Raw genomic sequence first — 57,671 nt, forward strand, 5'->3', positions numbered from 1 at the left:
ATAGCCTGGCCATCGTCGGCGCCTCCGGTTCCGGCAAATCCACCCTCCTGGGCCTGCTCGCTGGCCTCGATCTGCCGAGCAGCGGTGAAGTCACCCTCGCCGGGCAAGGCCTGAGCAATCTCGATGAAGACCAACGCGCACGCCTCCGCGCCGAGCATGTGGGGTTTGTTTTTCAATCATTCCAGCTGCTCGACAGTCTCAACGCTTTGGAAAACGTCATGCTGCCGCTGGAACTCGATGGCCGCAAAGACGCCCGTGAGCGCGCCACCGAACTGCTGCAACGGGTCGGTCTGGGCCAACGCCTGACCCACTCGCCGCGCCAGCTTTCCGGTGGCGAGCAGCAGCGCGTAGCGATTGCCCGGGCCTTCGCCGCCGAGCCCGACGTGCTGTTCGCCGATGAGCCCACCGGCAACCTCGACAGCCACACCGGCGAGCGCATCAGCGATTTGCTGTTCGAACTCAACCAGGAAAGCGGCACGACCCTGGTGCTGGTGACCCACGATGAACGCCTGGCACATCGCTGCCGGCGCCTGATCCGCCTTGAAGCCGGCCTGCTGGTCGCCCCTCTGGAGCCTTGATGGCACGCTTGCCGCTGTTGCGCCTGTTCAGTATCGCCCTGCGCCAATTATGGCGCGATGCCCGTGCCGGTGAGTTGCGCGTTTTGTTCTTCGCCTTGCTGGTGGCCGTGGCGGCGAGTACCGCAATCGGTTACTTCGGTGCCCGCCTGAACGGCGCCATGATGCTGCGCGCCACCGAATTTCTCGGCGCCGATCTGGTGCTCGAAGGCAGCTCACCGGCGCGACTGGAACAGATCAGAAGCGGCACGGAGTTGGGCCTTGAACACGCTCAAGTGGTGGAGTTTTCCAGCGTCATCGCCACCGACAACGGCATTCAGCTGTCCAGTATCAAAGCCGCCGATGACGTCTACCCATTGCGTGGCGAACTGAAAAGCGCCCCCGCGCCCTTCGCGCCGGAAGAACCCGGTGGCGGACCGAAACCCGGCGAAGCCTGGGTCGAAGCGCGACTGCTGACCGCATTGGACTTGAAGATCGGCGACAGCATCGACGTCGGCATGAAAACCCTGACGCTGGCCAGAGTGCTGACCTACGAACCGGATCGCGCCGGCAATTTCTACAGCCTGACGCCACGGGTGCTGATCAACTTCAGCGACCTTGAGGCAACCGGCGTGGTGCAACCCGGCAGCCGGGTCAGCTACCGCGAACTCTGGCGCGGCAACGCCTCGGCGCTGGAAACCTATCGGCAGCTGATCAAGCCAGGCCTGGCGGCCAACCAGCGTATCCAGGATGCTCGCGATGGCAATCGGCAGATCGGCGGCGCCCTGGGCAAGGCTGAACGCTACTTGAACATGGCCAGTCTGGTGGCTGTGTTGCTGTCCGGCGTGGCGGTGGCGTTGTCGGCGACACGCTTCGCCACCCGCCGCTTCGATGCCAGCGCATTGCTGCGCTGCCTGGGCCTGTCCCGTCGGGAAACCATGGTGCTGTTCAGTCTGCAACTGACCGTACTCGGACTGCTCGCCAGCCTCAGCGGCGCCCTGCTCGGCTGGCTGGCGCAGCTCGGGCTGTTTGCATTGCTGCATGATTTATTGCCGACCGATGTTCCACCGGGTGGCCTGCTGCCGGCCATCGCGGGGATCGGCACCGGGCTGGTGGCGCTGGCCGGTTTCGCCCTGCCACCACTGGCCGCTTTGGGTCGAGTGCCACCGTTGCGCGTGTTGCGTCGCGACATGCTGCCGATTCCGTCCAGCACCTGGATAGTTTATGGCGCGGCATTGGGCGCCCTCGGCCTGATCATGTGGCGCTTGAGCCTGGACCTGTTGCTGACTTTCGCCCTGCTCGGCGGCGGTGTGATCGCGGCACTGGTGCTGGGCGGCTTGCTGTTGCTGCTACTGAAAAGCCTGCGCCGGATGCTGGCGCGCGCCGAATTGCCATGGCGCCTCGGGTTGGGCCAACTGCTGCGCCATCCACTGGCGGCGGCCGGTCAAGCCCTGGCCTTCGGTTTGATTCTGCTGTCCATGGCACTGATCGCTTTGCTGCGTGGCGAGTTGCTCGACACCTGGCAAAACCAGTTGCCAAAAAATGCCCCGAACTACTTCGCCCTGAACATTCTGCCGGCGGACAAGCAGGCCTTTACCGATCGACTGATGGAGTTGTCGGCACAATCGGCGCCGCTGTATCCGGTGGTGCCGGGACGGCTGATCAGCGTCAATGGCGAGCCGGTGCAGGACATCGTCAGCAAGGATTCTGCCGGTGATCGAGCCATTCAACGCGACCTGAGCCTGACTTGGGCGGCCGACCTGCCGGAGGGCAACAAACTCACCGCCGGCAACTGGTGGGATCAGCAACCATCGGATGAAATACCGGGAGTATCGGTGGAAGGTAAAGTCGCCGAAAGCCTCAAGCTCAAGCTCGGCGATCACATGGTATTCACCGTTGGCGGGGTCAATCGGGAAGCGAAAGTCACCAGCCTGCGGGAAGTCAACTGGGACAACTTCCAGCCGAACTTTTTCATGATCTTCCAGCCCGGCACCCTGAAGGACTTGCCGGCGACCTACCTGACCAGTTTCTACCTGGCGCCCGGTCACGATCAGCAGATTGTCGATCTGTCCCGAAGCTTTCCGGCAGTGACCATTCTGCAAGTCGAAGCGTTGCTGGCGCAGCTGCGCAGCATTCTCGGCCAGGTCACCCTGGCGGTGGAATACGTGCTGTTGTTTGTGCTGGCGGCGGGCATGGCGGTGCTGTTCTCCGGTTTGCAGGCAACGCTGGATGAACGCATTCGCCAAGGTGCATTGCTGCGAGCGCTGGGTGCCGAACGACAGTTACTGGTCAGGGCTCGGCGGATCGAGTTCGGCCTGCTCGGCGCGGTCAGCGGATTGTTGGCGGCACTGGGTTCGGAACTGGTGAGCCTGGTGCTCTACCGTTATGCCTTCGACCTGCCTTGGCATCCGCATCCATGGCTGTTGGTGTTGCCGCTGATCGGCGCCGTGTTGATCGGAGGCGCCGGTGTATTCGGTACACGCCGCGCTCTTAATGCCAGCCCCCTGACAGTCTTGCGCGAGGGTTGATAAACTCAAGCGCTCTGATCACGTATTCAACCACAAGAAGTCGCCATGAGCCGTTATCGCCCTCCCCGCACCGCTGGCACCGCGCTGATCACCCCCGAAGGTGAAGCGCGGATGCGGGCCGAGTTTCATGAACTCTGGCATGTGCGCCGACCGCAAGTGACGCAATCGGTCAGCGAGGCGGCGGCACAGGGTGATCGCTCGGAAAACGCCGAGTACACCTATGGCAAAAAGATGCTGCGCGAGATCGACAGTCGCGTGCGTTTTCTCACCAAACGACTGGAAGCACTGAAGGTCGTCAGCGAGAAGCCCAGCGATCCGAACAAAGTCTATTTTGGCGCCTGGGTCACCATTGAAGATGAAGAAGGCAAAGAGTCGCGCTATCGCATCGTCGGGCCAGATGAACTGGACTTGAAACAAGGGCTGATCAGCATCGACTCGCCGCTGGCACGCGCCCTGATCGGCAAAGCGCTGGACGCCGAAGTTCGAGTGCAAACACCGACCGGCGAACAGTGCGTTTATATTATAGACATCAATTACCCGTAACACCCTACCTACAACATCGAAACAATAAGCTGCAAACATCCCCGCCTTCCAACTTGACTTAAAAACAACAAAGAACAACTATCAAGCCGCCAGACAGCCCGACAACTGACAATCTTGTTGGCGGATGCCTGTCTCACTTACTCAGTTAACTTTATTCAAAGGAATGAATAACATGCTTGATCGCTGGATGAGCAATACGCTACATATCGAAAACTTGCGTATCGACGAACTTATTCTGCCGGGGTCGCATGACTCAGGTTATGACAAAAAAGCGCCGAACGCATTTTTACCTCAAGAGATCACACAAGATGTCAGCCCTCAGGAGCAAGTGGCCGCCGGCGTACGGGTGCTGGACCTAAGGGTAGAGTTCTATAGCAGCAAGCCTGTCGGCCGGGCACACCGCTTCCAGATTTTCCACATGACGTCGTCCGGACGCACGGTCAGCGTCGATATTCTAGACATGGTGAATGACTTCTATGATACGCCTTCAACCAAATCGGCCCGGGCGCGGGAAATTTTCATTCTGGACTTTCACGAGTTCAAGAACTTTACCCCACAGGCTCATCAGGAGTTGCGTGAACTTATCAATAGTAAAATCGGTTACAGATCCATCTCTAAAGATCTGCGCCACTTGACGCTTGACCAACTATGGAATCAACACCCAGGAAAAACGGTCGTCGTTGCTTATAATCATTTCATTCAAAACTCCGACTTCTGGCCCGGAGTGGAACAAAAATGGTCTGGCGACAATGTCATGACCACCCAACAATTGAAATCCTTTATGGACGAGGTCGCCACGCAATACAAACCTTCTTATGTGCTGCGTTCAATACAATGCGCCAAATACGTTTTACCATTCTTTGTACCCGACGATTTCAGCAACAAAATAGATACTTGGTTTGAATCGACCGACGAAAATAGTTATATCCAGAAGTTCTTCATTATCAATACCGATTGGACAACCCGCAGTCGAATTATCCTGAACTGCTTGCACGCCAATCAATTTCGCGGCAGGCAAAAAAAACGCCCACAATGACACGCAGGCCTCTTTCAGCGGCGAGTAATCAACCCTTGGCGAGCCACGCGAGTCAGTTGCCTGATCACTTCAGGCGCATCCTCGGCGTTGGGTGCCAGAATCACCGCCAGATCGAAACTGTCGTTGGCAAACCGTGCCAGTGACTCGCCGTCGTCGACAAACTGAATCAGGAAGGCAGCAGGCCCACCGGTACGACGTGGCCAGCCATCGAGGTAACGCAAAAGCGTCGGCTGATGTTTACCGCCAAGCAGGATTTTTGGATTGCGCTGGGTGAGGTGTGCCGTGATCGGCGCGGGGCGTATAACGGGGCTTAATGCATTCATTGTGTCGTGTCTCTGCCTCAAAAGTCTGCATGGCAGGTGAGAGGCAACACCGAACCAGCGCTTTAGCGGTATTTCGAAGCCTGTTTCAAGCTTCTATCGGCAACTGAATGAGTCACCTGGCGCCCCGCAAGTAGCTGTTTAAATCGGCGCATGGGCAGCATCCTAGAGAAGCTGACCAGACAGTGTCAAGAATCACGCACAACAAAAAAGGCCTGCACAGTGCGTCGCACAATGCAGGCCTTTTCGTCGAGCCAGGGCGGTCAGTCGGTGATGGCGCGGTCTACCGACAGCTTGCCTGCCCCTTCGATCAGTACCGCGAGGCTGCCACCGAGCAAAGCCAGGGCGAACTCATAACCGTTGTTAGCCATGAACAGACCGTTGCTGATGTGCACCGTGAAAATGGCCACCAGCGAGAGGAAGGTCAGCCCCAGCGCTGCCGGGCGCACCAGCAGACCGATGATCAACGCCAGGCCGCCGAAGAACTCGGTACCACCCGCCAGGATCGCCATCAGGTGACCGGGTGCCAGCCCAATGCTTTCCATGTACTGCGCGGTGCCGGCAATGCCGTAGCCGCCGAATGCACCGAAGAGTTTCTGAGAGCCATGGGCCGCGAAGATGATGCCGACGAAAATGCGCAGAATCGTCAGACCGTAGCCCGCGCGAGTGAACAGTACCTTGTTGATCAGAGTGCTCATGCTGTGTCATCCATTGTGAGTGTGTGTTGGTTGGCCGCTATATTAATCAGTAAAACTCATGTTAAAAGCGCAAAAAACGCACCATAACAATCAGCTTAGTCGATCATTTCCGTGAGACCACTTTTTGCCCCTGGGGCTCCAACGACTCCCGCTCCCGATCGAACGCCAAGTAATACTTGTTCACGCTATTAACATAGCTGACAGCCCCCATTCCCACCTGCTCCATGGCAATGCGCTCGACCTGGAAGAACCACTGATTAGGATTCAAGCCGCGCCGCCGGGCCTCAGCGCGCATGCCTTGAACCCGCTCCGGCCCCATGTTGTAGGCCGCCAGCACGAACGCCATGCGCTCGCGCTCATTGAGTTTGGGGCTGGCAAAAAACTTGCGGCGAATCATCGCCAGGTACTTGGCGCCGGCCTGCACATTGGCGTCGAGGTTTTGAATATTACTCACGCCAACCCGTTGGGCGGCGGACGGGGTGATTTGCATCAGGCCGGTGGGGCCGCTACCGCTTCTGGCGTTGGGTTGCAGCGCCGACTCCTTGAAGGCCAGCGCTGCCAGGTTCAGCCAGTCCATGCCTTGGGCTTCAGCGTGTTTCTGCAACACCGGGCGAAGTTTTTCCAGGCGCTGCCGATCGGCCTTGGCCAAGGGATAGTGCACTTGATACAGGCGTCGATAGATCCGCAGGAACGCCGCATCCTGGTCCGACGGTTTCTTGTAAGTCGTCAGGAAGCGATCGATGCTCGAACGCAGCATTGAAGCGTCGCGGCGCACAAACCAGTATTCCTCGCCTGGCTCGCTGATAAGGACCTGTCGATCGAAGCGTAATTTGGGCAGGATCTTGCCCCAACGTTCGGCAATCGGTTGCTCGACAATCGTCAGATGAAAGATCCCGCCCTGGACCATTTCCAGCACGTCCTCGACCGCCAGGCTGGGATCGACCCACTCGATCTTCACCGGAGGCAGTTTGTGCAGCGCGAGCTTCTGATTGATCTGACTGACCGCATCCCCGGCGGCACTGCCGGTGGGCAGCGCGAGGGTTTTGCCCGAGAGTTGTTCGAGACGGGTGTAACGTCGCTCGCCTTTAATCCCCACCAGCAGCAACGGCACGTTACTGGCAATCGGCTGACTGGTACTGACGGCGAGGCCCGATTGCGGATCGAGTAATTCCCCCGGCGCGACCAAGTCACCCTCCCCGCGCTGCAACGCGCCGAGCAGTTGATCCTTGGCTTTGGGAATGATCTTGAGGGTGATTTCCTGGCCATCGCGGGCATGGCCATTGAGGTATTGTTCGAAAGCGCGCAGGCGGTGGTATTCAACGCCGATGGCCTGGCCCTGGACTTCACCGGAGCTGTTGCGGCTCTGGTTGACCAACACCCGCAACACGCGGCTGCTGCGAATCTCCGCCAGGTCGCGGACCTTGGCCGCCGGCACGGCTTGCAACGGCCCGGCCAGACGTGCAACCGCCGGCATGGGCAGTAGCAACGAGCAACACAGCAGTAACAAAACCGAGGGACGAATCATCCACTCTCCGGAAAGAATACAGGTCGACTTCATGGATGATTTCATGACGTCGAGCGACAGGAACAGAGCGCCTGAAGCGCTGGCAAAGTGCGTGAGAGTGGCACAGTGATGGCAATTCTACCAACCCGACCTGTCTCGCGGCCTCAACAGACAGCTTTAACTGGTTGTAGTTCTTGGCTTTTCTTATAAATCTACAGCTCTGATATGCTTTCCGGCCTTTGGTCCGAGGTAGCACCATGCAACTCATCGATATCGGCGTCAACCTGACCAACCCCAGTTTCGCCGACAAACACCAGGCTGTACTCGACCGTGCCTATGCTGCCGGGGTCTGCCAATTGGTGCTCACCGGGACCAGCGTCGAGGGCAGTGAACAGGCGCTGGAGCTGTGCCAGCAACTGGACGAAAGCGCTCAACGGCTGTTCGCTACGGCAGGTATTCACCCACATTCGGCCAGCGACTGGAACGCCGACAGTGATCAGCGTCTGCGCAGTTTGCTCAAGGAGCCGAACGTGGTGGCCGTGGGTGAATGCGGCCTCGATTTCAATCGTGACTTCTCGCCCCGCCCGCAACAGGAAAAAGTCTTGGAAGAACATCTGGCGATGGCGGTCGAACTGCAATTGCCGGTGTTCCTGCATGAGCGCGATGCCAGCCAACGATTGCTGGAGATCCTGCGTGATTACCGCGACCAGTTGCCAGCCGCCGTGGTGCACTGCTTCACCGGTGAAAAGAAGGCGCTGTTCAGCTACCTCGATCTGGATCTGCACATCGGCATCACTGGCTGGATTTGTGACGAGCGCCGGGGCACGCACCTGCATCCACTGGTCAAAGAGATTAAACGCGGGCGCTTGATGCTGGAGAGCGATGCGCCGTATCTGCTGCCCCGCAGTTTGCGCCCCAAGCCGAAGAATGGCCGCAACGAGCCGGCGTATCTGACTGAAGTGTTGCGTGAGGTGGCGTTGCATCGCGGGGAAACGGTGGAAGATTTGGCTGCACACAGCACAGCCTGTGCGCGGGCGTTCTTCGGGTTGCCCTCAATCCCTCAATAACCACACATCCCCTGTGGGAGCGGGCTTGCTCGCGAAAGCGGCCTGCCAGTCACATTGATGTTGGATGTGCCGCCGTCTTCGCGAGCAAGCCCGCTCCCACATTGGGACTGCGGAGGATGTTGACCCATATCAAGAGTCGCCCCCCTGAGTAGCGGCACACTAATGGCACCTTGCCAAAACTGTTTCCGCTATCAGAGAAGACCTCCATGGGTGCCTGGCTTAGCAACATCTCGCTGAAATACAAATTCTGGGCGGTCAACGCCGTTGCCTTCGTCACCACCCTGTTGCTGGTGCTGTACGCCGTGCAGCTTGAACAACAGGCCCGCAGCCACGCCGCCCAGGCTTCGGCTCAGGCCCAGGCGCGATTGCTCAATGCCTGGCCTGCCGGGCAACCGCTGCCCAAGGCCGATAACCTGTTGACCTTCAATCGCGGACAGGCGCCGTTACTGAATGGGCAACCGCTGCTGGAGCTGACCGATACCAATGGTTGGGTCGAGATCAACGCTATGCCGCTGTTCGGTGAAAACCCGTTGATGGGCGCCGAGGTACTCACTCGCCCCGATGGCCAACAAATCGCGGTGATTGCCCATGGCCCGAGCCTGAGCCAAGTGTTCGGCGAACGCTTCACCCACTATGCGGTAGCGGTATTCATTCTGATGCTGGCAATGCTCGGCGCGTCGCAACTGTTGATCCGCTTCCTGCTCAGCCAGCTCAATACATTGAAAGACGTGATGCTCCATGTCGAGAAAAGCGGCGACCTGTCGGCCCGTGTGCCGCTGGCTTGCAAGGATGAAGTCGGACAGATGGCCAATGCCTTCAACGCCATGCAGGCCGGTTACCAGCGGGTGGTCAACACTGTCGCCAGCACTGCGCGGCAACTGGATGTCGGCGCCGCGCGGCTGGCCTCGAGCATGAACGAGGTGCGTCACGGCATGCTCGGTCAGCAAAGCGAAACCGATCAGGCCGCCACAGCGATCAACGAAATGACCGCCACGGTCCATCACATCGCCCAACACGCCGGCGCCACCCGCGACCTCTCGCAAACCGCCGATACCCTGGCCGGCAGCGGCCAGGAAGTGGTCACTCGGGTGCAGAAATCGATTGGCGGGTTGTCCACCGGCGTGCAGCAAACGGCCGAGATGATTCAGCGTCTGGCCGAGGACAGTCAGAAGATCAACGGCGTGGTCAGCGTGATCCACAGCATCGCCGAACAGACCAACCTGCTGGCCCTTAACGCCGCCATCGAAGCGGCCCGGGCCGGGGAAATGGGCCGCGGGTTTGCGGTGGTCGCCGATGAGGTGCGTAACCTGGCCAAGCGAGTCCAGGCGTCCACCGACGAGATCACCACCATGGTTTCAGCGCTGCAGGCCGGCACTCGGGACGCCGTGGATTTCATGCAGGAAAGCTCGTACAAGGCGGACGACTGCATGCAGCAGGCTCAGGAAGCCAGTGTGGCCCTGGCCGAAATCACCGGAGCGGTGGCGCAGATGCGTGAAAGCAATACGCAGATCGCAGTGGCGGCCGAGCAGCAGAGCCATGTAGCGGAGGAAATGAATCGGGCGGTGGTGAGCATTCGCGACGTCACCGAGGATACCGTGCAGCAGACCGTGAATTCGGCGATCACCAGCAATGAGCTGGCGATGCTGGCGGGGGAATTGAGCAAGGCCATTGGGCAGCTCAAGCTTTGAGGGCCTCTTCGCGGGCAAGCCTCGCTCCTACAAGGGCGCCGCTGTACCTGTAGGAGCGAGGCTTGCCCGCGAAGGCGTCAGACCGAGCAACATCAATCCTGACCATCACACCTATTGCGCCGATAGCCAGCCTCGATTCGCCGACGGCTTTCGCCCGGCCTATTCTTTGTTCAAGAGCCTCATCGAACCAAGGATAAGCATCATGGGCAAACGTCACCCCAACCTTCCCGCCTGGCAATGGCGAGCGTACCCGCATAATCACCAGCACCCGACCAATCTGGTGTTGCACCTGATTGCCGTGCCGCTGTTCATCGTGGCGTTTTTGCTGATGGTCTCGGGGGTGTTCAGCCTGGATCTGGCCAGTATCGCGATCGGCGTTATCGGCCTGATCGCCGCCCTGGGTCTGCAGCGCCAAGGTCATCGCCTGGAGGCGCAAGCCTCCGAGCCCTTCAGTGATCGCAAAGATGCGGTATCACGCTTGTTGGTCGAGCAGTTCCTGACCTTCCCACGGTTTTTCTTCAGTGGCGGCTGGTGGCGCGCCTGGCGTGAACGCCACCGCCGTCGTCACTGATCAGGCGAAAATCGTGACGGTCTGCCGGCTCATGGCGATCAACTGACCGTCTTCGCTCCACAGTTTTGCGGCGGCGTGCCCGTAGCCGTCAGCGGCATACTCGACTTCCACCAGGTACTTGCACCAGTCCAGTGTGCTCAACGCGAGCAACGGCTGGACGAATTCGATGGTCCAGGTCAGCGTGCTGCCTGCCGCCGGCTTCTTCAGATGCGACAACAAGGACGGCGGCCAGGCGTCGACCAGCGCCAGAATATGCGCCTCGCTGACCACCTCGTCCTTCCCTTCTCCACGCAAGCGCACCCACCCTCCCATGTCGCGGGAAGTGTTGCCGGTGAACGGCAGGCCACCGACACTCCAGCGCATTGCCAAATGACGCATGAATTCCGGGGTCACCCCTTTGATATAGGGCATTTCCTGGCAGTCGTCCCAGTGCTTCATCTCGGGCGCGGCGTTAGCCGTCACCGCCACTTCGGAAGGTCGCGAGGCGCCGAAGCTGCCCTGGACCAACGTCACCACTTGCCCCTTCTGTATCGCCCGGCCCAACACCTGGCTGACAGCTTTGCCTTCGCGCAACACATCGACTTCAAAACTGACTGGCACATCGGCTTCGACCGGGCCGACAAAGGTGATTGCCAGCGAACGCACCGGACGATCCGCCGGGACTTTTGCGCGCATGGCTTCGTATTGCAAGGCGGCTATCAGCCCGCCAAAACTCGCCCGGCCCTGGCCCCATTCCGCCGGAATAGACAGCTCCTGCGGCTGACTGCGCACAGCGTCGAGCAGATCGGAAAAGTGCATGGGAACCTCAGAGGCAAGAAAATGGATGGAACGATCTTAACCAGCACGCAAAGCCGATACAGCGCTTATTCCGGCCAAAATCACTGACAGATGAGCCGTGCCAACATTGAACACACAAACTAATGTGGGAGCGGGCTTGCTCGCGAAAGCGGTCTGACATTCAACATTTACGTTGATTGTTATGCCCTCTTCGCGAGCAAGCCCGCTCCCACATTTGATCTTTAGTGTGTTCAGGATTTGAAGCAGGCGGCGCTGAGTTTGTCGAGGACGCGGTCGGCGCGTGCTTCGGCCTCGGCCAAGGTGGTTTTCCAGACCGCGACACAAGGCTGCAAATCGGGCTCTTCTTTGGCGCGGTCCAGCCACTGCCAACTGTCGTGCCAATCGCCCAAGGCTGCCTGCGCCGATTTCAGTCTGGGCAGGGCCGCTTCCGGCAAGCGATCCAGTTCGGGGTAGGCTTCGATGCCATAGCGCACGCGCTTGATCAGCAGGCGCAGGCGATGGCGGTCATGGGCGGGATCATGCAAAGCCTGGTCGAGTTTCTTCCACTGTTTGCCCAGGCGTTTTTCAATGCGCTTGCGCAAGCCCTTGAGCAAACCCTGGCGCTGGGAAGCGCGCAGGAAACGCGGAAAGGCATCGAGGATCATCAGCATCTGCGCCACTTCCGGGCTCGCCGCGACGATGGGATAAGCCTCGTCCATCCGCGCCATGCGCCGGTGCGCGGCCTCGGGTTGATCGTGCTGCAGCAGGTACGCCGCCAGCACTTCGCGATCGCGCAACGGCGTGGTCAGGTCACCGACCCGGGATGCCGCCGCTTCCAGTTGCTCGACCCCGGGCAAACCGCGCAAGGGCCGCAGCAAGCTGCGCAAACGCCGCACGGTGGTGCGTAGATCGTGCAGCGCTTCAGAGTCGGTTCGGGCACTCAAGCGTGCCTGACAGGCGAGCAGGCGAATGTCCAGGCTCAGAACGTGAGCCACCAACCGATCAACCAAGGCAGACATCGCTTGCTCCCTGAATCGAAATCCCCCATTGGCTATAGCATGCTTCAACGGCCGGCGCGAGACTCACGAATGTAGAAGCGCGCCTTCTCGGCTTTCTTGGTGCAACCCTCATAGGCTTCGAATTGCTGCTGGGTCTTGGCACCGGTCAGCAACGACAGCGCCTTGGAGTAGCTGACAGTCCCGGCAAAGCCCTCGACCTTGGCCAGATCCAGTTCATGCCAGGCGGCGTCGAGCTGGCTTCCGCAGCTGTCACGGTAAGCGGTTTTACCGGCACAACCGGCGAGTGCCAAGGCAATCAACGGCACACAGATCCAGGCTTTCATCACTCACACCTCAAAGATAATAAACAGTCGAGCAGCTAAGACGGCCTGGCGCGTGAAAAGTGCCTTGGACCCGCAGTGGAAACTATAGCGCTCGCGAGGATACCCATTCGCCTTTATTGAGTGTCAAAAAACGACGCTATTGCCCCGTCGAACGACCATAGCGATTGAAGCGTGCCCCTCGATGGGTGCATTGTTGAACCTTGTCAGAGAGGTCGATTCATGAAAAAGCGTGTCGCACTGGTGTTGGGCTCGGGTGGCGCCCGGGGCTACGCCCATATCGGCGTCATTGAAGAGATCGAACGGCGCGGCTACGACATTGCCTGCATCGCCGGTTGCTCCATGGGCGCAGTGGTCGGCGGGATCTATGCCGCCGGTAAACTCAAGGATTATCGCGACTGGATCGAGAGCCTGGATTACCTCGACGTGTTGCGTCTGGTGGACGTCAGCTTTCGCCTGGGCGCGATTCGCGGGGAAAAGGTCTTCGGGCAGATCCGCAAGATCGTCGGCGAGATCAACATCGAAGACCTGCGCATTCCCTACACGGCGGTGGCCACGGACCTGACCAACCAGCAGGAAATCTGGTTCCAGGAAGGTTGCCTGCACCAGGCCATGCGCGCCTCGGCGGCGATCCCCAGCCTGTTCACGCCGGTGATGCAGGGCAATCGAATGCTGGTGGACGGCGGCATCCTCAACCCGTTGCCGATCGTGCCGGTGGTGTCGAGCCATTGCGACCTGATCATCGCGGTCAACCTCAACGCCACCAACCAGCGCCACTATCAACTGCCAGTGATCCAGCGACCGGCGGCGTTCAGGACCCGCTTCGACAGCCTGATCAACTCGTTGGGTTCGAAAATGCCCTTCCGCCGCAAACAGGCGGAACAATTGCTGCTGCTGGAAAAGGAAGCGCTGATGGCCGAAGCCGCCGATATCAATCCGTGGATCGAATCCGCCGAGCCCGAAGGCCAGCAACCGGCGGCGGCCCCGGAAAGCAACGGCGCACCGAAATCCGCCACCGGCTCGTTCATCATCGACAACGTCGGGCCGGCGTCCTTGCTGGACCTGATCAACCAGAGTTTCGAGGTGATGCAGACCTCATTGGCGCAGTACAAGATTGCCGGGTATCCGCCGGATATCCTGATCAACGTGCCCAAGCGGGTGTGCCGGTTTTTCGAGTTCTACAAGGCGCCGGAATTGATCGCGCTGGGGCGCGAGATTGCGCGGGATACGCTGGATCGGTATGAGAATGAGCGGGAATCTTGAGGTTCCTGGGTGAATGTGAGGGCCTCTTCGCGGGCAAGCCTCGCTCCTACAGGGTTTTGAGTCGGTCATACATTTTGTGACCAACATCAATCCGTAGGAGCGAGGCTTGCCCGCGAAGGCGCAGGATCAGCCACCACAAAAACTAAAGACTGCCCTCACCCAACAACCGATACCCAACCCCCGCCTCAGTAACGATAAACCGCGGCTGAGTCGGATCATCCGCCAGTTTCTGCCGCAAGTGCCCGACCACGATCCGCAGATAGTGGCTGTCTTCGGTGTGTGTCGGGCCCCAGATGTCCTTGAGCAATTGCTGCTGGGTGATGACCCGCCCCGGATGCCGCGCCAGTTGCGCCAGTACGGCGTATTCCTTGCGCGTCAGCGCCACTTCGGCGCCGTCCAATAGCACCCGGCGATAAGCCAGGTCCACGGTGAGCGGGCCGAAACTGAGCGCCGCTTCCTGAGCCTCACCCGTCGGCGCCTGACGCAGCAAGGCGCGCACCCGGGCCAGAAACTCCTGGATGCCGAACGGCTTGGTCACGTAGTCGTTGGCGCCGCCATCCAGGGCTTGGACTTTCTGCCCTTCGCTGGCGCGCACCGAGAGCACCAGTACCGGCACCGTCGACCACTCGCGAAACTCGCGCAGCACCTGCTGGCCATCCATGTCCGGCAGGCCGAGGTCGAGCACCAGCAGGTCGGGTTTGTTCAATGCAGCCTGGGCCAGGCCTTCCGTGCCGGTGCCGGCCTCCAGCACTTTGTAGCCTTGGGAGGCGAGGCTGATGCGCAGGAATTTGCGGATCTGCGGTTCATCATCGATGACCAAAATGGTCGCGGTCTGGCTCATGAATTCATATCAACACAAAGAAGTGGCAAGAGAGTAGCGCAGGCGAGATCAGGCTTCACTGTCCAATCCCGGTTGAGTCTGCAACGGCAGGTGCAGCGTGATGCAGGTGCCGCGCCCTTCGATGCCGTCGGCGACGCTGATCCGCCCGCCATGGGCACCGACCATGCCCTGACAGATCGCCAGCCCCAACCCGGTGCCCTGCCCGCCGCGATCACCACGAGCGGCGGTGTAAAACATGTCGAAAATCTTCGCACGGTCCTCCTCGGGAATCCCCGGCCCTTCATCGCTCACCGAAAAAAACAGCTCGCTGTCAGTGGCTCCGGCACGCAATTCAAGACGCCCACGAGGGGGCGAGAAACGCGCAGCATTTTCCAGCACGTTGACCAGCGCTTGCTCGATCAGCGCGGCATGCACATAGAGCAGCGGCAACTCGGCCGGCACTTCGGTAATGACCTGCAACGATGCCAGCACCGCGCGCAGACGATTGAGCGAACTGCCGACGATGTCTGCCGGCGACACCCAGTCTCGCGCCAGCTTCAGGGCGCCGTGACCGAGGCGCGTCATATCTAGCAGGTTTTGAATATAGCGATCCAGCCGTTCGGCTTCATCGCGGGTGCCTTCGAGCAGTTCGCGGCGGTCCTCCAAGGGAATCACCTCGCCAAGCGCCAGCAGGCTGTCGATGCTGCCGCGCATGGAGGTCAACGGCGTGCGTAAATCGTGGGACACCGAGGCCAACAGTGCGCTGCGCAGTTGCTCGGTTTCGCCATGCAAGCGCGCCGCCTCGAGGTCATCGGCCAGTTGTGCGCGGGCCAACGCCTGGGCCAGCGGTTGGCTTAACGCGGTCAACAAGCGCCGCCGCTGGCCGCTCAGGGTCTGACCTTCTTTGGCACACACGCCGAGCAGCGCCAACGGTCCATCATCCACCGACAGTGGCCACCACCACCAGCGCCCGAACGGCAACGTACCGGTGCCTGCGCCGGCCGGTTGGTCGTGTTGCCAGGCCCAATCGGCAGCAGCGCGCTCGGCTTCGGAGAACTCCAGCGGCCCGCCGGTTTCGACTTTCCAGCCACTCTGGCCATCGCGATTGAGCAGGCACAGTTTCAGGTCGGTCCAGCCATTGAGGTGCTGCGCCGCAGCGCTGACCACGGCCTGACGGTCGGTGGCAGCGGTGAGTTTGCGCGACAGGTCGAGCAGTTCGCTGGTTTCTTCCTGGGTGTCGCGCAAGGCCTGCAATTGTCGCCGTTGTCGCGCCGCCAGGTTGCCGGTGAGGGCCGCCATCAGCAGGAAGAACAGCAAGGTCAGCACGTCCTCTTCACGCTGGATGCTGAAAGAGAACGTCGGTGGAATGAACAAAAAATCATAGGTCAGAAACGACAGCGCCGCGCAGGCCAGCGCCGGGCCGAGGCTGCTGCGCACCGCCACCAGCAACACTGCGGCGAGGAACACCAGCGAAATATTGGGCAGCGGCAAGGCACTCGACACCGCCCAGGCCAGAGCACTGGCAAGCACCGTTGCCAGCAGCGCCAACGCGTAGTCGAACCAGACCAGCGATTGCGCCGAGCGTTGGCGCGGCTGATGCTGTTCGTGATCGCTGTCAAGCACGTTGATTTCCAGCCCGCGAGCATCGCGCAGCAAACGTGAGGCCAGACCGCCACCGAACAACCGTCGACGCAAACGCTGGCGCGACTGGCCCACCAGCACCAGGCTGGCGCGGCGTTCAGCGGCGTGCTGGATCAAGGTTTTCGCCACCTCGCCAGCCCGCAGCAACACCACTTCACCACCGAGGCGTTCGGCCAGTTGTTGAGCGCTTTGCAGGCGCAGGCGCGACTGCTCGTCGCGCACACGGCCATTGTCCACGTGCACCAGGCTCCATGGCAGATGCCGGCGCTGGGCGACGCGACTGGCATGACGCACCAGACGCTCGGCCTGAGCATCGCCATCGACGCCCACCAGCAAGCGACCGCGCACAGCCGGCGCGGCCTGCCCCAACTGGCGATAACCCTGGGCCAGATCGTTATCCACCTGAGCGGCGGCGGTTTGCATCGCCAGTTCGCGCAGGGCGGTGAGGTTGGTCTGGGTGAAGAAGGCATCGATGGCCGCCCGCGCCTGCTCCGGCACGTAGACCTTGCCGTCGCGCAGACGCTCCAGCAACTCGCGCGGCGGCAGGTCGATCAGCAGCAGTTCGTAGGCTTCTTGCAGCACCCAGTCCGGCAGGGTTTCGCGCACCTGTACGCCAGTGATGCCGCGCACCTGATCGTTGAGACTTTCCAGATGCTGGACGTTGACCGTGGTGAACACGTCGATGCCGGCAGCCAGCAATTCCTGAATGTCTTGCCAGCGCTTGGCGTGGCGACTGCCGGGGGCGTTGCTGTGGGCCAGTTCGTCCACCAGCACCAGTTTCGGTTTGGCGGCAAGCAGACCGTCGAGGTCCATTTCTTCGAGCATCACGCCGCGGTATTCCGAGCGCACCAACGGTTGCTGCGGCAAGCCAGCCAGTAGCGCTTCGGTTTCGGCACGACCGTGGGTTTCGACCACCCCGGCCATGACTTTCACGCCTTGGCGCAGTTGAGTGTGGGCGGCTTGCAGCATGGCGTAGGTCTTGCCGACCCCCGGGGCGGCGCCAAGGAACACCTTGAGCCGGCCACGGCCATCGCGGGGCAGGTCTGCTAACAGCGCGTCGGCGCGGCCGGAGTTACTCATGCTTGGGGATCTCTTTTTTTCAGATGTTGATGTGGTGATTGTTCAGCCGCCTTCGCGAGCAAGCCCGCTCCCACAAGGGATCTTCAGTGTTACGCAGATCCAGTGTGGGAGCGGGCTTGCTCGCGAATAGCGCCACCACCGGTCTACAGTTTTTCCAGCGCCATATTCAGCGCCAACACATTCACCACCGGCGGTCCTACCAACGGCTGCTCGATGTGCGCATCCAGCAGTTGCTCAAGCGTAGACACTGGCAGATTGCGCGCCGTCGCGACACGCGCCAGTTGATAGGCAATCGCGGCCGGTGGCAAGTGCGGATCGAGGCCGCTGCCGGAGGTGGTCAGCATCGCCAACGGCACCGGCCCCTGGCCAGCTACCTGCAATTTATTGGCCTCGTCGATCACCCGAGAGGCGAGCGCCGGATTGCTGGGCGAGAGGTTGCTGGCGCTGCTCGACACGGTGGCAAAGGCACCGGCCGATGGTCGTGGGTGGAACCAGCCATCACCAACGAAATCCTGGGCGATCAGCGACGAACCGCGAACCTTGCCGTCGGCGTCGCGCACCAGGCTGCCATTGGCCTGGTCCGGGAAGGCGACCTGGGCGACGCCGGTGACCACCAAAGGGTAGGCGACGCCGGTGATCAGGGTCATCAGCAACAGCAGGCTCAGGGCCGGACGTATCAGTGTGGACATTTCACAATCCTCGAATTCAGAGAACAAATACAGCTTTCAGTCAGATGGACCGTGTCGAGTCCTTCGCGAGCAAGCCCGCTCCCACAGGGGAATGCATTTCAACGTGTGGGAGCGGGCTTGCTCGCGAAGGCGGTGTGCCTGGCACACCGCGCAGGTCAAACCAAATGCAACGCCGTCAACAACATGTCGATCGCCTTGATGCCCACGAACGGCACCAGAATCCCGCCCAGTCCATAAATCAGCAGATTGCGCCGCAGCAACGCCGCCGCACTCACCGCTTGCACCCTCACACCACGCAGCGCCAAAGGAATCAGCACCACAATGATCAAGGCGTTGAACACAATCGCCGACAGAATCGCGCTCTGCGGGCTGCTCAGGTGCATGACGTTGAGCACACCCAGTTGCGGGTAGATCGAGGCGAACAGCGCCGGCAGGATCGCGAAGTATTTGGCCACGTCGTTGGCGATCGAGAAGGTCGTCAGCGCACCGCGGGTCACCAGCAATTCCTTGCCGATTTGCACCACGTCCAACAGCTTGGTCGGGTCGCTGTCGAGGTCGACCATGTTCGCCGCCTCCCGTGCCGCTTGCGTACCGTCGTTCATCGCCATGCCGACGTCCGCCTGAGCCAGGGCCGGGGCATCGTTGGCACCGTCGCCGCACATGGCGACCAGGCGACCGTCGTTCTGCTCGTGACGAATGCGCGCCAGTTTTTTCTCCGGTGTGGCTTCGGCCAGCACGTCATCCACGCCCGCTTCGGCGGCAATCGCAGCGGCGGTCAGCGGGTTGTCGCCGGTGACCATGACCGTGCGAATCCCCAGCTTGCGCAACTCGGCGAAACGCTCGCGGATGCCGGGCTTGACCACGTCCTTGAGGTGAATGACACCGAGCAATTTGCCGTCGGCGCAGACCAGCAGAGGCGTGCCGCCACTCTGGGCGATCTTGTCGATTTCCCGGGACAGAGGCGCGGCCAGATCAGCGCGTTTCAGGCCGACGAAGGTCAGCAGCGAATCCACCGCGCCTTTGCGATAGACCCGGCCCTGATAGTCAACGCCAGACAAGCGGGTTTCAGCACTGAACGGCACCGCGGTCAGCACCTCGGCCGACGGCTCGGGTTGCGGATGAAGACCGCGCAGGTACTCGACGATGGATTTGCCTTCAGCCGTGTCATCGGCCAAGGAGGCAAACAACGCGCCTTCGGCCAGTTCCTTGGCAGTGACACCAGGCGCGGCATAGACCGCGGAGCAACGACGATTGCCAAAGGTGATGGTGCCGGTCTTGTCCAGCAGCAGGACATGAACGTCCCCCGCCGCTTCCACGGCGCGACCGGATTTGGCGATCACGTTCAGGCGCACCAGACGGTCCATCCCGGCGATACCGATGGCCGACAACAAACCGCCAATGGTGGTCGGAATCAGCGTGACCAATAACGCCACCAGGAACACCAGCGGCAGGCTGCCATTGGCGAAGTGGGCGAACGGTTGCAGGGTCACCACCACCAGCAGAAAGATCAGGGTCAGGCCGATCAGCAGGATATCCAGTGCCACTTCGTTCGGGGTTTTCTGGCGTTTGGCGCCTTCGACCAGCGCGATCATGCGGTCGAGGGTCGACTCGCCGGGGTTGGCGGTGATGCGCACCAGCAGCCAGTCGGACACCAGTCGAGTGTTGCCGGTGACCGCCGAACGGTCGCCACCGGACTCCCGAATCACCGGCGCCGATTCTCCGGTAATCGCCGCTTCGTTGACCGCCGCGATGCCTTCGATCACCTCGCCGTCACCGGGGATCATCTCCCCCGCTTCGACGCGCACCACATCACCCTTGCGCAGGCTGGTGGCGGGCACCACCTGAAAGCTGCCATTGGCGTTTTTGCGCCGGGCACTCAAGCCTTCACTGCCGGCCTTGAGGCTGTCGGCACGGGCCTTGCCGCGACCTTCGGCCAGCGCTTCGGCGAAGTTGGCGAACAACACGGTGAACCACAGCCACAAGGCGATTTGCGCGGCGACGAAAGTCGGCACGGCGCTGTCGGGAATGAAGCACAGCACGGTGGTCAGAATCGCGGTCAGTTCCACCACCAGCATCACCGGCGCACGTTGCAATTGCCGTGGGTCGAGCTTTACGAACGCTTGCACCAGCGCCGGGCGCCAGAGGGCCGAGATCGCGGTTTTCGGTTGTTCCGGCGCCTTGACGACGGCGGCTTTAGTTGCGGGCATATTCATCATTGACTCCTTAGAAGCCCAAGCTCAGATGTTCGGCAATCGGGCCCAGCGCCAGGGTCGGCAGGAAGGTCAAACCACCCACCAGCAAAATGGTCACGGTCAACAGGACCACGAACAGCGGGCCGTGAGTCGGGAAGCTGTTCTGGCCGATCGGCGCGGTTTTCTTCATCGCCAGGCTGCCGGCCAGGGCCAGTGCCGGGAGGATGTAACCGAAGCGACCGATCAACATGCCCAGCCCCAGCATCAGGTTGTGGAACGTGGTGTTGGCACCGAAGCCACCGAACGCCGAGCCGTTGTTGGCACTGGCCGAGGTGTACGCATAAAGCAACTGGCTGAAACCGTGAGCACCGGGGTTACTCACCGCCGCGACCGGGCCAGGCAGGCTGGCAGCAATCGCACCGAGCACCAGCACGCCGACTGGCATCACCAGCAAGGTCACCACCAGCAACTGGACTTCCCTGGCTTGCAGTTTCTTGCCGAGGTATTCCGGAGTGCGGCCGATCATCAGCCCGGCGAGGAATACCGCGATCAGCACGTTGAGCAACATGCCGTAGAGCCCGGCCCCGACACCGCCGAAAATCACTTCGCCGACCATCATGTTGACCAGCGCGACCATGCCGCTCAGCGGGTTGAGGCTGTCGTGCATGCCATTGACCGAACCGTTCGACGCCGCCGTGGTGGTTACCGACCACAGCACCGTGGCGGTGGTGCCGAAACGCGCTTCCTTGCCTTCCAGCGGTGCGGTCTGTTCGACGGCGACGTTGGCCAGGGTCGGGTTCGGTTGATATTCAGCCCACAGCGACGTCGCGCCGCCGATCAAAAACAGCGCCAGCATGCAGGCGATGATCGCGCGGCTCTGACGCAGGTCTTTCACGTAATGGCCGAAGGTGAACACCAGCGCCACCGGGATCAGAATGATCGAAGCGACTTCAAACAGGTTGCTCCACGCCGTCGGGTTCTCGAACGGGTGCGCCGAGTTGACGCCGAAGAAACCACCGCCGTTGGTGCCCAGTTGCTTGATCGCAATCTGGCTGGCGGCCGGGCCGAGCGGGATGACCTGATCGACGCCCTGCATGGTCACGGCGTTCACGTACTGGGCGAACGTTTGTGGCACGCCCTGCCAGACCAGATACAGCGCCAGCAGCAGGCACAGCGGCAGCAGGCCGTAGAGGGTGGCGCGGGTCATGTCGACCCAGAAGTTGCCCAGTGTTTTGGTCGATTTGCGACCGATGCCGCGACACAGCGCAACCAGAACCGCCAGGCCAGTGGCAGCGCTGACGAAGTTCTGCACGGTGAGGCCGACCATCTGACTGAGGTAGCTGAGGGTCGCTTCGCCGCTGTAGGACTGCCAGTTGGTATTGGTCATGAAGCTGACGGCGGTGTTGAACGCTTGCGTCCATTCCTGACCCGGCAAATTTTGCGGATTGAGCGGCAAATAATTCTGAAACAGCAGGATCGCGAACAACAGCAAAAAACCCGCGAGGTTGAAGGCGAGCAAGGCCAGGGTGTATTTCTGCCAGCTCTGCTCAGCCTGTGGATCGACGCCGGCCACCCGATAGCAACCCCGCTCCACCGGCCCGAGGATCGGCGACAGCCAGGTGCGCTGCCCTTCCATCACCTTGTAGTAGAAGCGCCCAAGAAACGGTGCCGGGATCAGCACCACGGCGAAGAAGGCGAGGATCAGCCAATAGTCATAACTGTGCATAGCCGCTCCTAGTTCCGGTCCGCGCGCAATAGCGCAACCAACAGATAAATGAACAGCCCCACTGCCAATAGCAGTGACACCCCGTCCAGAACGCTCATGGAAATTCTCCGTGTTACGGCGTATTGCCGCGTGTGGAGTGATTGTCGGGAGGGAGGCTGTAAAGGCGCGAGATCGAGGGGGGTGGCGGGGCATAAATAAAGCGTAAAGAGTGGGGTTATGCGGTGGCAGTGCCGGCCTCTTCGCGAGCAAGCCCGCTCCCACAGGGATCGGTGTTGTACGGGTAAACGCATTCCAAATGTGGGAGCGGGCTTGCTCGCGAAGGCGGCAGCACAGACGACACCGCCCCCAACTGGCGCACAAAAAGCGCGCATCCAGCCGCGAACATCCCCGATACGACAGCTTTCAGCGCTTTACGACGCCCACCTGAAAAATGGCACGCCCACTGCACACGCCCTCCCCCGAGCTTTTCCAAACCGTTCAGGGAGCAAGGCATGAACACACAACTCAAACCCACGCTGGGCACGCTACACCTGTGGGGTATCGCGGTCGGGCTGGTGATTTCCGGTGAGTACTTCGGCTGGAGTTACGGCTGGGGCGTGGCCGGGACACTGGGCTTTCTCGTGACCTCATTCATGGTCGCCACGATGTACACCTGCTTCATCTTCAGTTTCACCGAACTGACCACCGCGATTCCCCATGCCGGCGGTCCCTTTGCCTACAGCCGCCGCGCCTTTGGCGAGAAAGGCGGTTTGATTGCCGGGTTGGCGACCCTGATCGAATTCGTCTTCGCCCCACCGGCGATTGCCCTGGCGATCGGCGCCTACCTGAATGTGCAGTTTCCCGCCCTCGACCCGAAACACGCGGCCGTCGGGGCCTACATCGTGTTCATGGGCTTGAACATCCTCGGCGTGAAACTGGCCGCGACCTTCGAGCTGGTAGTCTGCGTATTGGCGGTCGCCGAATTGCTGGTGTTCATGGGCGTGGTCGCCCCGGCGTTCAGCTTCAGCAACTTCGCCCTCAACGGCTGGGCCGGTTCTGATGTGTTCGGTGCGCCCGCGATTGCCGGGATGTTCGCGGCCATTCCGTTTGCCATCTGGTTCTTCCTCGCCATCGAAGGCGCGGCCATGGCCGCCGAAGAAGCCAAGGACCCGAAACGCACGATTCCCAAGGCCTACATCAGCGGCATCCTGACCCTGGTGCTGCTGGCCATGGGCGTGATGTTCTTTGCCGGCGGCGTCGGCGACTGGCGCACCCTGTCGAACATCAACGATCCGCTGCCGCAAGCCATGAAAGCCGTGGTCGGCGAAAACTCCGGCTGGTTGCACATGCTGGTGTGGATCGGTTTGTTCGGCCTGGTGGCGAGTTTCCACGGGATCATCCTCGGCTACTCGCGGCAGTTCTTTGCGCTGGCCCGGGCCGGTTACCTGCCAGCATCCCTGGCCAAACTGTCGCGCTTCCAGACCCCGCACCGGGCCATCATCGCCGGTGGCGTGATTGGCATCGCGGCGATCTACAGCGATGGCTTGATCAACCTCGGCGGCATGACGCTGACGGCGGCGATGATCACCATGGCGGTATTCGGCGCGATCGTGATGTACATCATGAGCATGCTCAGCCTGTTCAAACTGCGCAAAACCGAACCGAACCTGGAACGCACCTTCCGCGCGCCCTGCTACCCATTGGTGCCGTTCATTGCCTTAATGCTGGCGGTGGTTTGCCTGGTGGCGATGGCCTGGTTCAACACCTTGATCGGGTTGATCTTCCTCGGCTTCATGGCCGTGGGTTTCGTGTACTTCATGCTCACCGCGCAATTGCGGGCCGATGCGCCGGAGGATGCGATGTTGACCGGGCTGTAAACAGTCGCGGTGTTGCTGTCAGTTCAGGCATAGAATGGAATCATAGCGAATGGAACCACTGCGAAATTCCATCGCTCAAAAGTGGTAGGCACGATCGGTTGGCGAAACCATCGCCAAGCGGCCTGCCCTTAAGGAGAAACCCTATGCCCTGGTATGCCTGGTTGATTCTGATCGTTGCCATCGGCTCGATCGTTGGCGGCTTGATGATGCTGCGCGACACCGCCAACAAGGTCGAATTGACCGAAGAGCAACGTAAACGCGTCGCCGAACGCAATGCGGAAGCGGATGCCAAGGATGCGCAGGACCGCTGACCGAAACTGCGGTGAGGGCTTGCCCAGTAAGTTAAGGCGTAATGCGATCTGTAGCAGCTGGCGAAGCCTGCGTTCGACTGCGCAGCAGTCGTGAATCCGGCCAACGCGATTTCCTGGTGCACCGCCGTTTCTGATTTCGCGACTGCTACGCAGCCGAACGCAGGCTTCGCCAGCTGCTACAAAGAATGCGTCGCGGCTTAAATTACCGGCATCAGGGCGTGCTTCCTGCCACAAAAGCCTTTTTACTTTTCCCAATCGGCCTTGGCAATGTGCAGGCCATGCTGCCCTTTATAGGCCGCACGCTCCGGCGGGCTCCAGCCTTCAAGCAACGAGTCCTCCAACCGGTAAATCTCAACGCCTAATGGGCGACACACACTCAATGGATCCTGCGCATCCGGCCCCCACATGGCCAGTGACAAATCCCCACCCGGGCAGGTCGACAACGCACACAGCAGATCAATTTCGGCAAAGAACTCCAGGTAATCGCCCTTCTGCGCCGGACAGGCTTTCATGAAGTACATGTCGTCGTGGTTCAGACCAGTGCACTGGAAAATGTTCAGCACATCATGCACGTCAAACTCGGTCAGACCATGGGGTAGCACGGCGCGCGTCAAATTCGAGTGGCAGTGATGATGGAAGTCCTCGCCGGTGAGCATTTTGTTCACATACGGATCACAGCGCGTCCCCAGCAAGTCGTGCAAACGCCCGCCATGTTCGTCGATGCCGTACCCGGCCAGGCTATCGTCGGTGATGGTCACCAGCGGCCGCAAAAATGGCAGGTTCGACCAGAGCCGGTCATGAATGCTGACATGAGCACCCTGCAACTGCCGGGTCCGCGCCGCCCATAAGCGTTCGCGCGGGTCATGGGCATTCCAGACATTGAAGTCCCCGACTTGCGGGCCAACCGGGGTTGTGACCCTGAACACATGCCCGGCCGGCACATTCCAGGCGCGGCCGGTGCGGATCGGCACTTCGAACTGTTCGATCAGCGTGCGCCCCTCTTTCTTGTCCCGGACTCTCTCGTAGAAAGCCGTGTCCACCTGCAAGGCCGAGCCTTTGCTGACTTGATAGGCCGCCGGATAGTCTTTGTACATGGCACAAATCCTCGATCAGTGATGGGAAGAAGGGGCAAGCATCTGCAACAGGAGGTGTTCGGAGTCGTCGAGATAAAGGCTCATGGCGTCCCCGGCCGCGGGTTTGTCGCCGTCGGCCAGCAAGTCATGTATCTGCCGGTCACGCGCTAGCCAAGGCGCCTGAAAACGTGATTCATCGGGAGCGGTGCAAAACACCAGGCGCAGTTGCGCGACAACGTTAGTGAAGAACTCATCGAACAATGGACTGCGCAGCAATCCGACGATGTGTTGATGAAACGCCAGACTGTGGGTGCCGACGGCACGCCAGTCCTCACGCTCCCGGGCCAGCTCGGCGGCCTCCAGGGCTTCGAGCATCCGGTCGGACTGATATTCACGCAATGGCTGACTGGCGCTGATGGCTTGCAGCTCCAGGGTGCGACGGACCTTGAACAGATCGCGCACATCCTCGACACCCAACCGGCGCACCATCACACCCTTGTTACGGACATAACGGGTCAGCCTTTCCTGCCCCAGACGGTGCAACGCCTCGCGAATTGTGTTTCGCGAGGCGTTGTAAGCCGACACCAGATCGTTCTCCACCAATGCCATGCCCGGCAGCAAACGACCGCCGATGATGTCAGCGCGTAACTCCAACGTGATGTGGTCGGCCAAGGACAGTCCGCTGCTCATACTCAATGCCTCGTGATTGTTCAACAATCGTCAGCGAATGAGTAATCACTATTCGTGCCATCTGCCTTGAACTACTCATCCCAGTATTTGAACAACACACTGGCATTGACACCGCCAAATCCGAAGCCGTTGGATAACGCGTAATCGATGGTCATTGGCCGCGCCTGACCGTGAACGATGTCCACCCCTTGCGTTGCCGGATCCGGGTTATCGAAGTTGAGCGTGGCCGGCACCACCTGATCGCGGAGCGCCAACAGGGTAAAGATCGCCTCGATCCCGCCAGCAGCGCCGAGCAAATGCCCGGTGGCCGATTTGGTCGACGTCACCGCTATCTTGTTGTCCGAGCCGAACAACGACTTGATGGCCGCCAGCTCCCCCAAATCCCCCACCGGGGTCGAGGTCGCGTGAGCGTTGAGATGCTGCACCTGCGCCGGCGAAATGCCCGCCTGGGCCAACGCCAGCGACATCGCCCGACGCGCACCGCTGCCATCTTCAGGCCCCGCGGTCAGGTGATAGGCATCGGCACTGGTGCCGTAACCGACCAGCTCAGCCAACGGCTGAGCGCCGCGCGCCAGGGCATGTTCCAGGGATTCGATCACCAACAGGCCCGAGCCCTCGCCCATCACAAAACCGTCACGCCCACTGTCGAACGGTCGCGAGGCGCGTTCCGGGGTGTCGTTGTAACCGCTGGACAACGCCCGAGCCGCCGCAAACCCGGCAAGGCTGACACGATCGATTGCCGCTTCCGCCCCGCCGCACACTGCAATGTCCGCCTCGCCACATCGAATCAGCCGCGCCGCGTCACCAATCGCCTGAACCCCGGCCGCGCACGCCGTTACCGGAGCGCCCAAAGGGCCCTTGAAACCATGCGCGATCGACACATGGCCCGCCGCGAGGTTGACCAGAAACGACGGAATGGTGAACGGCGACAAACGTCGCGGGCCACGGCTGTCGGTGGTGCGCACCGCATCGGCAATCGCGCCGAAACCACCCACGCCCGAGCCAATAATCGTGGCAGTGCGCTCCTGGGCGTTGACGTCCTGCGGATGCCAACCGGCCTGCTCCAGTGCCTGACGCGCCGCCTCCATGGCAAACATAATGAAGCGATCCATCTTCTTCTGCTCTTTGGGCGGCGTCGCCCGGTCCGGATCGAAACCCGCCTCGGGATCTTCCGCCAGCGTCTGCACCGCGCCACCGACCTTGGCCGGCAGATCGGCAACCACCTCGTCCGGCAACGCCCGCAACCCGGAACGCCCGGCCAACAAACGTGCCCAAACCGCTTCGACGCCACTACCCAACGGCGACACCAGGCCCATGCCCGTGACCACCACTCGACGATTACTCATAACGCAAATACCTCAAGCCGATTCATGGCGCCTCACTTGTAACGCGTGGCGGCCGTGCTTCTAGACAGATTCGGCGCCATCGCATGACGCGCCGCCATAAAGGCCTCCCACTCGGAGGCATTCGGTAACGAAGGAATGGTGATCAACTCACCCTGGTCCAGACCCGACAATGCCGCGTCGACCATCTCCCCCGCTTCCATGATCATGTCCGCCGGAATCTGAGACGCATCGATACCGGAGCGTTCCAAAATCTCGGTGCGTGTTACCCCCGGCAACACCGCTTGAACCTGAACCCCGGTGCCCTGCAGTTCGGCGTTCAACGACTGAGTCAGGCTCAACACATAAGCCTTGCTCGCGCTGTACGTCGCATTGAACCGCTCCGGAAACAACGCCACCACCGAGGCAATATTGATGATCGTCCCGCGACCGGCCTTGGAAAAACCGGCCGCCGCTGCCGAAGCCAGCCGCGTCACCGTGGTGACGTTCAGCTGAATCAAACGCTCCAGCTCATCCAGATCCGCATTGGCAAGCAAACCATCCGCCGCGACACCGGCGTTATTCAGCAACAGGCTGATACTCGAATCGCTACGCAAACGCTGCTCAAGCTTCAACACATCATCCTTTTGCGTCAGATCCGCCTTCAGAACCTCCACCTGAACACCATGCGCGGCCCGCAACTTACTCGCCGCGGCCTCCAGCCGTTCCTGATCACGGGCCACCAGCAACAAATCAAAACCACGCGCCGCCAACCGCTCCGCGTAAACCGCACCGATGCCGGAAGAAGCACCGGTGACGAGGGCCGTACCTTGGTTCTGGACAGAATTCATGACGGTGCTCCAAAGAGGATTGCGTGAGAGAAAGGCCAGCGCTTGAACGTCAGTGCGCTTCAGCGAATCGAAGATATTATAGGCATAATCAAATCACCATATGATAGCCGTAATTTTTCCCATCCCGATGAAAGGCGCCAGATCGCCTAATGCCGGTCAGTTAAGCGAGCAAACCGCTTTTCGTAGGAGCCAGGCTTGCCGGCGAAGGCGTCCTTAAGTGCGCTTTCGCCGGCAAGCCTGGCTCCTACAGGTGCATTAGCCAGATCGCCCTCTTCGGTGCTATGCATTCAGTACTATGCAAAAAGGCCGGTCAATGACCGGCCTCCTGGTGGATTTACAAGCTTAGTTCACTTCCAGCTTCTCGCGATTCTTGTCCAGAATAGCCTTGCCAATCCCCTTCACTTCCAGCAATTCGTCGACCGACGAAAACGGCCCATTACTCTCACGATACGCAACAATCGCCTTGGCCTTCGCTTCACCGATCCCGGACAACTCGCGCTGCAGAGTCGGCGCATCGGCGCCATTGAGATCGACTTTGGCGGTTTTAGCCTGGGCGGCAGCATCCAGCATCAAGGGTGCCTTGGCAGCCTCTGGCGCAGCCGTCTGTGTAGCCGTCGGTGCAGCAATGGCCGCAATAGAGGCGCTGGTGAGCAGGGCAAAAACCAGAGAGTAGAAATAGCCAGTACGCATAAATGAAGCTCCATGACATCGATTGAGAAAGCAGCTTTTCCGAAGCTGCCTTCCAAACTTAGGCGATGTGGTGGAGCTGTCAAAAATGTGTCCGTTACAGGATGTGAAACAATCAGGGTTCGAGACGGCGTTGCTGATGAATCCAGTCGACAATCTCCCCGTCGGGGGTATAGCCGCTGACCGTTTCGCGCAGGAGTTGGCGCACGCGGGAATAATCGTCCTGCTCGACAGCCAGCAACAAATCAGTCAAACGGCTCTTGAGCACATCCCAGGGCAAATGATCTTCATTGGCCGTCATGATCATCGGATGCGGCGTCGCCGCGACGTTATCCCCGATCAGCAACTCTTCATAGAGCTTCTCGCCCGGACGCAGGCCCGTGAACTCGATCGAAATATCGCCTTGGGGATTTCGCTCAGAACGGATGCTCAAACCAGACAGATGAATCATCTTCTCCGCCAGCTCGACAATCCTCACCGGCTCGCCCATATCCAGCACAAACACATCACCGCCCTGCCCCATGGAACCGGCCTGAATCACCAGTTGCGCGGCTTCGGGGATGGTCATGAAGTAACGGGTGATCTTCGGGTGCGTGACCGTCAAAGGCCCACCTGACTTGATCTGACTGTGAAACAACGGAATCACCGAACCGGAAGATCCCAAGACATTGCCAAAACGAACCATGGTGAAACGGGTTTTATTGACCCGGGAAACATTGGCTTTGTCGCCAAACAATACCGGGGCGATTTCACGACTGAGAGCCTGAAGGGTCAATTCCGCCAGACGCTTGGTGCTGCCCATGATGTTGGTCGGACGCACGGCTTTATCGGTGGAGATCAGCACGAAGTTGGCCACACCCGACTGCAAGGCAGCCTGAGCAGTGTTCAACGTGCCGATGACATTATTGAGCACGCCTTCGGCAATGTTGTGCTCGACCATTGGCACATGTTTATAAGCCGCTGCGTGATAAACGGTATCCACGCGCCAGGTCTTCATCACATCGAGCAGTTTGTGCGGATGACGGATGGAACCCAGGATAGGCAGTAACTTGACCGACACCGACTCACGGCAGCCGCGCTGCTCCAATTCCGACAGGATGCTGTAGAGATTGAACTCACTGTGCTCAAACAGTAAAAGCGTGGTCGGGCCAAGGGAGAAAATCTGCCGACACAGCTCTGAACCGATCGATCCGCCGGCGCCAGTAACCATCACTGTCTTGCCTTTGATACAGCGCTCGAGCAAATCGGCTTGGGCTGGCACGGCATCGCGGCCAAGCAAATCGGCGATATCCACTTCCTGAATGTCTTCAACCTTGACCCGACCGCTGGCCAGATCGGTGAAGTTCGGGACGCTTCGAACGTGAAGCGGATAACCTTCCAGCAGATTGAGAATTTCCCGGCGCCGTGCGCGGGTGGATGACGGTAGCGCCAGGAGGATTTCCTGAGCGCCGGTGACGTCGATCATCTGCTGGATGTGCTTGGGTTTGTAGACCTGGAGGCCTGAGATAGAGCGATCGGCAATGCTGGAATCGTCGTCGATGAAGGCCACGGGGCGCATGACTCGGCCCATGCGTAATGCAGCAACCAACTGATTGCCGGCCACGCCTGCGCCGTAGATGGCGACTTTGGTGAGGCCGTCGTCACGGCTGGTGAAGGGGACGTGCTGGGCGGCGGTGAACCAGTCGCCCATGAAGTATTGGCGCATGCACAGGCGTAGGCCGCCGATGATGACCATGCTCAGCCACCAGTAGTTGAAGATGATGGAGCGTGGGACGACGGTTTGGTGGTTGCTGTACCAATAGACGACAACCGCCAGGATCAGCGATGACAGGCTGACCGCTTTGACGATTGCGATCAGTGCATCATTGCCGAAATAGCGCATGACGGCGCGATACATCCCGAAGCGTATGAACAGCGGGATAGCGATAATCGGGGCACAGGCGAAGAGCCAGAAATGGGCCCTGAGCGGGTTGTACATATCGTCTACACCGAGGCGCACGATGAAGGCGAGCCATAAGGCGAGCCACACCAAAACCACATCGGTAGCGACCTGTATCAGCCTTTTCTGCCTACGAGGCAACCCCAACAAAACTGTCCGCACTTTATCCATTCACGCATTCGAGCACGTAGCTCCCTCCTTCACAGTCGTCGAGCGGCATTGTAACCTCAATACACCAACGATCAGCCGAATTCTTGTCCGATAGCCGCCCAGTCGCGCTGGTCCGTTTCCAACGTTTCAGCACGAGCATTTTGTTGAAAGCATAGCTACAATTCATCGAATGGCCGAAAGTAAGACGTTCTTGAATTTGCGAATTGAAGACCTTCAGCATGATGCCGATAAGCCATGACTGGACACACATTCATTGGTCTAACGAGGCGGTGAACCAGATCACTTCCAAATCCCTGTGCTCCTGATCCGATATTGGTCAATTTATAACGAGACAACATGTCCGAAAATCTTATAGCTCACTCGCAAACTGTGGATATCGAGCGCCGCAGCGCTATAAAAAATCAGCGCCCTATTGTGATTTGGCTAACGGGCCTGAGTGGGGCTGGCAAATCATCCATTGCAAATGCCTTGGAGTTAGCATTATGCGATGCGGGCCGCCATACCTATTTGCTTGATGGTGATAATGTTCGACTTGGACTCTGCCAGGACCTGGGATTTAGCGACGCAGATCGTGTTGAAAACATACGACGTATTTCAGAAGTAGCTAAACTATTCACTGATGCGGGGCTAATCGTCATCACGGCGTTTATATCTCCATTCATACGCGATCGCGCCTTGGCCCGCGATGTGATTGGCGAAGAAAGCTTCATTGAAGTTTTCATCGATACGCCGCTGAGTGAATGCGAGCGGAGAGACCCTAAAGGCCTTTATAAAAAAGCCCGAGAAGGACTGATAAAGAACTTCACAGGTATCGACTCTAGTTATGAGCCGCCGTTGAATCCACACATCAGGATTAATACGTTAGAGGACGATCTTGAGGCAGCGGCTCAGCGCATTATCGACTTCATTAATAAGCAGCCGTCGAAATGAAGACGTTAGTCATCATTGGTGCGGGGTTCAGTGGAACAGTCGCCGCCATAGAATTCTTACGTTCTGCCCCACCCGGCGCCAGACTCATAATCATCAACAGATCTGGCACCGTTGCACGCGGTCTGGCTTACGGCACCAGCAGTTCAAAACATCTGCTTAACGTACCCGCTGGCAATATGAGTGCATTGGCGGACAAACCTGACTCTTTTCTACAGTACTGCCAGTCTTTGTTTCCAGATACAACATCAAGTTCTTTCGTATCCAGAAAACTATACGGAAACTATCTGGCATCACTTCTGGACAATACCGAGCTCAACGCAAAAGCGAATGTTGCGATCGAGCGGATAACGGCTGAAGTCAAAAGCCTGACCCCTCATGAACATGGGGCATATATTGAGTTGTGCTCAGGCGAAAAAATATTTTCCGATCAAGTCATTTTAGCGTTTGGTCATTTTCCACCGCGTAATCCTGCCGTACTTCAGGACGTACTGGACTCTTCCAGCTACATGGCAAACCCTTGGAACGGCCCGGTCTCTCTCTCCGAGAACCCACACGCGTCAATTTTGTTGATTGGGGGTGGCCTCACTGCTCTCGATGTGATTTCCAGCCTGAGACAAGTATCCAGTACCGGTCAGATTTATATGCTGTCTCGTCGCGGCCTTTTGCCATTGGCGCACCGAACGACTAAAAGCGCATCGCAAGCACCGATTTCATTCCACGATGAACTACTGAATGCAGCACCCACGGCCCGGAGCTATTTACGCTCAATCAGGGCACAGATTAAGTCCAGCGCAGCATCCGGCATCAACTGGCGAGACATTATCGCGGCCGTACGCCCTATTACATCCAGTCTGTGGATCAGGCTTCCCGAGCATGAGCGAAGCAGGTTTTTACGCCACGTACAACCTTACTGGGACGTCCATCGCCACCGAGTAGCGCCAGAGACTTACACGCATTTCGATGAAGCGCTGAAACATCAAAAAATCGTGCCGATAGCCGGCCGAATCAAGTCCATTGAGCTTCACAATGGCAAACCGCTCGTATCCATCCAGTCACGCGCTACACAAGACGTCAAGAAAATACCCGTTGATCGCATCATAAACTGCACGGGCCCTAATTCGAATCCAAACTTGATAGAAGAGCCGCTGATACAACAGCTTATCAGCGACGATCTGATTTCTGTCGATAGCCTGGGCTTGGGGCTTTTGGTGGATAACCAGTTGGCGGTCACAAGCAAAGACGGGACCCCTTCCGAGTGGCTGAGTTATGTCGGCCCGATGCTAAAAGCCAACTTCTGGGAGGCAACGGCGGTACCGGAACTACGGCTTTACGCCTCAGCACTTGCCAGAAAAATATCGAATAAATTCAGAAACCTATAGAGTTCTCTTGTGAATAGCCCTACCGCCCCTGATGCAGCAGACATCTTCGGCGGTGGGATGCAACATCAACTCGAAGAACTGATCAGGAACACATCAGATAATGAAAGCTGTACTTGTACTCGGCGACTCCCACGCCTTGGTTTTCAGCTCTGAGCAAATGAAAATCCTGTTTCCTGAGTACTCATTTGAAGTGACGTCCGTTGGCGGCGCCACGGTCTCCGGATTAAAAAATCCAAACGCCGTAACCCAGGCAATGCCGCAATATATGTCGGCACTGGAAACAACCACGGCGAACACTGTGATCGTGATGCTTGGCGAGGTCGATACGGGCTTTGTGATCTGGTACAGGGCTCAAAAGCATGGCAGTTCCGTAGAGCAGATGCTTCAGCAGGCTCTCGAAAACTACCAAAAGCTCTTGCTGGATGTGGCAAGCAGATTTCACGTCATCTGCGTCAGCACTCCTCTTCCAACCATCCGAGACAACATGGACTGGGGAGAAGTAGCCAATTTGCGAAAAGAAGTGAAAGCGTCACTCTCGGACAGAACATCACTCACCATAAAGTTCAACACACTCATGGAAGCCTTTTGCGTCCGCGAAGACATCAGCCACCTGAACTACGACAGCTGCTCTATGGATGAAAGCGGCACGTTGAAAGCATCACTTCGCAACCCAGACCCCAATGACCACCATTATGATCCATCTGCCCATGCACTGATGATTGAGCCCCTCCTGAGCCCTGTGCTCAAACAGTACACAAGCCTCAAGCGAAAGAGCTTCGACAACCTTGATACGGCGGATGAGCAAACACCTGAAAAGCGCTCCTTCCTTCGTAGACTTTGGGTTTCACTTTTCTACAGACAATAAAAAATCGCTCAGTGGCGATTTCCTGGGGACATTTCATTGTGCTTCAGCGAAGTCGCGGACCGTGATTACCAGCAGATGCAATGGCCCTTGGGGGTCCATTCCAATTGCTGGTTTTCAACATCTCAGCCAAAGTGGCGATGTGTGGTCTCTAGATCACGCACCCGATCGACTGTTTTTCAGTCAATTCTCGAAGCCGGTTTTTCCAGCAACCACATCGAAAATTGCTCCACGCCCTGTTCGAAGCTCACGGTCGGAGCCCACCCCAGAGCGTTTTTTGCACGGTCTATGTTTAATACACTCACCGGCACATCAAAGCCTCGACCCGACAAGTATTGGCGGTTGGCGACTCGCCCGGTGATCTTTTCGATCGTATCGAGCACTTCATTCAAGCTATGCCCATGACCTGAACCAATGTTGAAGACGTGTTCTTGCCTCGATGGCTCAAGAGCCGCGAGCAGGGCTTGCACGACATCGGCAACATGAATGTAGTCACGAACGACGGAACCATCACCCCAAATCTCGATAGGTTCATCCCGCAACACTTTACCCAGGAACACGGCTACCGCACCTTGGCTGGCGTGCGTGCGCTGACCTTCACCGAAGGGATTAGCCAAACGCAGAACGGTGTAGTCCAGGCCATGCAGACGATGGAAAAGCGCCAGGTACTTTTCGATCGCCAGTTTCGCAATCCCATAAGAGCACACAGGATCTGTTGCGTGCGTTTCAGGGATTGGTACCTGGATAGGGTCACCGTAAACGGTGCCACCCGATGAAACGAAAATCACCTTCTTGACGCCCGACTTGAGCGCCAGCGTCAGTAAACGAATCGTCGCGACGAGATTGCTTTCCACATCAAAAACGGGGTCCGCATTTGAAGACTTCGGTAATGTGGTCGATACCAAATGGTAACAAATATCGCAATCTTGCAACGCTTCACTTATATCTGCTTCGCTGGTGAAATCGCCTTCATACAGCTCGAAACCAGGATGCTTTGCGTGAGAGTCTCCAAGCTCGACAACATTCGGTCGATCGAAACAACGTACGGCATGCCCCTGATCGAGCAATGCGTCGATCAGATGGGTACCGATGAAGCCTCGCCCGCCCAATACCAGCGACCGTACTACTGCGCCAGTCGAGCTGTTCTCGGAATTTTTCAACGTTTGCCTCCAATGCAGCAGGTTCGATCTGCCGCTTCGCGCAGCAGTGGCCAAGTCACCTTGTGGCTGTCCTCGACCTGATCGCCCCTAGCAAATACTTCAAATTTAACAGCAATAAGTGGCGCACCAAACAGGTACCGAAGCGCCAAAGAGTTAGACAGCATCACAAAGTTCTCTACTGGCCTCGACCGAAAATGACACGCTACCGCCCAGCAGCTTCTGCGTTTCACGTCACGATCTGTGTAACCTCCCTCTCAACACCGCCATACGCCTGATAAATACCAACAGGCGTCTGGCCGCGTTGAGACGGCACCCTCATTCAAATGCCTGGCTTTACCAATTGCGCTAACTTCGATTCGATGTCTCGTTCGAACAGACGTACATATTGAGCAGCTACAGCGTCGATCCGATAGCGGCTTGAAACATCTTTCACCAATGCCAGGGCATGCTGGTGTTTATTTTTGTCACTGGCAAAAGCGGCGATGATTTGCGCCGCTTTCTCGATCGGGACTTCCCAATCCTCCAGACAGAGTACCTCTCCCGCGATCTCATCTTCTATGGTTAGCATGTTTCTGATGTCACCCACGTCAGAAGCGATGTACGGTTTACCGGCAAAGAGGCAGTCGACAATCGTCAGAGGAAAACTCTCGGATTTGAACTTGGTCAGCATGATGCCCATGTCCGCCGCCGCATAGTGACCGACGGCGTTATCGCTAAAGCCGGCCAGATAGACGAACTCAGGTACTCCAGCCCGGCAGTACTCATCGTAGACCGGTCCATTCCCGACCAGTATCAGACGGATATCCCGACCCGAGATGACTCGAGCTCGCTCGACAGCCTCAATAGTTTCATCCCATCCCTTGTCAGGAATTGCGCGACTGACACAGCACAGTACAAAGGCATCTTCAGGTATATCCAGTTGCGCGCGTGGAATGGCAACAACCTTTGGAGGTTGTAATCCATTTGGCACTTTGACGAACCGGTCGGACGGTTTGTCATACAGCGAAAAATTCGAGAAGGGAACAAGGTTCTTCTCGGCGGTATAGACCCATGTGCTCACGCTGTCATCAGCCGTACGAAGCTGCTCCTCAGTCACGCCAAAGGCATCTTCATGCTCAATCATCCCGTGCAGGGACGCGACATGAGCACCTAACTCGGAGAAAACATCCGGCACATGTAGCGGATAGCGCTGGATGTGCCACTGATGGGTGTTGAGTGCTTCAACCCCAAAATCGCGGATGATCGTCTTCACTGCGTCTACTTCTGAGGTCTCGACGAGCGGGACATCAGTCCGGAGCATATTGCGCACACCATCCTCACGCAAGGTCAGGCCAGCACTGAGCAGGAATACCGAAAGCCCTTGACGCTTGAACTCGTTCGCCAACCGAATAGGGAGGATCTCGGCTCCGCCAGGATAGAAACCGATCGTCGAAACCATAACATTCGGTTTTCGACTCGCGCGAGCCTGCAGGATCGCGTCTTTATTGTACCAACGCAGAAACTCTTCGTTAGAGTGTCCAACATAGTGGTCATAAAGTCGTTTACTCCCCTCTTCACAGCGCTCAAGAACAGAAAGCGGCACGTTATACAGCGCCTGCACGGTCTGGCTCGAGATTCCGAGTTCACGATAGAAAATCTCTTTCCTGTAGGTGCTCTCAGCAGCGCTGCCTTCGTAACGGCGGAAGAAGTTTGTCCCTTCAGTGGAGTAGGCAATCTTGCCACCCCGGAGAATATGAAGGTAAAAAACCCAGTCGCCTGCAACACGCATCGACAACCACGATTCGTCTTCCAGCAGCGGTAGATCGGTAGGACGCTTGAAAAGCGTGCCACTGGCGTTAGGAATCGTGTTCTTGATGCCCAGCCCGGTGCGCACTTCGTTGTGAGCGGTCTCTACGTAGGAACTTCTCCACTTTTCAGCGCATTCCAGATCGTAAACATACTTATGGAATTCATCTTCCATAATGACTTCGTCGCTGCTGACGAACTCGCATTTAGCATAAGCGAGCATCACGGCTTCATCGTCGAAACAACGGACAAGTGCTTCCAGGAAGTGCTCATCACAGTAGTCATCACTTTCAGCAACCCAAACCAAATCACCGGTCGCTGCCTTGATGCCCTTGGCCCATTGACGGAAAACACCACCCGAGTTGGTTTCGTTGAACAACTTCACCGTCACGTCAGGGAAGTCGGCTGCGTATTGGCTCAGCACCGCTCGACTTTGATCGGACGAACAGTCATCCATCAAAATGACTTCAATATTCTTATACGTCTGCCCATAGATGCTATCCAATCGACGACGCAAGAAACGCTCGTGATTGTAATTCGGCACAATGACCGAAACTTTGGGCATGATCGTGTTTGACTTGATATCTAGGAGTGCGCGAGTCGTTTCATTCACACGACCGAAGCCGCCCAGTCGATCCGGCTCAAGGAAGAGGCCTTGCGACCAATCGTTCCAGGCGTTCACGAACACAAGACGACGATCTTCAGCGTGGGCAGCCCTTACACCGGCAATCGCCGCATCGAGCCAACGATGATATTCTTTGGCGTTAAAACGCGTATAAACAAGCGGAGAATTTGGCTTCAGCGCGGTTTCATCACGCCCAAGTGTAATGGCGTGATAGACCGGAGAGGATTGAGTCTGAGCACGTTCCGCCCGCAACACGCCTTGCGAAGCAACGACGGAATATGGAACGGCAGCAATTCCGTTCTTTTGCTGAGGGACAAAGACGCCCGTTTCTCCCGGCACGGGAGCAGCTGGAAGATCAAGAACAGCATCACACAGACCTACCAGGGTCTTGTCCAGCTCCCCCCCACTTGCTTGCGACAACTGGCCAATCAGATAGACATTGACGCCAAGATCGACCAGTTGACTGCGCAGCTGACGAAGCGCATCCGCGTCAGTCTGCTCGTTGCCTGGTATCCCGACCACAACCACCGAACGACCGTCGATTTGTATGCACCGCTTATCGGACACCGCAGGCAACAGCGCGGCAGCCAAAGACCCTTTAAGACCTTCAGGATGCAAATCTGTCTGCGCGCAGAACGTGAAGTCGATACTTGGATGCGCAATAAATACATCCAGCGGCTGGGCTGATTGAACTGCGTTGGTATCCACATTCAGTTTAAAGCAGAAGCCATACACGCCATGACGCTTTGCAAGCTGCGCCTGTTTGTCCAGAACCTTCCAGTCCTGCAAGTCGTAGAAGCCAAACTCCTCATGAGGAACCAGCAGTTGCGAGTTGCCTTTAGACGCCGGTTTGGCGTTACGCAACGCATCCCACGCAGGAGACGTGTAAAACGCGAGCAGTTTGATATCGCTAGTCACTTCGCCAAATCGAATGTCTTTTTCATGACGAACGATTGCGTCAGGCACTGCAATCCGCTGTTCCGACGCACCGGCGACAACGTAGTGCCATAACGGATTGACCCCGGCACTGCTAATATCTTTATAGGTGTTCAGGTACGAAAGGGTATCAAAGTCAGGAGAAGGATTTCGGCCGTCGAACCAACCCTCTTCGCAATAGTGTCTGATCGGATCGATAGACGCATCGAGCTCGGTGTACATCGCAAGATAAAACGCCTCATCGAAAAAACCGGACTTTCTGATCACGTCGACCTGCGCGTCAACTACAGCCTTGGGAACAGGCAAACGCACAGGTTTTTCAACTGCCTTAGGCTCAGGTGCCACAACAGATTGCACGCGTGGCGCACTCGATTGCACTACTTTGGGAGCAGAATGGGAGGTGATCGAACGCCCCTCCACTTGACCGCACTTGAGATAATGGACCAGCGGGTTCACCCGCGCAGCGGCAACATCCGGGTTATCGAAAAGATACTTCGAGGTACTGAACAAGCCAGAAGGATTACGGCTTTCCCTCCAACCGTGAAGCATGTAGTGCTTGAGCGGATCAATACCTTGATCTCGCACATCTGGGTTGCTGGTCAGATAATAATCGGCATCAAACAGAACGCTATCGCGCACCAGCTGGACAGTTGCTTTGTTAAAGAAATCGCGTCGTACCCTCAAGACTTCAATAATCTTGCCCAGCGAAGGAACGCTGATCGGCCGAATGGCCCGACGGGCAATGCGGCCGACCCCGCGCAAAGGCGAAGTGACCCGCCAGGAGCGCGAATCCAGAAGCTGATTGAGTTCCTGCTTCAACGAATGAACATCGGCTTCTTTTTCCAGCACGATGCGCACGATTTCGTTTTTCAGGTTACCAATCTCGCCTTCACGCTCGATGATGGCGTGTTTGAGGTTGGTGACCTGCCCATCACGCTCGCCAACGACATGATTGAGATGGGAAATCTGCCCTTCTCGCTCAACCACTGCGCGATTGAGATGGGAAATCTGCCCTTCTCGCTCAACCAACGTGCGATTGAGAGCGTCGACGTTTTGGGTATGACTGTTAATCGCGCCTTCATGTTCGATAATGGCATGGTCGAATGCACCCAGTTGAGCTTCAAGCTCCACGACAGAATGCCGGAGACTGGTGATCTGACCTTCTCGCTCGACAATACTTTGTGTCAGGCCGGCGATTTGCCCATCACGCTCAATAAGCGTGTGGCTGAGGTCTGCGATCTTCTCGTCATATTCACCAACACTGGCGTTGAGGTTCAGATGATCGACCTGTCCCTCCAGATCGACCACGCTGTGGTTGAGTTGAGCGATCTCAGTCTCACGCTCGACAACCAGATGACTGAGATGGGTGATTTGTGCATCACGCTCGCTCATGGCGACGTTGAGACTCGCGACCGTCTGCGTCAGAGCGGAAATTTGACGCGTGCGCTCACCCAGGCGCTGATGACGCCCTCGAATCAGTTTGATTGCCCGCAGTGCCAACTCCAGCTCCTGCTCGGAGAAGGTCTCTTTTGACTGCGGTAGCTGCGTGTCATACCCAAAAACATCAAAGTCTTCGGCATACAAAATCCGGATCAAACTTGCGCTGCGCTCAGTCACGAACTCTGGCAGATAGGGAATCAGACTCTCGTTCGCTCGACGCTCGGCAAAAGGATCGGGAACATACTCACCCAAACGCTCCGACAGCGCTTTACTAAGCTGCGCAGACTCTTCGATCTTGACCAGCTTGGAGTAGTTGATCAAATCCGGTCTAAGCAGGACGGCTTGTGGCGTCCAGTGCTGATCCCAATAGGAAGGTGCTTCCTGACTGGCGAGATGCTCCAGGAAACCTTCAAAGGCCAACGCGATGTCATCCGAATTTCTCAACGGTTGATGAAAGAAATCCCGCTGAAGATAAGGTCCAATCTGCTGCGGCTCTTGCAGCAGCAATTTTGATTGCCAGGCCGAAAAAATTCGCTTGTAAGGGTTTCTGACGACAGCAAATCGGAAGTACGAGTCGGAGGTCAGCGCCTCAGAAAGCTCTTCCGAAGAAAGACCGGTAAGGTGTGGTGCCACTTTATGCAGCTCATGAACAACCTGATCCGGATTACTTTCTGCACTATCAGTGATACTGCTCAACGCTTTCGAGCAGCCCTCTAAAGAAGCAAACCACCATTTGAGGGATGTGCATGCAACTTTTGGCGTACTAACGTAGAACAGCTTATACTGCTCCGAACGATAGCTATTCCACTGGAGATAGTTGAATACTTTCTTTTCGTCGCTCGGTGGCCAATCACTAATATTTAGCATATACGTCAAAAGATCCTATGAATGTGCTGTCATGCAGCACCAAACTGCCAAGCTAATAAATTAACTGCACAAGTCATTCCGCTTGTGCCCGTCCTGAGCGACCTCATCGCCTTCAAACCGAACGCTGCCGGGGCAATCTGAACCCCGACAGCCCACTCCCTAAATCGTGGTTTTTCGGCCGATTTCCGACTGAGGTGCGCTCGACATCAAGTCCACATACCCGAATGAATTCAATTTTTCACTTGGAATGACCCGGAACATGATTGCGTCCATGATTCGGTGGGCACAGCTCGGTTCCTGGGTCGACCAAACGCCGCCACCGACAAAATAGACCCCTGGCAGCAAATGCATCCGGAACGAAAATTTCACGTTGAAGGTGTTACCCGCACTGACCCGCTCAAAGTAGGTCCCGTCTTCGGGAAACCGCTGACCTGTAATAACGGCTCCGGAGACGTTACGAATGTGTATACCCCAATAAGTACCGGCGAAGTCCTCCATGAAGTGACCCGCCACCTCGATCTGATACGTTTTACCAGCCTGCAGCACGTTTACTACATGCCCATCCGCATCCAGAATGGAGATCTTCTTGATCTCGGCACCCTGGGTTGGATAGATCGCGGTAGTTTCCGGAACCAGTCCCGAATCAAATGCATCGCTGGGGAGTTGCTTCGTCTCGACCGGCAACAACGCGACCTTATCGGTATCGACAGCCCCTCCCGAACGATCTGCTTCGGTGTACAGCTCAACGAGTCGTTTGTACTCTGCTTCCGGTGCATAGATCAGTTTCTGGTAAGCACGCACGGCTTCTGGAGCAGCGCCGTACATAAGCCGGACACCATGATCGAGCAGCAACGTTCTGTCGCATAGTTCAATTATGCTGGGCGCCGAGTGCGACACGAAGAGAATCGAAGTACCGTTGCGCTTCAACTCTTCCATACGCGCAAAGCACTTACGCTGAAACTTTTCATCGCCGACTGCTAACGCTTCATCGACAATAAAAATATCCGGATCAATCATCGCTTGTACGGCAAATGCCAATCGAACGACCATCCCGCTGGAATAGCTTTTTACCGGTTGTTCAATAAAGTCCCCAATGTCGGCAAAGGCGGCAATTTCATCGAAACGCTGATCGATTTCTTCTTTTGCCAAGCCAAGTACTGCGGCGTTCATGTAAACGTTATCGCGCCCGGTGAACTCTGGATCAAAGCCCGAGCCCAGCTCCAGCAATGCAGCAATGCGACCGTTAGTCTGGACGCTACCAGTAGTCGGGTTCAACGTGCCGCAAATCATCTGCAGCAAAGTGGATTTACCACTGCCGTTGCATCCAATAATTCCGACTGTTTCGCCCTTCTTCACTTCGAAAGAAACATCCTTCAAAGCCCAGAACTCGCGATAGAACTGACTGGACTGCATGCGCAAAGCGCCCTGCATGCGAGGCACGATAAACTGCTTCAGCCGGTCACGGGGCTGATCATAGATTTCGTAGCACTTGCTAAGGTTCTCGACCTTGATAGCGACTTCAGAGGACATCAGCAAATCCCTTACGTGTTTTCTGGAACCAGGCAAAACCCAACCAGGCGATGCAGGTGGTGGCTACCCAATAGATTCCCAATATTTCAAAATCCGGAAGCTTTCCCCAGAAAAGAACATCGCGCGCCATCTCAATCGCCGGTGTCAGCGGGTTGAGGTAGAGCAAATGACGATACGCTTCGGGCAGTGCCGTCGCGGGGTAGAAAATAGGGCTCAAGAACATCAGAACAGTGGTCAGAATGCCGATGAATTGCGAAACGTCGCGCAGGTACACACCCAACGAGGCCAATGCCCAGCTAACCCCCATGATGAACATGATGAAAGGGATGACGATCAGCGGCAGGTAGAAGGCTGTAGCGTGCGGTACTCCGAAAAATATTCCGTAAGCGACAAACCATACGCCCAAGCTAATGGCGGCATGGAACAGCGCAGACCCCAATACCACGACGGGCAGAATTTCGAGAGGGTACACCACCTTCTTGACAAAATTGACCTTGCCAAGAATGAGACCGGGGGCCCGGTTAATACATTCGGAAAATAGATTGAAAATGATCAATCCGGCAAACAGGATCAGTGCGAATTCGGTTTTCGAATCACTGTCTACACTCCAGCGCGCCCGGAGTACCGCACTGAACACAAAGGTGTACACCGCAAGCATCAGCAGCGGATTGAAAAACGACCAAAGCAGGCCCATGGCCGAACCACGGTACCGACCTAGTACTTCCCGAATAGTCGAAGCTTTGATTAATGCTGTATTGCGCCACAGGCTGGCGAACATTTCCAAAGGGTTGGCAGAAAACTGGCGCATCAAGCAAAAACCTCAGCAGAAAATGGTGCATGGCTGCGTGCATCATTGGCCGCAAGCGATGGGGCTATACCCCATGGAGTGGCGTGGAAGCTTTCAAGGGATCGTTCCTCAGTGCAGGACTTGAGGCCGATCGGCATGACGTCGAACATAGCAAGGGGAGTTCCATTCATTGGTGCAGTGTTTCCTTAAGCGCACAGCGAGTATTGCCAGTAACAGTGGGCCGCCAGTGCTCAGCCAGACTGGCCGGTTCGCCTGCAGCGTGTACCGACAACCGTAGTAAAAAGAGAGCCAAATCAAGCATGAACGACTATCCGATGCGAGTCCGTCAAAGGCCTGTGCGACGGACGATGAGGACCTTACCGGCAAAAAAGCCAAGGAGTGAAACCCAACCAATAAATTGCAAAAATGGACACCTGACATCAGCCAGCGATGTCGAAAATCGTCAATTTTTTGCCGACCTCAGGGCCGCCAAAGTGAAATGTCACGGTAAACGCGAGCCCTCCAAAGCCGACGACACTGTGGGTATTATTCTGTCAGATGATAACATTCAAACCCTCACAGAAACACGAAAAATCCTACTCGCGCCTTCCCTCAAGCACCTTCGATAGACCTTCAGCGCGATCGAAAGAGGATCCTTGCCGAGAGATAAAAATGAGTGGTTTTGAGCGTCTAAAAAACACCACAGCACGGGCGAAGACATGAACGACTATGTTCTGTCGCTAGACTCTTGTGCCTCCTGTTTCACCGCCATCAACTCTCCCCTGCATCGATTGCCTGGAGATGAATATCGGGTCGCGGTAGGGATGACAGGTAGCTGCCATCCCTACCGCAACCGAATATCGCAGCCGACGCTACGGAGATAGCCAGCCTACGCGCCTCAAAAAAAGCAAAAAAAGGGTCGCGGTAGGGATGGCAGTTACCTGCCCCCCTACCGCGACCAAAAAAAAGCTGCCTGAAAGGCAGCTCATTTCTACGTGTAATGCATCAAGCCAATTAGGCTAAATATAACCCTCACAGGACTTCACCGCCCGGTTCTTGGCAACAAAATAGGCTTCATGCAGTTGTTTATGCCTGCTCAGCCTTACTTTTGGATCCGCAGGGGTTCTGAACAACGATGTGGTTTTGGGCACATAACAGAACTCATTTTCATACCCATAACGCAACCAAAGATTCCAATCCTCAAGATTACTCATATCGGTCTCGAAACCACCCCGCTTCAGATACAGGTCTCTCTTGAAAAGAAGGGACTGAATGGGGATGAAGTTATGATCAAGCAGCACATCGTAGTCGTATTCATGCTTGAAGGAGTCGTGCGTCTCATGACTGACTTCCGTATAACGCCCATTCGTATCATCAGTGACTGTACCGACCTCCATTGCCAGCGAGTAAGCCGCAACAGCCGTGTCATTCTTCAACAACGCAGCAACAAGAACCTCGACATGATCCGAAAAAAGCAAATCATCGTCGTCGAGAAACATACAGTATTTGCCTTTGGCGACCTCAAGACCGTAGTTGCCTGTCACCGAACGCCCTACTTTTTCCAGACCGTAGAAGCTGACACTTCGCCCTTCCGTGCATTGCATCTCAGAAACAAGGGCTTTCATCGTCGAGCCACCGTCCTCGACCACAATTAACTCAATGTTGCGGTATGTTTGGTTAAACACCGACATGATGGATTGCCTCAGGAACTCATCCCTCTTCTGATAGGTACGAGTCACGATGGTGACCAAAGGCTGCCAAACTAAGGGTTCACCCACGCGCCAGAAAGCGCCGTCCCTGATCATCTCATAATCAAAGCCCCTGAAAGGAAAATAAGCATCCTTATCCGGACCTTTACCACCGAGAAAATATGACGCTTTCTTTGTGAGCTGAGCAATATTACGCATCAGATCCCGGCGAGAGCCAGGGTATGCTTGTGGCCGCATAAACAGTAACAACTGTAGAACAAAACCGCCCCACTTGTCGGTCAGCCTACCATAACGCAATCTAATATAAGCATTGGCCAAAGTACTGCCGGCATACTGAATCGGCTTCACATGATTCTCATGCTCATAGGTGTAATGGTAAACGACTGCTGAAGGACAATATTTCAGACGATAGCCATAGGATCTAAACCGATAAGAAAGCTCGACATCTTCTCCATACATGAATATCTGGCTTTCATACCCGCCGACCTTAACGTAGGCAGACCGCCTGATTAAAATGCACGCATGTGAAGACCAATTGGTTTCCAGCGTCACCGGATCATAATACTTCGGATGCTCATATGGGGCCTGCCTCAACTCCCAGGATGCGACATTTTCCTGGCCGTCTGAAAAAGCGCTGGAAATTATCTTCTCAATGGAGTTATCCGCGAAAGTAATATCAATATTACTGACCAGAAAATACTCTGCATCGCCTTGCCCGATCGCCCTATCATGGCCCGCACCAAAACCTACGTTATCTCCCCGTAAAACCTCAAAGCCGGCCAACTCCGCACCCAGCGATACTTTCCAGCGCTCCAGTGCTTCGACTGTACTATCGCTAGAGCCATTATCGACAAAATAGAGGTACAACTTTCCAAGGGGATAGCTTTGAGATTTCAGCGACTCAAAAAAACCATCGACCCACTTGACGCTATTATAGGTAACGATTGAAACATCAACGACAGGTTGAGCAGAGACTGTCGGCGCTACCAAAACATGAGAAAAACGACGCTCCGTAATGACCTGTATCGCCTTAATATTATCTTTTGAATATATAACGGAAAGAAGCTTCGCACGTAATGATTTCGAGTAAAGACCTATCCGAACACGAATACTCGCCAAAAAAGGAAACGTTTGATAAAGCGGCCGAAGGACCGCCTTCGGACTCGACACAAGTCGACGCAGCCCCGCGAGGCAGCGCTTTACAAATGATATTATGGAATGCCCCATACTGAATACTTCACCCTTAAAAAACGAATTTTTTTCTTCTGAATTCCCAAGCTTGGAACCAGTCGCCTGCAAGGCATCAAGTTGCGCCTCGACTTCAAAAAGCTGGCCCTTCACCTGAAAGAGCTCTTGATTCAACAATGCCAGATCGGCATTAATTTCTTTATTCTTTGATTCAAGCCATGAAATATAAGATTGTTGGCGATAACTTTCCAAATCAGGATCGAAGAGGTTTCTTTCAAAACCCGGCTCACTGGCATGCCTCAATCGAGCAAGATGAACTGACGGCTCGCAGAACTGAGCAGCAGAAAGAAAGTATTGCGTCTCGGCAAAGTCCAGAATGGAAGCTCTGAGCACTGACGAACACACACTATCTGTTTGGTGAGCCTGCCAAACGGACATCAAATCTGCGGGCTCCCGAACATCGATAGTCAACCCCAACCCTGAATAGGGAGCCAGTCCCAGGACGTAAACAGGCTTGCCGGCCAGAGCGGCCTCAAAACCAGCAGAAGAGTTGAGGGTAAAGACAACATCCGCGGCGGAGATCAAATCAGAAATATTATCCTCTTTACCGGCGACGAAGACATGTTCCGGCAGCGGTGGAATAGAGTCCAACGGATGCGGTTTGACGATGATTTTTAAGCCCGATCCCGAGATAACATCCGATACATGCTGAACATACTCAGCCATGCTCGAATAGGGAGACCCCATGATTACATTGGAGTCATCCTGAACCTGCAGCAGAACCAGAGCATTGGGCTCCCTGACGCCCCCCTGGTACTTATAACGGTCCTCCAGTGCCTTTAATCGGTCAACACATCCACTATTGTCATAGGTCTGCACCCTCTCCAGATAGGCAGCAAACTCCGTCCTGAAGGCACTTCGAGCATTCACGCCCTGCGGATCCGAGTAATACCCCATGGAATTAGGTTCTCGTAACATGCCCAGCTCATTAAAAATCAGAGGGATCGTATGAGATGAACAAATCCTGTCCAGCGAACCGTCGTAATTCCAACAAAAAACGAGATCTGGATCTAGCTCACTTACCATGCGGCGAACAAAATCATCGTGATAAGGAACCGCCTCCTTCTTGAGTATTGCCGTCCAGTCGCTCAGCCAATCAACGTCAGGTCCATTGGGGTAAACACACGAAAATGTCGCTGGACTTACCCATTGATGAGCAAATACACCGTACTCGTTTTTCAGTTCGTCAGAGCCGACAAATATGCATTCCCAGCCTTCACTGGCAAATTTGTTCGCCAACGGCAAATACACATCGACAATACTGCTGAACAACGTCGGCCGCCCTCTTAAAACCAGGGGCAGCGTGTAGAACACAACCTTCTTGAATTTTCGCCGCGCCACCCGCACAGCAGGACTGCCAGCGGCAATGCTTTGCGGCTCAATATTAAATTTTACAACCGAGTTCGCTGCGACTACTACTCCCTTACCCACTACCGCTCCCGCCAGAACTGAGGTATTTGCACCAATCCAGGCATCATCTTCAATAATCACCTCGGCCAACTTCAGACCCTGATCCTTGATAGATATTTTGCGATCATAACGATGGGTAGAAGAAGTTATGGAAACGTTAGGAGCGATCAACACATTCGCGCCGATAGTTACCTTTCCACTTCCGTTGATCCACGTCCCGTAGTTGACCACGGTACCGGATGAGATACTCAAAAAACCGCCTGCCCCGCACTCAATAACGACATTGTCGCGAATCTGCACGTCGTCGGCGATAATACAAGTTGCTGTATCATCAACATAAAACTTTACCGTTTCGGAAATGAGTGCGTTACCAATCTTCAGCATAGCTTTAAGCAACCTTCACAACGTTTACGGTTGACGGACAATAAGCCACGCCTACAGCCTGACGTCCACCAGACACACTCATTTTTCTCAAGGGCCAACGCTGATCCAGCTCAACACGCTCACCATCGAGACTGGCCATACCGATATACAGAAAGTACTCACCGGGCGCGACATTCAGCGAATAGGAAAAGCTAACCTTATACGCCCCTTCCTCGAAGCTTATTTCACCGCCAGCCAAAAGAGTATTATCACCCGCCACGTCGACACCTTTAGCGTTTCGTAACGAATAACCAATCACAACATTGCTAAATTCAGCCCGAGACTGGATATAGCAATTCATTATAACTTCATCCATAGGTTCGAAATGATTCGTTGGGACTCCCGCGGCATCAAGAAAATCAACCGCATTGATTTTTGCTTCTCCGGAGCCAAATCTCACTTCTGAAATATCACCCAACTCTTTCTCGTAAGAAACATCAACATGCAGCTCCTCAGCAAGCCCCATTGGCGATGGACCTGCATTACGGATATTTTTTTCATAATTCTTGGTGGCCGTCAAAACGTCGGCACTGTAATCAATGATGCGACCGGCCTGCATTACAATAACTGCTTGGCAAAACCGAATAACTGACTGAGTATCATGAGAAACAAAAAGTATAGTCGTACCGCGCTCCTGCATATACTTCATTCTAAGCATACACTTAAGCTGGAACCCTGCATCCCCTACACTCAGCGCTTCATCAACAATAAGCACATCGGGATCAACATTAATTGCGACAGAAAAGGCCAGCCGCGCAAACATGCCACTACTGTACATTCGAACAGGCTGATTGATAAATTCGCCAATATCTGCAAATTCCGTGATTGCCGAAACACGCAGTTGCATTTCCGCGTGACTGTAGCCCATCAAGGTGCCTTGGAAGTAGATGTTCTCCATCCCGGTATAATCGGGATTGAAGCCAGCCCCCAACTCCAATAACGAGGCTACCCGGCCAGATACTTTAACGTCACCACTTGTCGGCGTGAGAACACCGGTCAAAATCTTGAGTAACGTACTCTTGCCAGCTCCATTCTTTCCTAATATACCAACGGTCTGTCCTTTCTTGACCGTGAAGGAGACATCCGAGAGAGCATGAAAATCATGATGCCGACGTTTCCCGAATAAAGACAATGCCTCAATCAATCTATCAACAGGCTTGTTGTACAGTCGATAAAGTTTACCGATATTGCTGACAACAATGGCGTCCTCCAACACTTCAGTCATCACAAAACATCCGCAAAGTGAGGTCTTAATTTTTTGAACGTTCGCAAACCCACCAGCATGAAAACAATCAGAACAACCCAGAACACAATCGTTTGCTCCAGACGATCCCAAAACCAGACACCCCGAATAAGTGAATCCCTGAATCCCTCAACAATATAAGAAAACGGATTAAATTGAAGATATTTTACAGCCTTGCTCTGCATGGCGTTGATATCCCAGAAAACGGGAGTCAACCAGAAACCAAACTGTACCGCCATGGAAACCAACTGACTAAGATCAGGAAAGAAGATAACAACCGAACTGGTGATCCAGGCTATCGCCAACAACAAAGCAAACAAACAAACAATATAATAGATGACTTGAAGCCAGTAGATCGTTGGTGTATAGCCATAAACCAAAAACAAAAGAATCAGTATGCAAACAAAAAAAATGTGAACCATCAACGCCGAACCCAGCTTCACCAACGGCAGCAATGAAACCCTAAACACTATCTTCTTTACCAGAAAACTGTTTTCTTTTATCGACGAGCATCCTGAGTTCAATGCCTCGACGATAAAGAACCAAGGCACCAGGCCACAAACCAACCACAAGACAAACGGAAAATCGTTTTGAGCCGCCGCCTTGAATCCAAACTGAAATACGAACCACAAAATAACAGTAGTTGCTACAGGCTGAATAAAAACCCACAAAACACCAAGGTAATTTGTCAGGTATCTTGCACGAAGGTCATTGGCTATCAAACTCAACAATACCCTTCGATCCCGTGCAAACTCTCTGAATATGCGCATCAAACTATTCCTTCGAGATAGACACCCAACAAGGTCATCAGCCAACAATCGAAAGGCCTACAGACAAGCAGCAGCCTTCTATTTCCTTTAACCCGTGATTCAGAGAAACGACCAGGCTTGACACTCGACCGTTATCCCTCTTCCCTGCACAACTGAGCGGGACACCCTATCACTGTAGCCCGAAAAACCAGAATTTTACCGCAGGGTAAGCCTGCATCGGCCAAGCGCCCCCGCTCATGACTCCAACATAAGCTCTCCTCACCTGGGAGATCTGTTCCGTTAGGATACGGACTTTTAATGGGCGAAATATGTGAGAATTCTGAAAAGGTAGTAAGAAAAGTCCTAGAAAAATCGACCTGCAAAAAAGCAGACATTACTTTGCCGGCTCCAACATTCCGGCCTGGTATTTGTATGCGATCAGGAGCAGCGGAGTGTATGCAATGATCAGCGCAGCAACACCTGGAATCAAACCGGTTCCGACAGCAACCGCCAGCGGCGCGAGCCATAACAGATTTATTGCCAGGACAGCATAAACAACCGTTTTATGATTTCCGTATTGTCGAGATGCATATTGATAAGCGTGGCTGCGATGGGCTTCATAAATTTTTTCGCCACGCAGTAGGCGTCGCATCAGCGTCCAGGTGGCATCGACAATGAACACCCCCAAGAGTATCAACCAGCACCAAAGTAACTCGGGTACTTTAGTGGCGGCAATAATGGCCAGTAAGCCCACCGTCAGCCCGAGAAAACCGCTGCCGGCATCTCCCATGAAAATTCGCGCAGGGGGAAAGTTCCAGCAGAGAAAACCCGCAACAGAGGTTGCCAACACCCAAACCACCCAACTCAGTTCCTGATGTCCACTCAGCCAATAGACCAGACACCCTGACAAGCAAACAGAGATGGCCTCAACGCTGGCCAGTCCATCGATACCATCCATAAAGTTGTAGAGATTGAGCATCCAGACCAGAAAAACTGCGAACAGAATGGTTGCGAACCAGTTCAAGTTGAGCAGCACACCAAAAAAAGAGATCTGCGGCCCACCACCCAACCAGAACAATGCCCAACCCGCGGCAACGAAATGCCCTAACAGACGCCATCGCGCAGCTATGTGACCATGATCATCAGCAAAACCTAAAGCGGCAACCAACGCTCCCGCCCCCAATAGCCCTGCAAACACCGACAGGTCTATTAAGTCGAGGTAATACAACACAGGTAATGCGAGCAGAAATGAAACGACTATCGCCACTCCGCCGCCTCGCGGAGTAGGCAGAGTGTGGGAGCTACGTAGATTTGGAATATCGATTAGGCTATTTGCCAACGCATAACGCCGTAAGACATAAGTCAAAAATAGCGACACGATGAATACTGCACTGAGCAGCCAACAGAAATTCATTTTTTTAGAGTATCCAGATAGTGATCAGCCGTCTGACGTAATGCTCTGGCCATCGCGACGGGAGGAGACCAACTCAAGAGGGTTTGAGTTCTGACGATATCGACCTCAAGAGAATCGAATAAGCGTTGGGCTATCACCTTTTTTCCGAGCACCGACAAAACACCCTTCAACATCCAGACAGGTACGGGAATCAACAGCGCCGGCTTCCCGAATGCCCTGCCAATGCATTGCAATAGCTGCGTTGTTGACAGGTCTTCGCCATCACTTACCAGGAACGTATTATTCGCCGCTTCAGGGTGATCGACACACTTGATAACCAGATCCACAAGGTTATCTACCGCAACAAAACTTCTTCGATTATTTATGGCACCTAATGGCAGCGGAACTCTTTTATTCAGCCAACTCATCATACTTAAAAAGTTAGCCCTCACTCCCGGACCATAAACCAGTGGCGGACGAATAATCACCACTTCCATGTCGGTATCAAGGCTGATTTTCCGCAGTGCGTCCTCTGCTTCCAGCTTGGAGATACCATAAGGATCGATCGGTGCCGGAGGATCATCGAATTTGAAGGGGTTGCCCGGAACGGTACTCTCGCCGTTCACCTTGATCGAGCTGATGTAAATGAAGCGCTTCACACCTGATTCAGCAGCCTTGCGAGCGAGGCTAACTGTGCCATCCACGTTGATCTTACGAAACTCCATCAAGGCGTCAGTCGCAGACTCATTCATCACATGCACCCGCGCAGCACAGTGAATGACTACCTGAACATCGTCCAATACTGGCAGCCTTGTGTTATTTCCCAGACTGAATGGCACGACCCGGCAAAGTCCGCCAAGGCGTGAAGAGCCGCGAACCGCAGCCACTGGCGTGAGCTTCCTGTCCAGTAACAGCCTAAAAACCACGGCTTCGCCGACAAAGCCGGACGCACCAGTCACTAGAACTTTCAGTCCTTTCATTTGGTTTTTTTTCCGATCATTGCGGTAGCCCAGCAAATCAGAAAGAAAAACAGCTTGTCCCGCAACCGCCGCCGACACTTCCAGGCACTGAACGAAAGCAGCATCAATTGCATACGCCCAAGCCGAAACCAGCGTCGTACAAAAGGATCGGTTTCCTTGCCTACAAGCGCCGTGATGAGTTGTACCTGCGAAAACCACCAACCGTCATGAATGGTTTTGTAGCGCATGAATAGCGAACCAATCCCGATATTCGCGCCTACCTGGTTACTTTCGTGCTGACGATATTGCATAGCCGGTGCCGGATCGGTAAACCACTTGAAACCATGGCTGCGAGCGAATGCATAGAAGTACCAGTCATGTAGACTTACGCCCTGTAGTTCTTGCCAATGGGCAAGCACCGAGGTCTTGAGTTGCATTGCCAGTTTTTTGTTCAGAACATAGGTGCAGCCGGGCCCCGCTGCTTCGAAAAGATAATCCCAGGTTACCTGTGACTGCGCCTTGTCCAACAAGTGGGTCTTGCCATTCTGCCAGAACGCTGTGACATTGCTCGAATAGCCATCCACCTCTCGCGCGCAAATCACCTCACTCGCCCGTTTGAGCTTGTCAGTATGCCAAACATCATCCTGATCGGAGAAAGCGATGAGGTCATACCCGTCAAAGTCGACATCGCGGATAAGCCTGAAGAAGTTGCGCGAGGCGCCGCCGAAACTACCGGCTGCGGGCAACAGAACAATGCCTTGATGGCAATTAGCGAACTCAGCACACCAGACTTCAGTTCCATCCGTAGAAGGATCGATACTGATATAAACGGTTACGTCGACAGCTGACTGTGCAAGGATCGAGGCCAACTGCTCCTCGATCCACTTCATGCCATTGTAGGCAGCCAGCAAAACCGCAACCTTGGGATATTTTACTGGCATGCCATTCCTGCCCACACTGGTTAAACGCTACTGTTCGAAAGAATCAATCTTTCGAATCAGTGGGAAGGCGAGTCCAGCAGCTTCTGCAGATACTGACCATAACCAGTCTTCTTCAGCGCATCAGCCTGAGCACCCAACTCCTCGGCTGTGATCCAGCCATTGTGGTAGGCGATCTCTTCCAGGCACGCCACTTTCAGGCCCTGGCGCTGCTCGATGGTGTGCACGAAGTGACTGGCTTCCAGCAGCGAATCGTGGGTACCGGTATCCAGCCAGGCAAAGCCACGGCCGAGCATTTCGACGTTGAGGGTCTTCTGCTCGAGGTAGGCACGGTTAACGTCGGTGATTTCCAGCTCGCCACGGGCAGAAGGCTTGATGCTCTTGGCGATTTCGACGACCTGGTTATCGTAGAAGTACAGGCCAGTCACCGCGTAGGCGGATTTTGGCTTCAGCGGTTTCTCTTCGATGCTCAAGGCACGGCCGGCGGTGTCGAACTCGACCACACCGAAACGCTCCGGGTCCGACACGTGGTAACCAAATACAGTCGCGCCATGCTCTTGAGTGCTGGCGGAGCGCAGGTTTTCCGAGAAGTGCTGACCGTAGAAGATGTTGTCGCCCAGGATCAGGCAGCAAGGGTCCTTACCGATGAACTCTTCGCCGATGATGAAGGCTTGTGCCAGGCCGTCCGGGTTAGGTTGCTCGGCGTAGGTCAGCTTGATGCCGTACAGACTGCCGTCACCTAGCAATTTCTGGAACGATGGCAGATCTTCAGGGGTGGAGATAATCAGGATTTCGCGCATACCCGCGAGCATCAGCACCGACAGCGGATAAAAAATCATCGGCTTGTCGTAGATCGGCAGCATCTGCTTGGACACACCAAGGGTCAACGGGTGCAGGCGAGTGCCCGAGCCGCCAGCGAGGATGATGCCTTTACGATTTGTCGTGGTCATTTATTCAGAACTTCCATAAGCATTCGGGTGACGCCACTTTGCCAATCCGGCAAGTGCAGAGAAAAATTGTCGCGCAGCTTCTGAGTGTTCAACCGTGAGTTCAGAGGGCGGCGCGCCGGTGTTGGGTAGGCGGTTGTGTCGATCGAATTGATAGTCGTGACAGCAAGCTCTTCACCATTGGCCTTGGCAAAACCGATCACATGGCTGGCATAGCCGTGCCAGGACACTTCACCACTGGCCGCCAGATGATACAGGCCCGCCAGTTCAGGGCGTAGCTGGACCTGCTGAATGGCCAGCGCCGTTACGTCGGCGATCAAATCTGCGCCGGTCGGGGCACCGATCTGGTCGGCGATGACGCTCAGGGTGTCGCGGTCCTTGGCCAGACGCAGCATGGTCTTGGCGAAGTTATTGCCGCGAGCGCCATAAACCCAGCTGGTGCGGAAGATCAGGTGCTTGCAGCCCGACGCAATGATCGCTTGCTCGCCGGTCAGTTTGCTGGCGCCGTAGTGATTCACCGGGGCGACGGCATCCGTCTCTTGCCACGGCGTCAGGCCTTCACCGCTGAACACATAGTCGGTCGAGTAGTGAATCAGCCAGGCACCCAGGGATGCGGCTTCTTCAGCCATGGCTTGGCTGGCTTGACCGTTCACACGATCGGCCAGTTCGGTCTCGGATTCGGCTTTATCGACCGCGGTATAGGCCGCTGCGTTGACGATGATATCCGGCTTGACCTTACGAATCGTCGCGCGCAAAGCATCGAGATCAGACAGGTCGCCGCTCAAACCATCGACCGGGTGACGATCGAGGGCGATCAACTCGCCAAGTGGTGCAAGGGAGCGCTGAAGCTCCCAGCCGACTTGGCCGTTTTTTCCCAACAGGAGGATTTTCATGCTTTGTCCGAACGATCCGTGTAGTTCTGGTCAATCCATTGCTGGTAGCTGCCGCTCTTCACGTGAGCTACCCATTCAGTGTTGTTCAGGTACCACTCGACGGTCTTGCGGATACCTGTTTCAAAGGTTTCTTCCGGCGTCCAGCCCAGCTCGCGCTGGATTTTGCTGGCGTCGATGGCATAGCGCTGGTCGTGGCCCGGGCGATCCTGAACGTAGGTGATCAGGCTGGCGTGTGGACGATGCGCGGAATCTGGACGCAGTTCGTCGAGCAATGCGCACAGGGTATGCACTACTTCGATGTTTTGCTTTTCGTTATGGCCGCCGATGTTGTAGGTCTCGCCGATCACGCCTTCGGTCACGACTTTGTACAGTGCACGGGCGTGGTCTTCGACGTAGAGCCAGTCACGGACCTGGTTGCCTTTGCCGTAGACCGGCAACGGCTTGCCTTCCAGTGCGTTGAGAATGATCAGCGGGATCAATTTCTCTGGGAAGTGGCAAGGGCCGTAGTTGTTCGAGCAATTGGTGACCAGCGTCGGCAGACCGTAAGTACGAGCCCAGGCGCGAACCAGGTGATCGGAACTGGCCTTGCTGGCCGAATATGGCGAGCTTGGCTGATATGGCGTGGTTTCGGTGAAGAGGTCTTCCGGACCTTCGAGGTCTCCGTAGACTTCGTCGGTGGAGATATGGTGGAAGCGGAAATTGGTTTTACGCGCCCCATCCAGTGCAGCCCAATAGTGCCGTGCAGCTTCCAGCAAGGTGTAGGTGCCGATGATGTTGGTCTGGATGAATTCAGACGGACCGGAGATCGAGCGGTCAACGTGGGACTCTGCGGCCAGGTGCATGATGGCATCTGGTTGGTGTTCACGCAGGACACGGTCCACTTCATTACGGTCGCAGATGTCGACGCGCTCGAACACGTAACGCGAGTTCTGGCTGACTTCGGCCAGCGACTCAAGGTTACCGGCATAAGTCAGCTTATCGACGTTAACGACCGAGTCGTTAGTGTTGGAGATGATATGACGAATGACTGCCGAGCCGATAAACCCGGCGCCGCCGGTTACTAGAATTTTCACGCGAAACCTTACCCTTAAGTTGCTGACAGGGCCGCCAACCGCGCACTGTCTAATCCATGAATGCAAAAGCCATCAAGTCAGCTGTGGCTTCTGACAGAGTCAGTCTGAACCGATGCGGGAACACCCAACCGGCCAAGGGCAGCATTTTACAGCTTAATGAAGGTTTTACTAATGGATATGCACAAGCTGAGACACAATTCGACAAGCACAAGGTGCTTGTCGCAATCAGACAAGGCGCTTACGTGAGGTTCTTGACGCACGCCCTAGCAACCAGCCAAGAATCGGCCCGATCACCATACCAATCAGCAACGCAATCACCATGATCAGCGACACTGGCAACTGTGGACCCGCCCAGCCCAGGAACAGCAGTGACACGCTTTGCTGGTTCTCAAGTACGAACGCCAGGATCGCGAGAACGAGCAACAGGACAACTATAGCGAGAAGTACGCGCTTGAGATTACGCATCAGCGATTCCTTGAAGTGCAGCAGCTGTCAAAGCCCCTCCTCCTCTTCCTCGTTCACGCGATCGCGCAGTTCTTTGCCTGGCTTGAAATGCGGAACGAACTTGCCGTCGAGGCTGACGGACTGACCGGTTTTCGGATTGCGGCCTACGCGCGGTGCGCGATAGTGCAAGGAGAAGCTGCCAAACCCACGGATCTCGATTCGATCACCGGTGGCCAGACATTGGGACATTTGCTCAAGCATGGTCTTGATGGCCAGCTCCACATCCTTGGATGAGAGCAGCCCTTGATGGGTGACAATTCGTTCGATCAACTCCGACTTCGTCATATTTTTCCCTTCTTTTTCAAGCAGCTAGGAAAAGCGCTTCAAAGGTTTTAGCATGCCCGGAGAAATTTGAACAGCCTGAGTTTTGACATATCTTTCCTCGTAATGAGGTACCCGATTTCAGAACATCGGAACATTGCTCTAACCCGGCATTCATCTACAGATAACCAGCATGGTGCGCGTCAGATAACCCGCGGGATTGAAGCCGAAAGGGAATACATCCTCTTCCTTGGCATCATCGGACCTGACGACGACTTTATAACCTGCGCCCTTGCATTCCTTTGCAGCTCGCTTGTGGCACTTTTCCCAGCCGGAGCCCAACCCGGAACAATCGATCTCTATGCCACTGACTCCGCGCACTGCATGAGTCTTGGCGCTAGTGGTACAACCTGCCAATGTCAGTACTGCTATCACGACAATGAGCTTGTTCATTCGCTTCCTTATGCCGGGCGCAATGCCCAGCGGTCGTTCACTTCAGACTAAGCCTAGCCTCGAATAGATGATTGACCTGTATGAAGTTACAGACAACTTGTGTAGATCATTGGTTTCACGAAAGAAATAAGGCGGCGGGCAAACTGCCTTTCGTAGGAGCCAGGCTTGCCGGCGACAGCGTTTTTGCGGACGCCTTCGCCGGCAAGCCTGGCTCCTACGAAAAGCAGTGGT

Annotated in this window: 47 protein-coding genes (1 of these 47 running past the window's edge); 13 read left to right on the forward strand and 34 right to left on the reverse strand. The window is 56.1% G+C overall.

What is annotated here, in order from left to right:
- From KW837_RS17590 to KW837_RS17605, 4 genes are all read left to right on the forward strand, one after another.
- Window positions 1-578, forward strand: partial view of an ABC transporter ATP-binding protein gene (locus tag KW837_RS17590; RefSeq protein ID WP_218397528.1) — the 3' portion only. 106 nt of this gene lie to the left of the window's left edge; the window shows 578 of its 684 coding nt (coding positions 107-684); its start codon lies beyond the left edge, outside the window; it ends in the stop codon at window positions 576-578.
- Window positions 578-3,082 carry an ABC transporter permease gene (locus tag KW837_RS17595; RefSeq protein WP_218397530.1) on the forward strand — a complete coding sequence of 835 codons (2,505 nt, stop codon included), beginning with the start codon at window positions 578-580 and terminating at the stop codon, window positions 3,080-3,082. The genes KW837_RS17590 and KW837_RS17595 overlap by 1 nt, the downstream gene beginning before the upstream one ends.
- 45 nt (window positions 3,083-3,127) lie before the next feature.
- The gene (gene greB / locus KW837_RS17600; RefSeq protein WP_123501220.1) at window positions 3,128-3,625 is read left to right on the forward strand and encodes a transcription elongation factor GreB; all 498 of its coding nucleotides are present in this window, start codon (window positions 3,128-3,130) and stop codon (window positions 3,623-3,625) included.
- Window positions 3,626-3,797: 172 nt separating this feature from the next.
- Window positions 3,798-4,661 carry a hypothetical protein gene (locus KW837_RS17605; protein WP_218397533.1) on the forward strand — a complete coding sequence of 288 codons (864 nt, stop codon included), beginning with the start codon at window positions 3,798-3,800 and terminating at the stop codon, window positions 4,659-4,661.
- A gap of 14 nt (window positions 4,662-4,675) precedes the next feature.
- On the opposite strand, the gene KW837_RS17610 is transcribed toward KW837_RS17605, so the two are convergent.
- The 3 genes from KW837_RS17610 to KW837_RS17620 all read right to left on the reverse strand — a co-directional run bounded on the left by KW837_RS17610 (window position 4,676) and on the right by KW837_RS17620 (window position 7,204).
- Window positions 4,676-4,984 (reverse strand): hypothetical protein, encoded by a 309-nt coding sequence (locus tag KW837_RS17610; protein WP_052964043.1) that lies wholly within the window; start codon window positions 4,982-4,984, stop codon window positions 4,676-4,678.
- Window positions 4,985-5,244: 260 nt separating this feature from the next.
- Window positions 5,245-5,679 (reverse strand): DoxX family protein, encoded by a 435-nt coding sequence (locus KW837_RS17615; protein WP_123723181.1) that lies wholly within the window; start codon window positions 5,677-5,679, stop codon window positions 5,245-5,247.
- A gap of 103 nt (window positions 5,680-5,782) precedes the next feature.
- Window positions 5,783-7,204: a transglycosylase SLT domain-containing protein gene (locus KW837_RS17620; RefSeq protein ID WP_218398031.1), complete on the reverse strand. Its 1,422-nt coding sequence runs from the start codon at window positions 7,202-7,204 to the stop codon at window positions 5,783-5,785.
- 236 nt (window positions 7,205-7,440) lie between these two features.
- On the opposite strand from KW837_RS17620, the gene KW837_RS17625 reads away from it, so the two are divergent.
- The 3 genes from KW837_RS17625 (at window position 7,441) to KW837_RS17635 (ending at window position 10,509) form a co-directional block, all read left to right on the forward strand.
- Complete coding sequence (locus KW837_RS17625) at window positions 7,441-8,250, forward strand: TatD family hydrolase (protein WP_038982195.1); 810 nt, start codon at window positions 7,441-7,443, stop codon at window positions 8,248-8,250.
- Between the two features lie 206 nt (window positions 8,251-8,456).
- Window positions 8,457-9,938, forward strand: a complete 1,482-nt coding sequence (locus KW837_RS17630; RefSeq protein WP_218397536.1) for a methyl-accepting chemotaxis protein — start codon at window positions 8,457-8,459, stop codon at window positions 9,936-9,938.
- Between the two features lie 202 nt (window positions 9,939-10,140).
- Entirely contained in the window at window positions 10,141-10,509 is a 369-nt protein-coding gene (locus KW837_RS17635; RefSeq protein ID WP_008071687.1) for an Mpo1-like protein, read from the forward strand.
- On the opposite strand, the gene KW837_RS17640 is transcribed toward KW837_RS17635, so the two are convergent.
- The 3 genes from KW837_RS17640 to KW837_RS17650 form a co-directional block, all read right to left on the reverse strand.
- Window positions 10,510-11,307: an acyl-CoA thioesterase II gene (locus tag KW837_RS17640; protein ID WP_218397539.1), complete on the reverse strand. Its 798-nt coding sequence runs from the start codon at window positions 11,305-11,307 to the stop codon at window positions 10,510-10,512. It lies immediately after the preceding gene.
- Between the two features lie 230 nt (window positions 11,308-11,537).
- Window positions 11,538-12,305, reverse strand: coding sequence for a CHAD domain-containing protein (locus KW837_RS17645; RefSeq protein ID WP_218397541.1), 768 nt, complete (start codon window positions 12,303-12,305; stop codon window positions 11,538-11,540).
- Between the two features lie 44 nt (window positions 12,306-12,349).
- Complete coding sequence (locus KW837_RS17650; RefSeq protein WP_123357718.1) at window positions 12,350-12,628, reverse strand: hypothetical protein; 279 nt, start codon at window positions 12,626-12,628, stop codon at window positions 12,350-12,352.
- A 219-nt stretch (window positions 12,629-12,847) separates the two neighbouring features.
- Here KW837_RS17650 and KW837_RS17655 point away from each other — a divergent pair, with 219 nt between their 5' ends.
- Window positions 12,848-13,888: a patatin-like phospholipase family protein gene (locus KW837_RS17655; RefSeq protein ID WP_218397544.1), complete on the forward strand. Its 1,041-nt coding sequence runs from the start codon at window positions 12,848-12,850 to the stop codon at window positions 13,886-13,888.
- A 142-nt stretch (window positions 13,889-14,030) separates the two neighbouring features.
- Here the strand turns inward: KW837_RS17655 and KW837_RS17660 are convergent, their stop codons facing one another.
- From KW837_RS17660 to kdpF, 6 genes are all read right to left on the reverse strand, one after another.
- Window positions 14,031-14,729, reverse strand: a complete 699-nt coding sequence (locus KW837_RS17660; protein WP_218397546.1) for a response regulator — start codon at window positions 14,727-14,729, stop codon at window positions 14,031-14,033.
- 48 nt (window positions 14,730-14,777) lie between these two features.
- Window positions 14,778-17,429 (reverse strand): sensor histidine kinase KdpD, encoded by a 2,652-nt coding sequence (locus KW837_RS17665; RefSeq protein WP_218397560.1) that lies wholly within the window; start codon window positions 17,427-17,429, stop codon window positions 14,778-14,780.
- Window positions 17,430-17,572: 143 nt separating this feature from the next.
- The gene (kdpC, locus tag KW837_RS17670; protein ID WP_218397562.1) at window positions 17,573-18,118 is read right to left on the reverse strand and encodes a potassium-transporting ATPase subunit KdpC; all 546 of its coding nucleotides are present in this window, start codon (window positions 18,116-18,118) and stop codon (window positions 17,573-17,575) included.
- Window positions 18,119-18,273: 155 nt separating this feature from the next.
- The gene (gene kdpB / locus KW837_RS17675; protein WP_218397564.1) at window positions 18,274-20,331 is read right to left on the reverse strand and encodes a potassium-transporting ATPase subunit KdpB; all 2,058 of its coding nucleotides are present in this window, start codon (window positions 20,329-20,331) and stop codon (window positions 18,274-18,276) included.
- Window positions 20,332-20,341: 10 nt separating this feature from the next.
- Window positions 20,342-22,036, reverse strand: a complete 1,695-nt coding sequence (gene kdpA, locus KW837_RS17680) for a potassium-transporting ATPase subunit KdpA (protein WP_218397566.1) — start codon at window positions 22,034-22,036, stop codon at window positions 20,342-20,344.
- A gap of 8 nt (window positions 22,037-22,044) precedes the next feature.
- On the reverse strand, window positions 22,045-22,134 hold the full coding sequence (gene kdpF / locus KW837_RS17685) for a K(+)-transporting ATPase subunit F (RefSeq protein WP_007899818.1): 90 nt from the start codon (window positions 22,132-22,134) through the stop codon (window positions 22,045-22,047).
- A gap of 393 nt (window positions 22,135-22,527) precedes the next feature.
- Here kdpF and eat point away from each other — a divergent pair, with 393 nt between their 5' ends.
- On the forward strand, window positions 22,528-23,892 hold the full coding sequence (gene eat / locus KW837_RS17690) for an ethanolamine permease (protein ID WP_218397568.1): 1,365 nt from the start codon (window positions 22,528-22,530) through the stop codon (window positions 23,890-23,892).
- Between the two features lie 143 nt (window positions 23,893-24,035).
- On the forward strand, window positions 24,036-24,203 hold the full coding sequence (locus KW837_RS17695) for a DUF2897 family protein (protein WP_008006000.1): 168 nt from the start codon (window positions 24,036-24,038) through the stop codon (window positions 24,201-24,203).
- Window positions 24,204-24,445: 242 nt separating this feature from the next.
- Here the strand turns inward: KW837_RS17695 and KW837_RS17700 are convergent, their stop codons facing one another.
- The 6 genes from KW837_RS17700 to KW837_RS17725 form a co-directional block, all read right to left on the reverse strand.
- Window positions 24,446-25,297, reverse strand: coding sequence for a DUF1989 domain-containing protein (locus tag KW837_RS17700; protein WP_218397570.1), 852 nt, complete (start codon window positions 25,295-25,297; stop codon window positions 24,446-24,448).
- 15 nt (window positions 25,298-25,312) lie between these two features.
- Window positions 25,313-25,966: a GntR family transcriptional regulator gene (locus KW837_RS17705; RefSeq protein ID WP_218397572.1), complete on the reverse strand. Its 654-nt coding sequence runs from the start codon at window positions 25,964-25,966 to the stop codon at window positions 25,313-25,315.
- 71 nt (window positions 25,967-26,037) lie between these two features.
- Window positions 26,038-27,312: a beta-ketoacyl-ACP synthase II gene (gene fabF, locus KW837_RS17710; RefSeq protein ID WP_218397574.1), complete on the reverse strand. Its 1,275-nt coding sequence runs from the start codon at window positions 27,310-27,312 to the stop codon at window positions 26,038-26,040.
- A gap of 32 nt (window positions 27,313-27,344) precedes the next feature.
- Entirely contained in the window at window positions 27,345-28,139 is a 795-nt protein-coding gene (locus KW837_RS17715; protein WP_008005995.1) for an SDR family oxidoreductase, read from the reverse strand.
- A 342-nt stretch (window positions 28,140-28,481) separates the two neighbouring features.
- Complete coding sequence (locus KW837_RS17720) at window positions 28,482-28,829, reverse strand: helix-hairpin-helix domain-containing protein (protein WP_218397576.1); 348 nt, start codon at window positions 28,827-28,829, stop codon at window positions 28,482-28,484.
- A 112-nt stretch (window positions 28,830-28,941) separates the two neighbouring features.
- Window positions 28,942-30,936: a nucleoside-diphosphate sugar epimerase/dehydratase gene (locus tag KW837_RS17725; protein WP_218397578.1), complete on the reverse strand. Its 1,995-nt coding sequence runs from the start codon at window positions 30,934-30,936 to the stop codon at window positions 28,942-28,944.
- Window positions 30,937-31,272: 336 nt separating this feature from the next.
- On the opposite strand from KW837_RS17725, the gene cysC reads away from it, so the two are divergent.
- The 3 genes from cysC (at window position 31,273) to KW837_RS17740 (ending at window position 34,110) form a co-directional block, all read left to right on the forward strand.
- Window positions 31,273-31,866 carry an adenylyl-sulfate kinase gene (gene cysC, locus KW837_RS17730; protein WP_218397580.1) on the forward strand — a complete coding sequence of 198 codons (594 nt, stop codon included), beginning with the start codon at window positions 31,273-31,275 and terminating at the stop codon, window positions 31,864-31,866.
- On the forward strand, window positions 31,863-33,245 hold the full coding sequence (locus tag KW837_RS17735) for an FAD/NAD(P)-binding protein (RefSeq protein WP_218397582.1): 1,383 nt from the start codon (window positions 31,863-31,865) through the stop codon (window positions 33,243-33,245). Before cysC ends, KW837_RS17735 begins: the two co-directional genes overlap by 4 nt.
- 100 nt (window positions 33,246-33,345) lie before the next feature.
- Window positions 33,346-34,110, forward strand: coding sequence for an SGNH/GDSL hydrolase family protein (locus KW837_RS17740; RefSeq protein ID WP_256348859.1), 765 nt, complete (start codon window positions 33,346-33,348; stop codon window positions 34,108-34,110).
- 176 nt (window positions 34,111-34,286) lie between these two features.
- Here the strand turns inward: KW837_RS17740 and KW837_RS17745 are convergent, their stop codons facing one another.
- From KW837_RS17745 to KW837_RS17820, 16 genes are all read right to left on the reverse strand, one after another.
- On the reverse strand, window positions 34,287-35,267 hold the full coding sequence (locus KW837_RS17745; RefSeq protein ID WP_218397584.1) for an NAD-dependent epimerase/dehydratase family protein: 981 nt from the start codon (window positions 35,265-35,267) through the stop codon (window positions 34,287-34,289).
- A 319-nt stretch (window positions 35,268-35,586) separates the two neighbouring features.
- Window positions 35,587-40,920 (reverse strand): glycoside hydrolase family 99-like domain-containing protein, encoded by a 5,334-nt coding sequence (locus tag KW837_RS17750; protein WP_218397586.1) that lies wholly within the window; start codon window positions 40,918-40,920, stop codon window positions 35,587-35,589.
- Window positions 40,921-41,079: 159 nt separating this feature from the next.
- Window positions 41,080-42,450 carry an ABC transporter ATP-binding protein gene (locus KW837_RS17755; RefSeq protein WP_218397589.1) on the reverse strand — a complete coding sequence of 457 codons (1,371 nt, stop codon included), beginning with the start codon at window positions 42,448-42,450 and terminating at the stop codon, window positions 41,080-41,082.
- On the reverse strand, window positions 42,440-43,258 hold the full coding sequence (locus tag KW837_RS17760) for an ABC transporter permease (protein WP_218397591.1): 819 nt from the start codon (window positions 43,256-43,258) through the stop codon (window positions 42,440-42,442). Before KW837_RS17760 ends, KW837_RS17755 begins: the two co-directional genes overlap by 11 nt.
- Window positions 43,259-44,256: 998 nt before the next feature.
- Complete coding sequence (locus tag KW837_RS17765; RefSeq protein WP_218397593.1) at window positions 44,257-47,988, reverse strand: glycosyltransferase; 3,732 nt, start codon at window positions 47,986-47,988, stop codon at window positions 44,257-44,259.
- Window positions 47,989-47,992: 4 nt separating this feature from the next.
- Entirely contained in the window at window positions 47,993-49,252 is a 1,260-nt protein-coding gene (locus KW837_RS17770; RefSeq protein ID WP_218397594.1) for an ABC transporter ATP-binding protein, read from the reverse strand.
- Window positions 49,252-50,040, reverse strand: a complete 789-nt coding sequence (locus KW837_RS17775) for an ABC transporter permease (protein WP_218397596.1) — start codon at window positions 50,038-50,040, stop codon at window positions 49,252-49,254. The genes KW837_RS17770 and KW837_RS17775 overlap by 1 nt, the downstream gene beginning before the upstream one ends.
- Before the next feature lie 373 nt (window positions 50,041-50,413).
- Window positions 50,414-51,433: a glycosyltransferase family 4 protein gene (locus KW837_RS17780; protein ID WP_218397598.1), complete on the reverse strand. Its 1,020-nt coding sequence runs from the start codon at window positions 51,431-51,433 to the stop codon at window positions 50,414-50,416.
- Entirely contained in the window at window positions 51,430-52,392 is a 963-nt protein-coding gene (locus KW837_RS17785; RefSeq protein WP_218397600.1) for an SDR family oxidoreductase, read from the reverse strand. Before KW837_RS17785 ends, KW837_RS17780 begins: the two co-directional genes overlap by 4 nt.
- Window positions 52,389-53,312, reverse strand: a complete 924-nt coding sequence (locus KW837_RS17790; RefSeq protein ID WP_218397602.1) for a glycosyltransferase — start codon at window positions 53,310-53,312, stop codon at window positions 52,389-52,391. The genes KW837_RS17785 and KW837_RS17790 overlap by 4 nt, the downstream gene beginning before the upstream one ends.
- A gap of 56 nt (window positions 53,313-53,368) precedes the next feature.
- Window positions 53,369-54,259, reverse strand: a complete 891-nt coding sequence (rfbA, locus tag KW837_RS17795; RefSeq protein ID WP_218397604.1) for a glucose-1-phosphate thymidylyltransferase RfbA — start codon at window positions 54,257-54,259, stop codon at window positions 53,369-53,371.
- Window positions 54,256-55,149, reverse strand: a complete 894-nt coding sequence (gene rfbD, locus KW837_RS17800) for a dTDP-4-dehydrorhamnose reductase (RefSeq protein WP_218397605.1) — start codon at window positions 55,147-55,149, stop codon at window positions 54,256-54,258. The genes rfbA and rfbD overlap by 4 nt, the downstream gene beginning before the upstream one ends.
- Complete coding sequence (gene rfbB, locus KW837_RS17805; RefSeq protein ID WP_218397607.1) at window positions 55,146-56,222, reverse strand: dTDP-glucose 4,6-dehydratase; 1,077 nt, start codon at window positions 56,220-56,222, stop codon at window positions 55,146-55,148. Before rfbB ends, rfbD begins: the two co-directional genes overlap by 4 nt.
- Before the next feature lie 225 nt (window positions 56,223-56,447).
- Complete coding sequence (locus KW837_RS17810) at window positions 56,448-56,687, reverse strand: LapA family protein (RefSeq protein WP_218397609.1); 240 nt, start codon at window positions 56,685-56,687, stop codon at window positions 56,448-56,450.
- A 27-nt stretch (window positions 56,688-56,714) separates the two neighbouring features.
- The gene (gene ihfB / locus KW837_RS17815) at window positions 56,715-57,011 is read right to left on the reverse strand and encodes an integration host factor subunit beta (RefSeq protein WP_007899751.1); all 297 of its coding nucleotides are present in this window, start codon (window positions 57,009-57,011) and stop codon (window positions 56,715-56,717) included.
- A gap of 150 nt (window positions 57,012-57,161) precedes the next feature.
- The gene (locus KW837_RS17820) at window positions 57,162-57,440 is read right to left on the reverse strand and encodes a hypothetical protein (protein ID WP_008071618.1); all 279 of its coding nucleotides are present in this window, start codon (window positions 57,438-57,440) and stop codon (window positions 57,162-57,164) included.
- Between the last annotated feature and the right edge of the window lie 231 nt (window positions 57,441-57,671).

The organism is Pseudomonas sp. PDM24 (genome assembly GCF_019218905.1).
Taxonomy (GTDB): domain Bacteria; phylum Pseudomonadota; class Gammaproteobacteria; order Pseudomonadales; family Pseudomonadaceae; genus Aquipseudomonas.

Coding starts and splice junctions, on each gene's coding strand:
- KW837_RS17595 (WP_218397530.1), top strand. CDS start 578: ATGGCACGCTTGCCGCTGTTGCGCCTGTTCAGTATCGCCCTGCGCCAA.
- greB (WP_123501220.1), top strand. CDS start 3,128: ATGAGCCGTTATCGCCCTCCCCGCACCGCTGGCACCGCGCTGATCACC.
- KW837_RS17605 (WP_218397533.1), top strand. CDS start 3,798: ATGCTTGATCGCTGGATGAGCAATACGCTACATATCGAAAACTTGCGT.
- KW837_RS17610 (WP_052964043.1), bottom strand. CDS start 4,984: ATGAATGCATTAAGCCCCGTTATACGCCCCGCGCCGATCACGGCACAC.
- KW837_RS17615 (WP_123723181.1), bottom strand. CDS start 5,679: ATGAGCACTCTGATCAACAAGGTACTGTTCACTCGCGCGGGCTACGGT.
- KW837_RS17620 (WP_218398031.1), bottom strand. CDS start 7,204: ATGATTCGTCCCTCGGTTTTGTTACTGCTGTGTTGCTCGTTGCTACTG.
- KW837_RS17625 (WP_038982195.1), top strand. CDS start 7,441: ATGCAACTCATCGATATCGGCGTCAACCTGACCAACCCCAGTTTCGCC.
- KW837_RS17630 (WP_218397536.1), top strand. CDS start 8,457: ATGGGTGCCTGGCTTAGCAACATCTCGCTGAAATACAAATTCTGGGCG.
- KW837_RS17635 (WP_008071687.1), top strand. CDS start 10,141: ATGGGCAAACGTCACCCCAACCTTCCCGCCTGGCAATGGCGAGCGTAC.
- KW837_RS17640 (WP_218397539.1), bottom strand. CDS start 11,307: ATGCACTTTTCCGATCTGCTCGACGCTGTGCGCAGTCAGCCGCAGGAG.
- KW837_RS17645 (WP_218397541.1), bottom strand. CDS start 12,305: ATGTCTGCCTTGGTTGATCGGTTGGTGGCTCACGTTCTGAGCCTGGAC.
- KW837_RS17650 (WP_123357718.1), bottom strand. CDS start 12,628: ATGAAAGCCTGGATCTGTGTGCCGTTGATTGCCTTGGCACTCGCCGGT.
- KW837_RS17655 (WP_218397544.1), top strand. CDS start 12,848: ATGAAAAAGCGTGTCGCACTGGTGTTGGGCTCGGGTGGCGCCCGGGGC.
- KW837_RS17660 (WP_218397546.1), bottom strand. CDS start 14,729: ATGAGCCAGACCGCGACCATTTTGGTCATCGATGATGAACCGCAGATC.
- KW837_RS17665 (WP_218397560.1), bottom strand. CDS start 17,429: ATGAGTAACTCCGGCCGCGCCGACGCGCTGTTAGCAGACCTGCCCCGC.
- kdpC (WP_218397562.1), bottom strand. CDS start 18,118: ATGTCCACACTGATACGTCCGGCCCTGAGCCTGCTGTTGCTGATGACC.
- kdpB (WP_218397564.1), bottom strand. CDS start 20,331: ATGAATATGCCCGCAACTAAAGCCGCCGTCGTCAAGGCGCCGGAACAA.
- kdpA (WP_218397566.1), bottom strand. CDS start 22,036: ATGCACAGTTATGACTATTGGCTGATCCTCGCCTTCTTCGCCGTGGTG.
- kdpF (WP_007899818.1), bottom strand. CDS start 22,134: ATGAGCGTTCTGGACGGGGTGTCACTGCTATTGGCAGTGGGGCTGTTC.
- eat (WP_218397568.1), top strand. CDS start 22,528: ATGAACACACAACTCAAACCCACGCTGGGCACGCTACACCTGTGGGGT.
- KW837_RS17695 (WP_008006000.1), top strand. CDS start 24,036: ATGCCCTGGTATGCCTGGTTGATTCTGATCGTTGCCATCGGCTCGATC.
- KW837_RS17700 (WP_218397570.1), bottom strand. CDS start 25,297: ATGTACAAAGACTATCCGGCGGCCTATCAAGTCAGCAAAGGCTCGGCC.
- KW837_RS17705 (WP_218397572.1), bottom strand. CDS start 25,966: ATGAGCAGCGGACTGTCCTTGGCCGACCACATCACGTTGGAGTTACGC.
- fabF (WP_218397574.1), bottom strand. CDS start 27,312: ATGAGTAATCGTCGAGTGGTGGTCACGGGCATGGGCCTGGTGTCGCCG.
- KW837_RS17715 (WP_008005995.1), bottom strand. CDS start 28,139: ATGAATTCTGTCCAGAACCAAGGTACGGCCCTCGTCACCGGTGCTTCT.
- KW837_RS17720 (WP_218397576.1), bottom strand. CDS start 28,829: ATGCGTACTGGCTATTTCTACTCTCTGGTTTTTGCCCTGCTCACCAGC.
- KW837_RS17725 (WP_218397578.1), bottom strand. CDS start 30,936: ATGGATAAAGTGCGGACAGTTTTGTTGGGGTTGCCTCGTAGGCAGAAA.
- cysC (WP_218397580.1), top strand. CDS start 31,273: ATGTCCGAAAATCTTATAGCTCACTCGCAAACTGTGGATATCGAGCGC.
- KW837_RS17735 (WP_218397582.1), top strand. CDS start 31,863: ATGAAGACGTTAGTCATCATTGGTGCGGGGTTCAGTGGAACAGTCGCC.
- KW837_RS17740 (WP_256348859.1), top strand. CDS start 33,346: ATGAAAGCTGTACTTGTACTCGGCGACTCCCACGCCTTGGTTTTCAGC.
- KW837_RS17750 (WP_218397586.1), bottom strand. CDS start 40,920: ATGCTAAATATTAGTGATTGGCCACCGAGCGACGAAAAGAAAGTATTC.
- KW837_RS17755 (WP_218397589.1), bottom strand. CDS start 42,450: ATGTCCTCTGAAGTCGCTATCAAGGTCGAGAACCTTAGCAAGTGCTAC.
- KW837_RS17760 (WP_218397591.1), bottom strand. CDS start 43,258: ATGCGCCAGTTTTCTGCCAACCCTTTGGAAATGTTCGCCAGCCTGTGG.
- KW837_RS17765 (WP_218397593.1), bottom strand. CDS start 47,988: ATGCTGAAGATTGGTAACGCACTCATTTCCGAAACGGTAAAGTTTTAT.
- KW837_RS17770 (WP_218397594.1), bottom strand. CDS start 49,252: ATGACTGAAGTGTTGGAGGACGCCATTGTTGTCAGCAATATCGGTAAA.
- KW837_RS17775 (WP_218397596.1), bottom strand. CDS start 50,040: ATGCGCATATTCAGAGAGTTTGCACGGGATCGAAGGGTATTGTTGAGT.
- KW837_RS17780 (WP_218397598.1), bottom strand. CDS start 51,433: ATGAATTTCTGTTGGCTGCTCAGTGCAGTATTCATCGTGTCGCTATTT.
- KW837_RS17785 (WP_218397600.1), bottom strand. CDS start 52,392: ATGAAAGGACTGAAAGTTCTAGTGACTGGTGCGTCCGGCTTTGTCGGC.
- KW837_RS17790 (WP_218397602.1), bottom strand. CDS start 53,312: ATGCCAGTAAAATATCCCAAGGTTGCGGTTTTGCTGGCTGCCTACAAT.
- rfbA (WP_218397604.1), bottom strand. CDS start 54,259: ATGACCACGACAAATCGTAAAGGCATCATCCTCGCTGGCGGCTCGGGC.
- rfbD (WP_218397605.1), bottom strand. CDS start 55,149: ATGAAAATCCTCCTGTTGGGAAAAAACGGCCAAGTCGGCTGGGAGCTT.
- KW837_RS17810 (WP_218397609.1), bottom strand. CDS start 56,687: ATGCGTAATCTCAAGCGCGTACTTCTCGCTATAGTTGTCCTGTTGCTC.
- ihfB (WP_007899751.1), bottom strand. CDS start 57,011: ATGACGAAGTCGGAGTTGATCGAACGAATTGTCACCCATCAAGGGCTG.
- KW837_RS17820 (WP_008071618.1), bottom strand. CDS start 57,440: ATGAACAAGCTCATTGTCGTGATAGCAGTACTGACATTGGCAGGTTGT.